Source organism: Oceanicaulis alexandrii DSM 11625 (assembly GCF_000420265.1).
Lineage (GTDB): Bacteria > Pseudomonadota > Alphaproteobacteria > Caulobacterales > Maricaulaceae > Oceanicaulis > Oceanicaulis alexandrii.
In genome coordinates this window covers 2,201,678-2,257,749 of sequence record NZ_ATUP01000001.1, presented here as the reverse complement: position 1 = coordinate 2,257,749, position 56,072 = coordinate 2,201,678, and the positions used below count along the sequence as shown (strand labels likewise).

Annotated in this window: 56 protein-coding genes and 1 other RNA gene (2 of these 57 running past the window's edge); 31 read left to right on the top strand and 26 right to left on the bottom strand. The window is 63.3% G+C overall.

Features of this window, described 5'->3' with window-relative positions:
* Positions 1-60, bottom strand: partial view of a flagellar hook-associated protein FlgK gene (flgK, locus tag G405_RS0110755; protein ID WP_028284736.1) — the 5' end (the start) only. It extends 2,067 nt beyond the left edge of the window; only the first 60 of its 2,127 coding nucleotides appear in the window; the start codon lies at positions 58-60; the stop codon falls past the left edge of the window.
* Positions 61-506: 446 nt separating this feature from the next.
* On the opposite strand from flgK, the gene G405_RS0110745 reads away from it, so the two are divergent.
* The 14 genes from G405_RS0110745 to G405_RS15820 all read left to right on the top strand — a co-directional run bounded on the left by G405_RS0110745 (position 507) and on the right by G405_RS15820 (position 15,523).
* Positions 507-2,465 (top strand): flagellar hook-length control protein FliK, encoded by a 1,959-nt coding sequence (locus tag G405_RS0110745; protein ID WP_022701527.1) that lies wholly within the window; start codon positions 507-509, stop codon positions 2,463-2,465.
* Between the two features lie 16 nt (positions 2,466-2,481).
* A complete protein-coding gene (locus G405_RS15825; RefSeq protein ID WP_022701526.1) occupies positions 2,482-3,216 on the top strand; it encodes a flagellar hook assembly protein FlgD in 735 nt (244 codons plus the stop codon).
* A gap of 102 nt (positions 3,217-3,318) precedes the next feature.
* A complete protein-coding gene (locus tag G405_RS0110735; protein ID WP_022701525.1) occupies positions 3,319-4,719 on the top strand; it encodes a flagellar hook protein FlgE in 1,401 nt (466 codons plus the stop codon).
* Positions 4,720-4,901: 182 nt separating this feature from the next.
* Positions 4,902-5,174, top strand: coding sequence for a CtrA inhibitor SciP (gene sciP / locus G405_RS0110730; RefSeq protein ID WP_022701524.1), 273 nt, complete (start codon positions 4,902-4,904; stop codon positions 5,172-5,174).
* A gap of 183 nt (positions 5,175-5,357) precedes the next feature.
* The gene (gene fliF / locus G405_RS0110725) at positions 5,358-7,001 is read left to right on the top strand and encodes a flagellar basal-body MS-ring/collar protein FliF (protein WP_022701523.1); all 1,644 of its coding nucleotides are present in this window, start codon (positions 5,358-5,360) and stop codon (positions 6,999-7,001) included.
* 55 nt (positions 7,002-7,056) lie between these two features.
* Entirely contained in the window at positions 7,057-8,043 is a 987-nt protein-coding gene (gene fliG / locus G405_RS0110720) for a flagellar motor switch protein FliG (protein ID WP_407667931.1), read from the top strand.
* Between the two features lie 15 nt (positions 8,044-8,058).
* Positions 8,059-8,727: a FliH/SctL family protein gene (locus tag G405_RS0110715; RefSeq protein ID WP_022701521.1), complete on the top strand. Its 669-nt coding sequence runs from the start codon at positions 8,059-8,061 to the stop codon at positions 8,725-8,727.
* An 84-nt stretch (positions 8,728-8,811) separates the two neighbouring features.
* Positions 8,812-9,117, top strand: a complete 306-nt coding sequence (fliN, locus tag G405_RS0110710) for a flagellar motor switch protein FliN (RefSeq protein ID WP_040705591.1) — start codon at positions 8,812-8,814, stop codon at positions 9,115-9,117.
* Between the two features lie 31 nt (positions 9,118-9,148).
* Positions 9,149-10,513: a sigma-54-dependent transcriptional regulator FlbD gene (gene flbD / locus G405_RS0110705; protein WP_022701519.1), complete on the top strand. Its 1,365-nt coding sequence runs from the start codon at positions 9,149-9,151 to the stop codon at positions 10,511-10,513.
* Between the two features lie 143 nt (positions 10,514-10,656).
* On the top strand, positions 10,657-12,765 hold the full coding sequence (gene flhA / locus G405_RS0110700) for a flagellar biosynthesis protein FlhA (RefSeq protein WP_022701518.1): 2,109 nt from the start codon (positions 10,657-10,659) through the stop codon (positions 12,763-12,765).
* Positions 12,766-12,791: 26 nt separating this feature from the next.
* A complete protein-coding gene (locus G405_RS0110695; RefSeq protein ID WP_022701517.1) occupies positions 12,792-13,775 on the top strand; it encodes a flagellar biosynthesis protein FlhF in 984 nt (327 codons plus the stop codon).
* Positions 13,772-14,575: an AAA family ATPase gene (locus G405_RS0110690; protein WP_022701516.1), complete on the top strand. Its 804-nt coding sequence runs from the start codon at positions 13,772-13,774 to the stop codon at positions 14,573-14,575. Before G405_RS0110695 ends, G405_RS0110690 begins: the two co-directional genes overlap by 4 nt.
* 69 nt (positions 14,576-14,644) lie before the next feature.
* Positions 14,645-14,971: a hypothetical protein gene (locus tag G405_RS0110685; protein WP_022701515.1), complete on the top strand. Its 327-nt coding sequence runs from the start codon at positions 14,645-14,647 to the stop codon at positions 14,969-14,971.
* Positions 14,972-15,067: 96 nt separating this feature from the next.
* Entirely contained in the window at positions 15,068-15,523 is a 456-nt protein-coding gene (locus G405_RS15820) for a hypothetical protein (protein WP_022701514.1), read from the top strand.
* A gap of 73 nt (positions 15,524-15,596) precedes the next feature.
* Here G405_RS15820 and G405_RS15815 read toward each other — a convergent pair whose 3' ends face one another.
* On the bottom strand, positions 15,597-16,319 hold the full coding sequence (locus G405_RS15815) for a c-type cytochrome (RefSeq protein WP_022701513.1): 723 nt from the start codon (positions 16,317-16,319) through the stop codon (positions 15,597-15,599).
* A gap of 142 nt (positions 16,320-16,461) precedes the next feature.
* Positions 16,462-17,334, bottom strand: coding sequence for an NAD(+) diphosphatase (gene nudC, locus G405_RS0110670; protein ID WP_022701512.1), 873 nt, complete (start codon positions 17,332-17,334; stop codon positions 16,462-16,464).
* Positions 17,335-17,519: 185 nt separating this feature from the next.
* On the opposite strand from nudC, the gene G405_RS0110665 reads away from it, so the two are divergent.
* From G405_RS0110665 to G405_RS0110640, 5 genes are all read left to right on the top strand, one after another.
* Complete coding sequence (locus G405_RS0110665; protein ID WP_028284735.1) at positions 17,520-18,080, top strand: carboxymuconolactone decarboxylase family protein; 561 nt, start codon at positions 17,520-17,522, stop codon at positions 18,078-18,080.
* Between the two features lie 236 nt (positions 18,081-18,316).
* The gene (locus G405_RS0110660; protein WP_022701510.1) at positions 18,317-18,835 is read left to right on the top strand and encodes a porin family protein; all 519 of its coding nucleotides are present in this window, start codon (positions 18,317-18,319) and stop codon (positions 18,833-18,835) included.
* Between the two features lie 182 nt (positions 18,836-19,017).
* Positions 19,018-19,287, top strand: a complete 270-nt coding sequence (locus G405_RS15810) for a helix-turn-helix transcriptional regulator (protein ID WP_022701509.1) — start codon at positions 19,018-19,020, stop codon at positions 19,285-19,287.
* 280 nt (positions 19,288-19,567) lie between these two features.
* Positions 19,568-19,810 (top strand): hypothetical protein, encoded by a 243-nt coding sequence (locus G405_RS16605; protein WP_022701508.1) that lies wholly within the window; start codon positions 19,568-19,570, stop codon positions 19,808-19,810.
* A 171-nt stretch (positions 19,811-19,981) separates the two neighbouring features.
* Positions 19,982-20,191 carry a hypothetical protein gene (locus G405_RS0110640; RefSeq protein WP_022701507.1) on the top strand — a complete coding sequence of 70 codons (210 nt, stop codon included), beginning with the start codon at positions 19,982-19,984 and terminating at the stop codon, positions 20,189-20,191.
* On the opposite strand, the gene G405_RS0110635 is transcribed toward G405_RS0110640, so the two are convergent.
* The 3 genes from G405_RS0110635 to G405_RS15795 all read right to left on the bottom strand — a co-directional run bounded on the left by G405_RS0110635 (position 20,188) and on the right by G405_RS15795 (position 22,491).
* On the bottom strand, positions 20,188-20,514 hold the full coding sequence (locus G405_RS0110635; protein ID WP_022701506.1) for a hypothetical protein: 327 nt from the start codon (positions 20,512-20,514) through the stop codon (positions 20,188-20,190). The genes G405_RS0110640 and G405_RS0110635 overlap by 4 nt on opposite strands.
* Before the next feature lie 166 nt (positions 20,515-20,680).
* Complete coding sequence (locus tag G405_RS16600; protein ID WP_169447517.1) at positions 20,681-21,406, bottom strand: helix-turn-helix transcriptional regulator; 726 nt, start codon at positions 21,404-21,406, stop codon at positions 20,681-20,683.
* 89 nt (positions 21,407-21,495) lie between these two features.
* Positions 21,496-22,491 carry a hypothetical protein gene (locus G405_RS15795; RefSeq protein ID WP_156861471.1) on the bottom strand — a complete coding sequence of 332 codons (996 nt, stop codon included), beginning with the start codon at positions 22,489-22,491 and terminating at the stop codon, positions 21,496-21,498.
* Positions 22,492-22,678: 187 nt separating this feature from the next.
* Between G405_RS15795 and ffs the strand changes: the two genes are divergently transcribed.
* From ffs to G405_RS0110615, 3 genes are all read left to right on the top strand, one after another.
* Positions 22,679-22,775, top strand: an RNA gene (gene ffs, locus G405_RS16830) — signal recognition particle sRNA small type.
* A gap of 77 nt (positions 22,776-22,852) precedes the next feature.
* On the top strand, positions 22,853-24,619 hold the full coding sequence (locus tag G405_RS0110620; RefSeq protein ID WP_022701503.1) for a DNA polymerase III subunit gamma/tau: 1,767 nt from the start codon (positions 22,853-22,855) through the stop codon (positions 24,617-24,619).
* Entirely contained in the window at positions 24,616-24,960 is a 345-nt protein-coding gene (locus G405_RS0110615; protein WP_022701502.1) for a YbaB/EbfC family nucleoid-associated protein, read from the top strand. The genes G405_RS0110620 and G405_RS0110615 overlap by 4 nt, the downstream gene beginning before the upstream one ends.
* A 23-nt stretch (positions 24,961-24,983) precedes the next feature.
* Here G405_RS0110615 and G405_RS16595 read toward each other — a convergent pair whose 3' ends face one another.
* The gene (locus G405_RS16595) at positions 24,984-26,096 is read right to left on the bottom strand and encodes an acyltransferase family protein (RefSeq protein ID WP_084683464.1); all 1,113 of its coding nucleotides are present in this window, start codon (positions 26,094-26,096) and stop codon (positions 24,984-24,986) included.
* A 180-nt stretch (positions 26,097-26,276) separates the two neighbouring features.
* Between G405_RS16595 and recR the strand changes: the two genes are divergently transcribed.
* Positions 26,277-26,873 (top strand): recombination mediator RecR, encoded by a 597-nt coding sequence (gene recR / locus G405_RS0110605; RefSeq protein ID WP_022701500.1) that lies wholly within the window; start codon positions 26,277-26,279, stop codon positions 26,871-26,873.
* A 15-nt stretch (positions 26,874-26,888) separates the two neighbouring features.
* Positions 26,889-27,893, top strand: a complete 1,005-nt coding sequence (locus G405_RS0110600) for an alpha/beta hydrolase (RefSeq protein ID WP_022701499.1) — start codon at positions 26,889-26,891, stop codon at positions 27,891-27,893.
* Here the strand turns inward: G405_RS0110600 and G405_RS0110595 are convergent, their stop codons facing one another.
* The 3 genes from G405_RS0110595 to G405_RS15780 all read right to left on the bottom strand — a co-directional run bounded on the left by G405_RS0110595 (position 27,894) and on the right by G405_RS15780 (position 31,158).
* Positions 27,894-28,922, bottom strand: a complete 1,029-nt coding sequence (locus tag G405_RS0110595; RefSeq protein WP_022701498.1) for a sensor domain-containing diguanylate cyclase — start codon at positions 28,920-28,922, stop codon at positions 27,894-27,896.
* A gap of 79 nt (positions 28,923-29,001) precedes the next feature.
* A complete protein-coding gene (locus G405_RS15785; protein WP_022701497.1) occupies positions 29,002-29,784 on the bottom strand; it encodes a C40 family peptidase in 783 nt (260 codons plus the stop codon).
* A gap of 3 nt (positions 29,785-29,787) precedes the next feature.
* Positions 29,788-31,158, bottom strand: a complete 1,371-nt coding sequence (locus tag G405_RS15780) for a leucyl aminopeptidase family protein (protein ID WP_022701496.1) — start codon at positions 31,156-31,158, stop codon at positions 29,788-29,790.
* Between the two features lie 148 nt (positions 31,159-31,306).
* Here G405_RS15780 and G405_RS0110580 point away from each other — a divergent pair, with 148 nt between their 5' ends.
* A complete protein-coding gene (locus tag G405_RS0110580) occupies positions 31,307-32,140 on the top strand; it encodes a tetratricopeptide repeat protein (protein ID WP_022701495.1) in 834 nt (277 codons plus the stop codon).
* Positions 32,141-32,159: 19 nt separating this feature from the next.
* Here the strand turns inward: G405_RS0110580 and G405_RS0110575 are convergent, their stop codons facing one another.
* The 10 genes from G405_RS0110575 to G405_RS15765 form a co-directional block, all read right to left on the bottom strand.
* Complete coding sequence (locus G405_RS0110575) at positions 32,160-32,657, bottom strand: hypothetical protein (RefSeq protein ID WP_022701494.1); 498 nt, start codon at positions 32,655-32,657, stop codon at positions 32,160-32,162.
* A 69-nt stretch (positions 32,658-32,726) separates the two neighbouring features.
* Positions 32,727-33,707 carry a type II secretion system F family protein gene (locus tag G405_RS0110570; RefSeq protein WP_022701493.1) on the bottom strand — a complete coding sequence of 327 codons (981 nt, stop codon included), beginning with the start codon at positions 33,705-33,707 and terminating at the stop codon, positions 32,727-32,729.
* A gap of 9 nt (positions 33,708-33,716) precedes the next feature.
* Entirely contained in the window at positions 33,717-34,712 is a 996-nt protein-coding gene (locus tag G405_RS0110565) for a type II secretion system F family protein (RefSeq protein ID WP_022701492.1), read from the bottom strand.
* 3 nt (positions 34,713-34,715) lie between these two features.
* Entirely contained in the window at positions 34,716-36,263 is a 1,548-nt protein-coding gene (locus G405_RS0110560; protein WP_022701491.1) for a CpaF family protein, read from the bottom strand.
* Positions 36,264-36,272: 9 nt separating this feature from the next.
* Positions 36,273-37,907, bottom strand: a complete 1,635-nt coding sequence (locus G405_RS0110555; RefSeq protein ID WP_022701490.1) for an AAA family ATPase — start codon at positions 37,905-37,907, stop codon at positions 36,273-36,275.
* A gap of 13 nt (positions 37,908-37,920) precedes the next feature.
* The gene (locus G405_RS0110550) at positions 37,921-38,577 is read right to left on the bottom strand and encodes a CpaD family pilus assembly protein (RefSeq protein ID WP_022701489.1); all 657 of its coding nucleotides are present in this window, start codon (positions 38,575-38,577) and stop codon (positions 37,921-37,923) included.
* Between the two features lie 4 nt (positions 38,578-38,581).
* Positions 38,582-40,174 carry a type II and III secretion system protein family protein gene (locus G405_RS0110545; RefSeq protein ID WP_022701488.1) on the bottom strand — a complete coding sequence of 531 codons (1,593 nt, stop codon included), beginning with the start codon at positions 40,172-40,174 and terminating at the stop codon, positions 38,582-38,584.
* Entirely contained in the window at positions 40,171-40,974 is an 804-nt protein-coding gene (gene cpaB, locus G405_RS15775; RefSeq protein WP_022701487.1) for a Flp pilus assembly protein CpaB, read from the bottom strand. Before cpaB ends, G405_RS0110545 begins: the two co-directional genes overlap by 4 nt.
* A gap of 96 nt (positions 40,975-41,070) precedes the next feature.
* A complete protein-coding gene (locus G405_RS15770) occupies positions 41,071-41,574 on the bottom strand; it encodes an A24 family peptidase (protein ID WP_022701486.1) in 504 nt (167 codons plus the stop codon).
* A 151-nt stretch (positions 41,575-41,725) separates the two neighbouring features.
* Positions 41,726-41,941 (bottom strand): Flp family type IVb pilin, encoded by a 216-nt coding sequence (locus tag G405_RS15765; RefSeq protein ID WP_022701485.1) that lies wholly within the window; start codon positions 41,939-41,941, stop codon positions 41,726-41,728.
* Between the two features lie 340 nt (positions 41,942-42,281).
* Here G405_RS15765 and G405_RS15760 point away from each other — a divergent pair, with 340 nt between their 5' ends.
* The 3 genes from G405_RS15760 to G405_RS0110515 all read left to right on the top strand — a co-directional run bounded on the left by G405_RS15760 (position 42,282) and on the right by G405_RS0110515 (position 43,873).
* Positions 42,282-42,728, top strand: a complete 447-nt coding sequence (locus tag G405_RS15760) for a pilus assembly protein N-terminal domain-containing protein (RefSeq protein ID WP_022701484.1) — start codon at positions 42,282-42,284, stop codon at positions 42,726-42,728.
* A gap of 67 nt (positions 42,729-42,795) precedes the next feature.
* Positions 42,796-43,332, top strand: a complete 537-nt coding sequence (locus G405_RS0110520) for a TadE/TadG family type IV pilus assembly protein (protein ID WP_022701483.1) — start codon at positions 42,796-42,798, stop codon at positions 43,330-43,332.
* A 4-nt stretch (positions 43,333-43,336) separates the two neighbouring features.
* Positions 43,337-43,873, top strand: a complete 537-nt coding sequence (locus G405_RS0110515) for a TadE/TadG family type IV pilus assembly protein (RefSeq protein ID WP_022701482.1) — start codon at positions 43,337-43,339, stop codon at positions 43,871-43,873.
* On the opposite strand, the gene G405_RS15755 is transcribed toward G405_RS0110515, so the two are convergent.
* Genes G405_RS15755 through G405_RS0110500 form a run of 3 tightly spaced genes read right to left on the bottom strand, consistent with a single transcriptional unit; the run spans position 43,870 to position 46,789 of the window.
* Positions 43,870-44,694, bottom strand: a complete 825-nt coding sequence (locus G405_RS15755) for an aminotransferase class IV (protein ID WP_022701481.1) — start codon at positions 44,692-44,694, stop codon at positions 43,870-43,872. The two genes, G405_RS0110515 and G405_RS15755, sit on opposite strands and share 4 nt — an antisense overlap.
* Positions 44,691-46,019 (bottom strand): aminodeoxychorismate synthase component I, encoded by a 1,329-nt coding sequence (gene pabB, locus G405_RS0110505; RefSeq protein ID WP_022701480.1) that lies wholly within the window; start codon positions 46,017-46,019, stop codon positions 44,691-44,693. The genes G405_RS15755 and pabB overlap by 4 nt, the downstream gene beginning before the upstream one ends.
* A complete protein-coding gene (locus tag G405_RS0110500; RefSeq protein ID WP_022701479.1) occupies positions 46,016-46,789 on the bottom strand; it encodes a tyrosine-protein phosphatase in 774 nt (257 codons plus the stop codon). The genes pabB and G405_RS0110500 overlap by 4 nt, the downstream gene beginning before the upstream one ends.
* A gap of 114 nt (positions 46,790-46,903) precedes the next feature.
* On the opposite strand from G405_RS0110500, the gene G405_RS15750 reads away from it, so the two are divergent.
* Positions 46,904-48,955 (top strand): putative bifunctional diguanylate cyclase/phosphodiesterase, encoded by a 2,052-nt coding sequence (locus G405_RS15750; protein WP_022701478.1) that lies wholly within the window; start codon positions 46,904-46,906, stop codon positions 48,953-48,955.
* Positions 48,956-48,964: 9 nt separating this feature from the next.
* Here the strand turns inward: G405_RS15750 and G405_RS0110490 are convergent, their stop codons facing one another.
* The 3 genes from G405_RS0110490 to G405_RS0110480 form a co-directional block, all read right to left on the bottom strand.
* Complete coding sequence (locus G405_RS0110490) at positions 48,965-50,467, bottom strand: AMP nucleosidase (protein WP_022701477.1); 1,503 nt, start codon at positions 50,465-50,467, stop codon at positions 48,965-48,967.
* A 3-nt stretch (positions 50,468-50,470) separates the two neighbouring features.
* Positions 50,471-50,686, bottom strand: a complete 216-nt coding sequence (locus G405_RS0110485; RefSeq protein WP_022701476.1) for a hypothetical protein — start codon at positions 50,684-50,686, stop codon at positions 50,471-50,473.
* 102 nt (positions 50,687-50,788) lie between these two features.
* A complete protein-coding gene (locus tag G405_RS0110480) occupies positions 50,789-52,090 on the bottom strand; it encodes an alkaline phosphatase family protein (protein ID WP_022701475.1) in 1,302 nt (433 codons plus the stop codon).
* 146 nt (positions 52,091-52,236) lie between these two features.
* On the opposite strand from G405_RS0110480, the gene G405_RS0110475 reads away from it, so the two are divergent.
* Together G405_RS0110475 and dgt are read left to right on the top strand one after the other, a co-directional pair.
* Positions 52,237-54,831 carry a bifunctional aspartate kinase/diaminopimelate decarboxylase gene (locus tag G405_RS0110475; RefSeq protein WP_040705570.1) on the top strand — a complete coding sequence of 865 codons (2,595 nt, stop codon included), beginning with the start codon at positions 52,237-52,239 and terminating at the stop codon, positions 54,829-54,831.
* Between the two features lie 114 nt (positions 54,832-54,945).
* Positions 54,946-56,072, top strand: partial view of a dGTP triphosphohydrolase gene (gene dgt, locus G405_RS16825; protein WP_084683462.1) — the 5' portion only. 220 nt of this gene lie beyond the right edge of the window; 1,127 of the gene's 1,347 nt are visible here — the first part of the coding sequence; the start codon lies at positions 54,946-54,948; its stop codon lies beyond the right edge, outside the window.

The window sequence follows — 56,072 nt, the reverse complement described above, 5'->3', positions numbered from 1 at the left end:
GCCGAGCTGAGAGGCCTGCAGCCCTGACAGGGCGTTGCCGATCACAGAATTGAGCGCCATGTGCGCCTCCAACATTCGCCCGCCGGGGTGTTTTTACCCATGAGGCGGCAGAAATTTCCCGGTCAGAAGGTAAAGCCTGAACTCTGAGCGCTGCGCGAAGATCACAACAAGCATATGTATTTAATGTGCTTTTTATGCCTTCGTCGGATTTTCGCTCAGACGCGTTCCGAAACTGACCAAGACAGACAGCGCAAGCACCGGGCCAAGTGGAAACACCCCGGCCCGCTCGGCAAATCCGTCATCCAGAAACGGGGAGAATCTGCCGACCGGCGCCGATTTCAAACCCTAACAACAGGTTTACCCGTTGTATTAAATAGGCTTTTTGGAATGATGAAACTGGCACGCCCCTTGAAAGCTTGGCTAAACGCTTGTCGGGCAAAAAGCTCGACGCCCCAGACGCAGCAAAACGCGGCGCATCAGATTGATGATTGCGGAGCCTTACGCTCATGCCGCTCGACCGCCTGCCCCCGGCCCCTGCGCCGACAGCCCCGTCCGCCCCACGCGCCGCCCGCGCGTCGGAGACGGGCGCGCAGGCGTTCACTCTGCCTGAGTCGCAAGACCGCAAGCCGGTCTCCTCACCCTCATCTGCGAACAAAGCCGAACGTGACGCGGCGACCGCGCGCGACAAGGCCCAGGCTGATCAGGCCCGAACTGAGAAAGCCCAAGCGAACAAAGCCCAGGCCGACAAAGCCGAGCGGGGCACCGCCAGTGAAGCGCAAGACGCACAATCGGGAACAGACGCGCAATCGGCCCAGTCTGAAACCGCCGCCTCCGTGGTCGGCTTCAATGACGCCATGGCGCTTGATGCACAGGCCGCCCAAACCGGCGAAACGGGCGCCGCTATCGGAGACTCTGAAGCCGGAACCCCGGGCAAGAGCATAGACGGCGCGACGCCCAAAGACGCTTCTGCCGAGGCGAACGCCAAAGCCGCCTCGCCTGACGCTGCGATCTCGACCAACTCCGCCCAGGCCGGCGCCGCGGCCTCGGCCGTCGCTGCGCCCGGCGCCATGGCGGCTGATTCAAGAGGGACCAGCGCCGAAGCCGCAGGCCCTGATGCGACCGCCAAACCTGTATCAGGGGATAAATCGCAACCGGCGGCGCCCGCGCAGACTCCGTCTGGCGATAAGGCGGCGGCGCCGGGCCAGGGCGCTCAATCCGGTGACGGCCAAACCGCGCCATCTGGCGCAGCGCCAGAGGACGTGCAGGCGCCACGCAATGAGGCGGGCGCCGGCGGGGCTTCGGCTGAGGCTGCCGAAGAGACGGAGGCTGACGCCGCCGGACCGGCGCGTTCGGCTGAGGCGGCGAAGGCTGGAGCTCAGGCCGATGGCGAGAGCGCGGCTGCGTCCAAGGATCAAACCGCCGCGTCCAGCGCCGCACAGACCAACGCCAAACCCCAGGATTTGAGCGACAAGGCCCAGCCGAACGCCCCAGCGGCGACCGAGAGCGCAAAACCAGACACCGCAAATCCGGCCCCGTCGGCGAGCGCGCAAGCTGGCGCCGCCAACGCTCAGGGCCAGTCCCAGTCTCAGGCTCAAGCTCAGGCGCAAGCTCAAGCGCAGACCGCCCAGCAAGACGCCTCTGCTCAGCCACGCCGCACAGACTCTGATCGCGCGCCAGGCGCCCAGAACAAGGCGCGCCAGGCTGACAACACCGAGGCTTCAGCGGCCAGACCCGCCGCCAGCGCCGCCCAGACCCGCGCCGCCGCAAACGCCAGACCGACCGGCGCCGAGCCGACTGCGTCCGCCGCCAAACCTGCTGACACGTTCGCCCCGGCCGTCACCGCCTATACAGACCCGCTGACCTTCCTGCTTCAGGACACGGCGCTGTCGAGCGAGGCGCCGATGGAGCCGAGCGCGGATACGATCGACCCGGATCTGGAACTGGGCGCCGTGCGGTCCGATGCGCGTACGGAAGCGCAGCGCCCCGGACAGGCCCAGGCGCACACCGCCGCTCGGTTCGCCCCTACCACCACCCATACGCTGGCGGCCCAGATCGCGCGCAAGTTCAATGATGGCGCGCGCGTGTTCGATATTCGCCTGGATCCGCCAGAGCTGGGCCGCGTCGAAGTGCGTCTGGAACTGGGCCCGGACAACAAGGTCTCGGCCGTGCTGAGCGCGGAACGCGCCGACACCCTGTCCGAACTGCAGCGCTCGGCCCGCGACCTTGAAAAAGCGCTGACCGACGCCGGTCTGGAACTGGGCGAGGACGGATTGTCCTTCTCGCTGAGCGAGGATGGCGGCGCTTTCACCAATTTCGACGATGACGCGGGCGCTTCCGCCAACGACATCGCCGCCCGCAACCGGTTCACCGCGGAGGTTGAAGCCGACCTGCCCGGCGCCCCCTTGGCTGACGCGCTCTACGGCTTCGCCGTCAGCCAGCGCGCCGGCGTCAATCTGATCGCCTGAGAAGAAGAGCGAAATCATGACAGAAGTATCCGCCGCCGCCCAATCCCAGCAAGCGCAAGGTCAGAGCAAACTGGCCACTGCGGACCTGGCGAACAATTTCGACACGTTTCTGACCCTGCTCACCGAGCAGCTGAAGAACCAGGATCCGCTGGACCCGCTCAAATCCGAGCAATTCGTCCAGCAGCTGGTCCAGTTCTCCTCGGTGGAGCAACAGATCGCCTCCAATGAATCGCTGGAAGCCCTGCTCGCGCTGCAACAATCGGACGCTCAGCTGACCTCGCTTCAATTCATCGGCAAGGACGCCACGGTGAACACCACCTACACCTTGCTCGAGAATGGCGAGGCGAAATGGGAATACGGCCTGCCGCAGGAAGCGCAGAGCGTGGAGCTGCTCATCACCGATGAAACCGGCAAACAGGTCCGCCGTCTGGATGGCGACACCTCTGAAGGCGTCCATGAGGCGGTCTGGGACGGCAAGGATGAAGCCGGCAACACCCTGCCCCCGGGCGTCTACCAACTGGAAGTCGTGGCCAAGGATGCTGACGACGTCATCATGGATTACGCCGTGCGCGTCACCCATCGGGTGACCGGCGTGGAGATGAGCGGCGGCCAGGCGCAAGTCAGCTTCGCCAATGGAGAACTGGTGCTGCCGGCCAGCCTGGTGACCAGCGTGCGGGAATCGCAGACCCCGCCCCCGAACACCACAGACACAGGCTCTGAGAACGAAGACGAGTCTCAGGCCGCTGCATAACCCCGAAACGGGGACATCCGGAGCCCGAACCGCTCCGCAACAAAATCGAGGCTCACGACCAGAAGGACCGGGGGCCCGGGCACAAACGATGGGAAGCACGATATGAGTATCAACTCGGCCATGGCCGCCGGCGCGTCCGGACTGATCGCCAACTCTTCGGCGTTGGCGGCGATCTCGGACAATATCGCGAACGTGAACACGATCGGCTACAAGCGCGTCGATACGATTTTCACGCCGAACTACAAGATCGGTGGCGGCGGCGCGAGCCGATACGCCTCCTCGGGCGTGAGCTCGAACTCGCGTCTGGACGTCAACTCCTCAGGGCTTCTGACGCCCGGCGTCTCGGCGACCGACATGGCGATCGACGGCGACGGCTTTTTCGTCGTGCGCCCGAGCCCGAACAATTCCGGCACCGGATCTGACGCCGTTCTGTTCACCCGCTCTGGCGGCTTCCAGACGGATTCCGCGGGCTATCTGCGCAATGATGCGGGCCAGTATCTGTACGCCTGGCCGGTTCAGGCGGACGGCTCGGTCAACCAGAACCCGTCCAATCTCGACCAGCTTGAAGCGGTGAACCTGTCCAATATCGGCGGCACCGCCAACGCCACGTCCAACGTCCGCATCAACGCGAACCTGCAGGCGAGCACCACGCCGTCCGCCGCAGCCGCGACCTATGCTGCGGGAACGACGGCCAACAATATGGCGTCGGGCAATGTGACACCGGACTTTGAGCGCACCATCCAGATCTATGACACCCAGGGCGGCGTGCGCTCGGTCACCATGTCCTTCCTCAAGCACGCCACCAACGCCAACCAATGGCATGTGGAGATGCATGTGCAGCCGGCGGCCGACGTGACCACGGGCGCCCCGCTGGTCGATGGCCAGATCGCCACAGGCATCGTGGCGTTCGACACCAATGGTGAAATCCTGTCCGGCGCGCCGACCACTTTTCCGACCTCGATCGCGTTTGAAAGCTCTGACACGGCCGGACCTGTCGGCGCAGGCGCGATCCGCTGGTCGACGACCACAGGCGTGGGCGCGCAAACCCTGGCGCTCGATCTGGGCACGGCGGGCGCGCCAGGCGGCATCACCCAGTTCAACTCGCCCTCCAACCTTGATTCCACTGTGGTGGACGGCGCGATCTTCGGCGCTTTCGCCGGGGTGGAAGTGAGCGAGGACGGCTTCCTGTCGGCCCGCTTCACCAACGGCGTGGTCCGCAAGGTCTACCAGATGCCGGTCGCCACCGTGTTCAACGCCAACGGCCTGGCCTCGGTCGGCGGCGCGAGCTTCCAGATCACTGAAGACTCCGGCGCCTTCACCCTGAACGCGCCCGGATCGGGCGCCTCAGGCACCATCGCCGCCCAGACAGTGGAGAATTCCAACGTGGATATCGCCACCGAATTCTCCAACCTCATCATCACCCAGCGGGCCTATTCAGCCAGCTCCCGGATCATCACCACGGCGGACGAAATGCTCGCCGAAGCGATCCAGATGAAGCGTTAAACCACCGCCGTCCCACCGGCCGACTGACACCCCGGCGCTTCGGCGCTGGGGTGAATTTTTTCTAAACAATTGATTTACCGTACTTTTACCTTGAGCTTTAGGCTCACCTTAAGAGGCCCTCCCGTATAACCCTCCTCACTAAGGGCGCGCGTAAGACGTGCTTTCTAACAAGGATGGGTCGGATGGAACGTCGAGCGAAGAAGGAAAACTATGTCATCGGTCCCGATGGCAGCCCCCTAACCGTGGCCGATTTGCCGAGCCCGGACACCAAGCGGTGGGTTATTCGTCGAAAGGCGGAAGTGGTCGCAGCCGTGCGCGGCGGGCTTCTGAGCCTGGATGAGGCCTGTGACCGTTACCGGCTGACCGTGGAGGAGTTTCTCTCCTGGCAGCGCTCAATCGACCGGCATGGCCTGGCCGGATTGCGCACCACGCGCATACAGCATTACCGCCAGTAGGCGGTACGCCCCCCTCTCTTTTTCTGGCCTGAATCCAGCGCGGCGAGCCTCTGCTCGCCGCGCTGATCGTGTTTTTTGATTCAACGCGTTAACACCCCGTTTACGCGGATAGTGGGAAAAACTTGCCTAGCCGCTTCAGGGAGCGGCGTTTTCTGATTCGGAAACGAGCAAGGGCGGCCCGGCGTGAACGCGTTACTGGAACAGCTTTCCCGATTCGGTGTTGGCCGATTGATCGCCATGTTCGGCCTCACGGCTGGCGCGGCGGCGGCTCTGGTGTTTTTCACCATGAGCATGAACTCCAATGGCCAGGCGCTATTGTTCTCGGGGCTGGCCCCGTCGGACGCCGCCGCGGTCAGCGAGCGCCTGGACCAGGCCGGCATCTCCTATGAGCTGCAAGAGGGCGGGTCCGCCGTTTACGTCAACACCAACCAGGTCGACGAGGCGCGCATGCGCGTCGCCTCTGGCGGCGCGCTGAGCTTTGGCTCGGTCGGTTATGAGATCTTTGACGAGACCGACGCGCTGGGCACCACCAGCTTTGTGCAGAACGTCAACGCCAAGCGCGCCCTGGAAGGCGAGCTGGCCCGGTCGATCAACACGCTGAACTCCGTCACCGGAACCCGCGTCCACCTGGTGCTGCCCGAACGCCGCCTGTTTTCACGCGACGAGCAACAGCCCTCCGCCTCCGTGGTCGTCTCCGTGCGCGGGGAAATGTCCAGCTCCCAGATCGCCACGATCCGCAATCTGGTCGCCACCGCCGTGCCGGGCCTTCAGGTCAACCGCATCACCCTGGCCGACGATCAGGGCCGGCTTCTGGCCGCGCCGAGTGACGCAGAGGGCGACCTGATCGGCGCCATGCTGGATGATCGCCAGAGCGCCATCGAACGGGACCTGCAGCAGAAGATCCGCGATCTGGTCGAGGGCGTGGTCGGCTCGGGCGGCGTGCGCGTCGCGGTGACCGCCGAGCTCAATCGTCAGAGCCAGACCCGCACCCGTCTGGAATACGACCCCAACGGCCAGGTGGAAGTCAGCCGCCGCGCCGAAGAACAAAGCCGCTCCGAACCCGTGACCTCCGGCGGCGTATCGGTCAGCGAGAACACGCCAGACGGTGAAGCGGGCGCAGACGGTGAAACGCCTCTGATGGCCAACAGCCAAAGCTCCATCACCGAACGCAACTATCAAAACACCCAGGAAGAAACCGTCTCCATCATTCAGGCGGGCGATCTGGAGCGTCTGGCGGTGTCGGTGGTCGTGGATGAAGTCGCCACGGTCGGCGAGGACGGAACCCTGACCTTTGAGCCGCGCAGCGAAGCCGAGCTGACCCAGATCCGCAATCTGGTGGCCGCCGCCGTGGGCTTTCCTGTCGACACCACCCTGACCGATGGCGATCAGATCCTGCAGGTCACCTCCATGCGCTTTAACCGGCCCGACCTGTCGCTGGGCACGCCCGCCCCGGAAGGGTTCAATCTGGGCAGCCTGGACTTCATGCGCATCGCCGAGATCGTCGTCTTGTTCATCACCGCCCTGCTGGTGATCTTGCTGGTGGCGCGTCCGCTGGTGCAGGGCGCGATCGGCAATGTCGCCGCCAGCCGAGCGCCTGCGCTCGCGGGCGGCGGCGCCGGGATGCCCGATAATGTCCAGGCTCTGCTTGGCAATTCCGAAGGCGGCATGATGCTGCCTGAAGAGCCCGGCCCGGATGACCATATCGACGTCGCCCAGATCGAAGGTCAGGTGAAGAAGTCCTCGGTCCGCAAAGTGGCGGCCCTTGTGGAGCAGCACCCCGATGAATCCATGAGCATCCTGCGCACCTGGATGCACGACGGGGAGTGATCTGATGTCTGACGCCCCAACCCTCCGCGGACGTAAAGTCGACGACCCCAAGGACATGACCGGGGCCGAGAAAGCGGCTGTGATCCTGCTCGCGCTGGGCGATGAGCAGCGTCAGCTCTGGGAGATGATGGATGACGAGGAAATCCGCGTCGTCTCCCAGGCCATGGTCAATCTGGGCAATGTGACCTCCGGCGCCGTCGAAAAACTGATCATGGAGTTTGTCGGCTCCATGTCCTCGACCGGCTCGATCACGGGCTCGGTGGATCAGGCGCAGCGCCTGTTGTCCTCCTTCCTGCCCGAGGACAAGGTCGACCAGATCATGGAAGAGCTGCGCGGTCCCGCCGGCCGGACCATGTGGGACAAGCTCGCCAATGTGAACGAGGTGGTTCTGGCCAACTATCTCAAGAACGAATACCCGCAGACGGTCTCGGTGGTGCTCTCCAAGGTGCGCCCCGATCACGCCTCGCGCGTGCTGGCCGCCCTGCCCGAAGACTTCGCCATGGAAGTGGTGACTCGGATGCTGCGCATGGAGCCGGTGCAGCGCGAGATCGTGGAGAAGATCGAGGAGACGCTGCGCTCTGAATTCATGAGCAATCTGGCGCGCACCTCCAAGCAGGACAGCCATGAACTGATGGCGGACATCTTCAACAATTTCGACCGTCAGACCGAAAACCGGTTCCTGGCGTCGCTGGAAGAGCGCAATCGCGATTCCGCCGAGAAGATCCGCTCGCTGATGTTCGTCTTCGAGGATCTGGGCAAGCTCGACCCGCAAGGGGTGCAGACCCTGCTGCGCGGCGTGCCGAAAGATCAGCTGGGCCTGGCGCTCAAGGGCGCGTCGGACACGCTGCGCGACCTGTTCTTCTCCAACATGTCCGAGCGGGCGGCGAAAATCCTGCGCGAGGACATGGCCTCCATGGGCCCGGTGCGCCTCAAGGACGTGGATACCGCGCAACAGACCATGGTCAACCAGGCCAAAGACCTCGCCGCCAAGGGCGAAATCCTGCTGTCAGAAGGCGGCGGCGAAGATGAACTCATTTACTAGGGAGGCCGAAGCTTCGTGACTGACGGCTTCAGAAAATTCGACTTTGACCGGGAGTTCGCTCCGGACGGCCGCATTCTGCGAGAAGGCGACACGTTCAAGCGCGTCTATACCGAAGAGGAAATGCAGATGGTGGCCGAACAGGCCGCCGAAGCCGCCCGTCAGGTCGCCGAGATTGAAGCCCAGGAAGCCGCCGCCGAGGCCGCCGGCCAGGTCGTGCACCAGGTCACCGCGCTTCTGGGCCGCATGAAGGCGGAATCTGAAGCCATGCGCGAAGACGCGGCGCGGCTGGCGCTGGCGGCGGCCCGCATCATCGCCGGCGCGGCGCTTGAACAGTATGGCGAAGACACGCTGAAAGCCTGCATTACCGAAGCGTTGGCTGATCTGCGCGGAGAGCCGCGCATCGCCGTCCGGGTCAACCCGTCCATGTCGGACGCGCTGGCCGAAGTGATGGAAGGCGAAGCCGCCCAGCGCGGCATGGAAGGCGCGCTGATCGTGCGCGCCGACGCCGATGTCGCCCGCACAGACTGCATGCTGGAATGGCGCTCGGGCGCCATTGAACGCACCACCCAGGACATTGAAGCCCGTATCGAGCAGGCCGTGAAGAACTGGCTCGCCCAGCCTCTGGACGCCGATGCGGACGCCACCCCCGATCAGGCCGCCCTGGGCGGTCAAGCCCAGGCCTGAAGGAGCTAAGCCATGAGTGACGACGATCTGAACCTTCCCGATCTGTCCGACGAGCCGGCCGGCGTGAATCCCGACCCCACGCCCATGGGCGAACCGACCGCGGGCGCCGCACAGTCGCTGATCGACGAGGAAGTGCGCACCGCGGTGGATCTGGCGCCCGTCTTTGACGTGCCGGTAAACATTTCCGCGGTGCTGGGCAAGGCGCAAGTGGATGTGAATTCGCTGCTGCGCCTGACCTCGGGCTCGGTGCTCGAGCTCGATCGCAAGGTCGGCGAAGCCATCGACATCTATGTGAACTCTCGCCTGGTGGCGCGCGGCGAGGTCGTCGTCGTGGACGACCGGCTGGGCGTGACCATGACTGAAATCATCAAGGACGGGGACACCGGCTGACCCCGGCCGCCCATAGGAAAGGAAACGAACGATGCGCGTTCTGATCGTTGGAAGCCTGGGCGGCCAGTTGTCCGCCGCCACGAAAATCGCCATGGACCGCGGCGCCAAGGTCGCCCATGTGGACACTATCGAGCAGGCCACCGGCTATCTGCGCGCCGGCAAGGGCGCCGACATCCTGATGGTCGACGTCAATCTGGATGTGGGCAGCCTGATCGCCGCCAACGAGGCCGAGCGCATCATCGTTCCGGTCATCGCCTGCGGCGTGAATGTGCGTCCGGAAGCGGCCGCCGGCGCCATCAAGGCCGGGGCCAAGGAATTCATCCATCTGCCGCCCGATCCCGAGCTGATCGCCGCCGTGCTGGCGGCCGTCTCTGACGATGACCGCACCCTGATCGCGCGCGATCCGCTGATGCTGGACGTGGTGCGCCTGGCCGATCAGATCGGCCCGTCGGACGCCTCGGTGCTGATCACCGGCGAAAGCGGCGTGGGTAAAGAGGTCATGGCCCGCTATGTCCACAAGAAATCCAAGCGCGCCTCGAAAGCCTTCGTCTCGGTGAACTGCGCCGCGATCCCTGAAAACCTTCTGGAATCCGAATTGTTCGGCCACGAAAAAGGCGCGTTCACCGGCGCCCTCGCGCGCCGGATCGGCAAGTTTGAAGAGGCCGACGGCGGCACGCTGCTGCTCGACGAGATCAGCGAAATGGATGTGCGCCTGCAGGCCAAGCTGCTGCGCGCCCTGCAAGAGCGCGAGATCGACCGGGTGGGCGGCTCCAAGCCCGTGAAGGTCAATATCCGGGTTCTGGCCACGTCCAACCGCGATCTGCGCGAAGCGGTGCGTGACGGCAGCTTCCGCGAAGACCTGTTGTTCCGCCTGAACGTGGTGAACCTCGCCATTCCGCCGCTGCGCGACCGTCCCGAAGACACGCTGGCGCTGGCCGATCACTTCTTGAAGAAATACGCCAAGGCCAATGGCGTCGATTATCGCCCGCTGTCGGACGCTGCGAAGACCCAGGTCGTCGCCCGCGCCTGGAAAGGCAATGTGCGAGAGCTGGAAAACGCCATGCACCGCGCGGTGCTTCTGGCCATCGGCTCACAGATCGAGCCTGAAGCCATCCGCCTGCCCGACGGCTCGCCCCTGCCCGCCAGCGCGGGCGGATCATCGGTGGCGCGCCAGGCGGCGCAAGCGGCTGACGAAGCGATCAATCTGGTCGGCAAGACCGTGGCGGAAGTGGAGAAGGACCTGATCCTCGACACGCTCGATCATTGTCTGGGCAACCGCACCCACGCCGCGAACATTCTGGGGATTTCGATCCGCACGCTGCGCAACAAGCTCAAGCTCTATGGCGAACAGGGCGAGGATATCCCCGCCCCCGGCGAATCCCGGTTCGCGGGATGACGCCCGCCCGGGCTCTCGCCCGCTCATCAGCGCGTCCGAACGACGCGCGACGCTCTTTTGAGCGGCCGAGAATCCGGGCAATCAGAACCCTGACGAACGCAGAATCGCGCTTCGTTCCAAACCTGCCAGAACGGGCCTGATCCATGGCTGACGCCAACGCCTCCTCCCAAAGCGGTTTCGATTTCGGCCAGCTCGCCAAGCGGCTGGCGCGGGGCGATATCGCCATGGGCCTGGGGGTTCTGGGCCTTCTGGTCATGCTGATCCTGCCGCTTCCGAAAGCGCTGCTGGACGTGATGCTGGCGGTGTCGGTGAGCTTTTCCGTGCTCATCCTGATGACGGCGCTGTTCATCAAATCCCCGCTGGAGTTCACCGCCTTCCCGGCGATCCTGCTGGTGGCGACCATGCTGCGGCTGGGGCTGAACGTGGCCTCGACGCGCCTGATCCTGTCAGAAGGTCAGAACGGCACCGGGGCGGCGGGCGACATCATCGAGGCCTTTGGCGGCTTCGTGATGCAGGGCAATTTCGTCATCGGCATCATCGTGTTCATCATCCTGGTGATCGTGAACTTCGTCGTCATCACCAAGGGTTCGGGCCGGATCGCGGAAGTCGCCGCCCGCTTCACCCTGGACGCCATGCCCGGCAAGCAGATGGCGATCGACGCCGATCTGTCCTCGGGCCTGATCAATGAAGACGAGGCGCGGAAGCGCCGCAAGGAACTTGAAGAACAATCGAACTTCTTCGGGGCCATGGACGGCGCCAGCAAATTCGTGCGCGGCGACGCCATGGCGGGCATCCTGATCACCTCCATCAACCTGATCGGCGGCATGATCATCGGCGTCGCCCAGTCGGGCATGGATTTCGGCTCGGCGGCGAGCACGTTCTCCTCGCTGACCATCGGCGACGGTCTGGTCTCCCAGATCCCGGCGCTGATCGTGTCGCTGGCCGCCGGTCTTCTGGTGTCCAAGGCTGGGGTGGACGGCGCGGCGGAAGAGGCCGTGTTCGGCCAGCTGTCGGCCAATCCCGCCGCCATGGGCATGGTGTCGGGCACCTCGCTCGCCATCGGCCTGCTGCCCGGCATGCCGCTCATCCCGTTTGCTTTGATGGCGGCGGGGTCAGGCGCGCTGGCCTGGCAAAGCGCGCAGAAACGCGACAAGGCGGTGGTCAATGAAGCCGCAGAAGCGGTCGCCCAGGAAGCCGCCGCCGCGCCCGATCCGCAAGATGCGCCGATCGAGGATACGCTACATATCGACGAGCTGAAGATCGAGCTGGGCTATGCCCTGCTGCCGCTGATCAATGATGTGGAAGGCCGCCGCCTGACCGATCAGATCAAGGCGCTGCGCCGCAACCTCGCCCAGGACAGCGGCTTCGTTCTGCCCAGCGTGCGCATTGTCGACAACATGCAGATGCCGGGCGAACAATACGTTCTGCGCGTCAAGGAGATGGAAGCCGGGGTCGGCGAGCTGAAGATCAACCAGATTCTCGCCATGAACCCGTCCGGCGCCCAGGTCGATCTGCCCGGAACCCACGTCAAGGAGCCGGCCTTCGGCCTGCCCGCCACCTGGATCGACGAAGCCAATCGCGAGGAGGCCACGTTCCGCGGCTATACGCTGGTGGATCCCGCCGCCGTTCTGGTCACCCATCTGACCGAGATCCTGCGCGACAACATGTCAGAGCTTCTGAGCTATGCGGAGACCGAAAACCTGCTCGACGCCCTGTCGCCCCAGCACAAGAAACTGCTGGACGAGGTCACGCCCGGCCAGGTCACTCGCGCGGGCATTCAGCGCGTTTTGCAAAACCTCCTGAAAGAGCGGGTCTCGATCCGCGATCTCGCCGCCATCGTCGAAGGCGTGGCCGAAGCGTCCGGCGCGACCAACAATCTCGACGCCATCACCGAGCATGTGCGCAGCCGCCTGGCGCGCCAGATCTGCTACGCCAATCGCGGCCCGGACGGCAATCTGCCGGTCCTGTCGCTGAGCCCGCAATGGGAGCAGGCCTTCGCCGAGGCGCTGATCGGGGATGGCGAACGCCGCCAGCTGGCGCTCGCGCCCAGCAAGCTGCGTGAATTCGTCGAAGTTGTGCGCGCCGCCTTTGACCGGGCCGGCATGAGCGGCGACGTGCCGGTGATGCTGACCAGCCCCCATGTGCGCCCCTATGTGCGCTCGCTGACCGAACGCTTCCGCCCGCAAACCGTGGTGATGAGCCAGAACGAGATTCACCCCAGCGCCCGGCTCAAAACCGTCGGCCAGATCTAGTCGCTGACTAAAGGAGACATGGCGCGATGCGCCTGCGCACTTTCACAGGACAGACCTTGAGCACCGTCATGGAGCAAGTGCGCCGTGAGCTGGGCCCGGACGCGGTGATCATTTCCACCACGGACGCCCCTGAGGGCGGGGTGGAAGTGCGCGCAGCCGCCGAACGCGGCGCGGTTCACGCCAAGGGCGAGACCCCGGAAACCGCTCTGGCGCGCCGTGATCAGGCGCGCACCAAGGCGCGGGGCGAAGCTGATGAAGGTCTGACCCGGATCGCCCGCGCCCTGGGCTGGCACCTGCCGCCTGAACGCGCCTCCGAAGCGCTGATGGACAGCGCCATGGCGCTTGAAGACGGGGAGGCCACCGCCACCCTCGCCCGGGCGCTCGATCAACGCTATGGCGTGCATCCGCTTGAGCCGGACCCCGGACGCCCTGTGCTTCTGGCCGGGCCGCCGGGCTCTGGCAAATCCTCCGCCCTCGCCAAGCTCGCCGCCCGCGCCGTCACCCAAGGCCATGCGCCCATGCTGATCAGCGCCGATAGCCGCGCCGGCTCCGCAGAACAGATGACCGCCTATGCCGACGCGCTCGATTTGCCGTTTGAAGGCGTGACGGGACCGCGTGAGTTGCGCGCCTTGCTGGAATCAAGCCGCGCCGGGCCCGTGCTGATTGATGTGGCGGGGCTGAACCCGTTTGATCTTGATCAGCTCGATGATCTGGCCGGGCTCGCCGACGCGGCCGATGGTGAGATCGTCGCTGTGCTGGATGCGGGCATGACGCCGGGCGACGCCGAAGACGCCGCCGCCCTGTTCAGCTCGATCGGGGCTGGCCGGGTGATCGCCACCAAGCTCGACATTGCACGCCGACTGGGCGCATTGCTGGCGTTTGGAGAGGCAGGGCTCGCCTACGCTCAGATCTCCGCCTCGCCCTATATCGGCGACGGGCTGGCCCCGGCGACCGCGCTGCGCCTGTCCAGATTGCTACTGGAAGACCCCGGAGAGGAGCTCCCGGCATGACCAATTTCGCCACCGACGCCAGTCTCGCGCTCAGCGCGCCGCGACAGGCGGGACCGCTCCTCGCCATCGCGTCCGGCAAAGGGGGTGTGGGCAAGACCACGCTGGCCATCGCCATGGCGCACGCCTTCGCCCGTCGCGGTCAACGCAGCCTGCTGGTGGATGCGGATCTGGGCATGGCCAATGTGGACGTGCAATTGGGCGTCAGCGCCGCCAGTGATCTGGCGTCCGTCGTGGCAGGCGATCTCAGCCTGGCTGAAGCGGTGAATTCTGTTGGCGAAGGCAGTTTCGACCTGATCGCCGGTCCGTCCGGCTCTGCGGCGCTGGCCGGGCTCGACCTTGAAAACGTCAACCGGCTGGCCGCCGGCGTCACCGCCGCTTCCATGGCCTATGACCGCACCTTGATTGATCTCGCCGCAGGCGCGGAACGCTCCACCATCCGTCTCGCCGCCGCGGCCGACGACGTGCTCATCGTCATCAATGACGAGCCGACCTCGCTGACCGACGCCTACGCCTTCGTGAAAACCCTGCGCATGCGCGATGAAGGCGCCTGCCCGTTCGTGGTGGTCAATAACGCGCCCGATCCCGCCGCCGCCCATCACGCCTATCTGGGCTTCGCAAAAACGTGTGAGAGCTTTCTGGGCTTCCGGCCGCCGCTGGCGGGCATTGTGCGCCGCGACCCACATGTGCCCCAGGCGATTCGCGCCCAGGTTATGCTGGAATCGCGCTATCCGGCGTCTGACGCCGCCTCCGACATCGCCAAGCTCGTCCGGGCGCTGGAGCATGGCGTCGCCGTCAAGTAAGCTGTCTGCGCCCTGGGGGGCGAAACACACTACAAACGCCTCGATCAGAGGCTGGCGAAGGGGGGACGCATGGCGGGCAATGACGCCTGGAGCCTGTTATGGGCCGGTTTCACATTCTTTGATCTGTCCTTCATCCTCATGGCGGGGATTGTTGCGGCGCTGGCCATGCGACGCTGGAGACAGCTGACCGGCGCGGCCCTGATCGCCTATGCGGTGGATGTGTTGTTGCGCTTCTCGCTGGAATTCATGAGCGCGGGCGACATGCCGGCCAATTTCGCGCTGGACCTCGCCTTCGCCCGCATGGACATGCACGCCCTGTCCGCCGCGCTGCGGCCCTTCTTGTACTTCGGGGCCATCGCCATCCTGTTCGGCGTCAAGAAGCGCTATGGCGGCTAGGGCCGCCATACGCCTGCATCCAAAACCGACCGCAGCGTCATCTTGTCCATACGCACTGCGCCGCTGGGGCGCAGGCCCCGTATGGAGCGCGCCTGAATGCTCATCTCTCTTCTGACCCTCGCCCTGACGCTTCCGCTTGAGCCTGACGTCACCCTGGGCGCCTCCGAACAGGTCAACGCCCCCGCTCTCTCAAGGATTTGCGAGAGCCAGACCCGGCGCACGCTTGATCCGGCTGAGCTGCCGCTGGCGCACTCAAGCCATGTGCAGATCGACTGTCAGGGATATGCGTTTCTCGGTGCCCCGCGCCTGGCCGAGTTCGTCTTCGCCGACGGTTCGCTGACCCATGTCTGGATTTTGGTCGATGCGTCAGAGCTGAACGCGCTGGAGGCGCAGTTTGATGCGGCCTACGGACCTGCGGATGCCAGCGCGGCAGAGTTCAGCGCCTGGTACGAGGCCCGCGCCGCAGTGCGCAAGGACATGCCTGAAGCGCTCTATTACAGCGCGCACGCCGCGCCCCTGTTTGAAGCCTGGTTCAGCGGTCAGGGCGGCTAAGCCCTCAATCCCATCAACAAAAAGGGCGCGTCCGACCGGACGCGCCCTGTTCTGTGTGCCTTGAACGTAAGAGCTAGAGCTCTTCGCCGCCTTCAGGCTGCGGCTCGGCGGGCGCGTCGACTTCGATGTCGACATCGTCCATTTCCTCGATTGAGGCTTCCGCCTCATCCAGGGTCTCGACGATCTCAGCGTCAGCCGCGGCTTCGCCTTCCGCCATGTCGCCCTCTTCAGCCGGGACCGCAAGCGGTTCGGGGAAAGGCATGTCCGAGCTGCCCTGCTCGTGCATGTAGGCGATCAGGTTGATGCGATCTTCCTGGTCGCGCAGACCGGCGAAGCTCATGGCCGTACCCGGCATGTAGCGGCGCGGGCTTTCCAGGAAGTTGTAGAGGTTTTCATAATGCCAGTCGGCCGTGGTCTCACCATACTCTTCCATGGCGGCGGAGTAATTGAAGCCGTCAACCGCAGCGACCGCGCGACCCAGAACGCCCCACAGGTGCGGGCCGGTGCCGTCCGCCATGCCGGAGTCGAAAGAGTGGCAGCTGGCGCAGCGGCGAGCCACGCGTTCCCCGGCGGAGATGTCCGCGCTGGCGAGCAGAACGCCGAAATCAACCGGACCTTCCACTTCTTCCTCGGCGGGACCGCTGGCGCCCTCGAGGGCGGCGAGATCCACCGGATAGCCGAATTGCTCGGGCTGTTCAGCATGGAACAGGCTGTCGCCCAGCGTCGTCAGCCCCAGAATGACCAGGGCGACCGCCAGGAGAGCGGCAGCCAGTTTATTGAAGAAAAGAGAGCCCATGAGCGTCCTCACCGATCCCTATTGAGACAAATGGAGTGTGCGCGGTGTTTGGCATGCTCCGTCGAAAGAGGCAACCAGTTCACACCGCTTCGAAAGGTATTGCCCAGCTCATTTTGACAAGCGCGACAGGGCGTCGCACTTCTCAGCCCGAGTCGGCCGACAACCATCTTTCTATCAGCATGCGCGCGATTGAGAAGTGCCGGGGCATCATTCGGCTCACCTCAGTGTTGAAAAGTGCGCGCACTTCGTCGCGTGTGAACCAGCGCGCATCCTCCAGATCATCATCGGGCACAAGGGTTCCCGGCTCCGCTTCCGCCATCAGCCCGATCATGAGCTGGGAGGGAAAGGGCCAGGGTTGGCTGGCCACATACTCCACAGAGGTCACCTTCAGATGGACCTCCTCGGCCACTTCGCGCGCACAGGCGGCTTCGATGGTCTCGCCGGGCTCCATGAACCCCGCCAGCGTGGAGTACATGCCTTCAGGCCAGTTCGGCTGCCGACCCAGCACGCATTGATCGCCTGCATGCACCAGCATGATCACGCTGGGATTGACCCTCGGGAAATGCTCGGTGTCGCAGCTGGGGCAGACCCGTTTCGAACCGGCGTCCGCCACATCCGTGCTCGCGCCGCAGTTTGAGCAGAACAGGTGCTCGCGATGCCACATCAACAGCGAACGCGCCCGTCCAAGCACGCTGGCGAGGTCTGAGGGCGCGTCAGCGGCGCTATGCCGAAAGTCCGGCCCCTTCTCGGCGACGCCAGGCTCCAGCGCCCCGGCGAACCAAGGCTGGCCGTCCAGCACGCCGATGAAGATCAGGCCCGGCGCTTTCAGCGGCAGACGCGCGGCGTATTTCGCCCGCATGATCAGCGGCCCGCCCTGTTCATTCAGCGCCAGATCGCCGCCGGCGAACAAAACAGCCTGCGCCTTGCGGTCGGCAAGCTGGCTTTCGATCCAGTCCGGTTTGGACCGGAGCAATCCCGCGTGATCAAGCGCGGCGTCGGTGAAGGTCATCGTCATGACGGGTTTCTACCGCGCATCGCCCCGATGACGCCAGCCCGAAACAGAATCCCGATCGCTCGCATTCCTGTGAAAACGTGTTGATCGACCAAAGGCTTTCGCTCGTCCCCGACCCCTCCCATCTGCCCATCGTCACACCGACCCGCGCCGCACATCGCGACGCTGTCCCCCCGATGGAGCATCCCATGACCGAGTTTAACCTGTACGACGAAACCAACGCCCCTGAAGCCGCCCGCCCGGTTCTGAAGACCGCCAAGGGCGCGTTCGGCTTCGTGCCGAACCTTCTCGGCACGCTGGCGGAAAGCCCCGCAACAGCCGAAGCCTATCTCACCCTCGCCGGTATTGTGGACAAGACCAGCCTGACCCCGGCCGAGCGCCAGGTCGTGCTTCTGGCCGTGTCCTATGAGAACACCTGCCATTACTGCATGGCGGCCCACTCCACGCTGGCCGGCGGCGCCGGCGTCGATGCGCCGACCCTTGACGCCCTGCGCTCTGGCGCGCCCCTGCCGGATGCGCGTCTGGACGCGCTGGCGCAGTTCGCCCGTACGATGGTGAAAGAGCGCGGCTACGCCAGCGAAGCCGACATCAAGGCCTTCCTGGACGCCGGCTTCACCAAGGCGAACATTTTTGACGTCATCACCGCCACCGCGCTGAAGACGATCTCCAATTACGCCAACCACATCGCCGAAACTCCGGTGGACGACGCGTTCAAGCCGCAAACCTGGACCAAGTCGGCCGCCGCCTAAGCCTTGCCGGAGCGTTAACGGGGTTAGGCCGTGACGAAATTCCGACCGGGTTTCGTCACGGCCTCGCCACGCTTCGCCATCGCTTGGTCACAGTGCGTCGCCTAAGTGCAACACTGCGTATTTTCACGCATTTTCAGCGTCAGCTCGCATCTTGTAAGACCCGGTTTCGAGGCGCAGCTATAGGCGCGGGCTGGGCCAAGAACCGCGATCCAAAGCGTCACAGAAAGACAAAAACCATGCAAAAGACGATTCTCCTCTCCACCGCCGCCGCCCTGCTGATCGCTGGCGGCGCCTCCGCTCAAGACTCCAAATGGCATCTGGGCGCCGGCTACACCTATTTTGACGCCTCCGATGTCGAGCTTGATGTGATCAACATCCGCGGCGGCTACGACATCACCGAGTATTTCGGCGTTGAAGGCGAGCTGCTGGTCGGCCTTGAAGACGAAGACCTGACCATCGCCGGCGTTTCCGGCGATGTGGGCCTTGATTACGGCCTGGGCGTCTTCGCCAAGGCGCAATACCCGCTGGCCGAGCAAGTCTCTGTCTATGGCCGCCTGGGCTACGCCTATCACGAGATCGACGCCTCTTTCGCGGGCGCTCAGTTTGAAGACAGCTCTGACGCGTTCGCATTCGGCGGCGGTCTGGAATGGACGGTCTCCGGCCCCAACGCCGTGCGCCTGGACTACACCCGCTATGAGTATGAAGGCGACGGCGACGCCGACGCGTTCTCCATCGGTTATGTGCTCCGCTTCTAAGCGATTTGCGTCTTAGCAGCCCGGCACACAGGCCAGATGAAACCCCCGCGTCCCGGACGCGGGGGTTTTCTGCATCTGCACCGTGCTAGGACTCACACGATTTATTGTAGATGTACAACATTTTATTTTACATCACGATGTTTTTTAGCCATGACTTATACCGCAAGGAGCCAGACTGATTGATGACACGCCCGATCCATAACCGCCTTCCCGTCCTACGCGCCGAGCGCGGACTGTCGCGCAAGGATCTCGCGCAAGCGATTGGCGTGAACTACCAGACGGTGGGATATCTCGAACGCGGGGATTTCAACCCCTCGCTCGAACTGGCGATGCGCCTTGCCGAGTATTTCGGGGTGAGCATCGAGTCGATATTCGCCTTCGAACCGTTCAAGCCCCAGATCGCACGCCCCGCAGATCCTGGCGCGGGCCAGACAGGAGCAGATCCGTCATGACCTTCTTTTATCGCAGTCCCCAAGAGCGCCCGGCGCCCGTGCGTTCAGGTTTCGCAATCCGGCTCGCCTCATCGCTCGCCCTTCTGGCCTATCCGGCCGGCTGCCTCAGCCTGCTCTTCGCGCCCGACGCCGCAGCCGGACCCGCAGGCATGATCGGTGCGCTGGCATGGCTCGCCTTGCTCCTGATCTCACTGGGCGCGTTCGTCTATCTCGCTCCGTCCTATCAGCAACGCATCGTCGGCGAACAAGCGGACAAGCGGACAAGCTGGACGAATTCGAATTGCAACTGCGTCAACGCGCCTACGCCTTTTCCTACAAGGTTTTCACCGGGCTCTGCCTGATCGGGCTGATTTATTTGGCGATTTCGCTGGATGTGGCGGATAGCGGGCGGTTCGGCCTGTGGCGTCCGAGCAGTTTTGATCACTGGAACGCCATCATATGGGGGGCGATTCTCTACGCGTTCACCCTGCCGACGGCTTATATCGCCTGGACCGTCAAAGCGCCCCGTCTCGACGCGCGCTGATGCTTATGAACGCAGCAAAACACATGCATAACTGACGACGGGCGGGGCCAGCGGACCTCGCCCGCATGCCATGGTCAGGACTGCGACAAACTCCGCAAAGGCGACATCAGGGCTGGACAAGCCGGGAGTCACTCTTAAGAATGAGAATAGTTCGCAACTAAGAGAGTCGCCATGGCCAGCGCCATTCTGGAATTTTCAACCCCCCGCCGAGTCCCGACCTCGCCCTCCGTCACCGACTGGCTCGATAGCCAGGCGCGCGTCGTCGATATCTGGATTGACCGTCTGGTGGCGGAAGGCGGAGATGTCAGTCTGATCGCGGTGCTTGATCAACACGCCGCATTCCTGCGCGAAGCGCTGGAGCGCAGCACGGATCGCATCTAGGCGGCGGAGCTGATCAGCTCCGCGTAAAAATCATTGTCATAGTCCGCTTGCGCAGCCAGTTCTTCTCGCCCGCTCAGCTTTACAGCGTCGCGGAAGGCGGAATAGATCAGGCGGTCGGACAAACTCATTTCCCGTTCGGCGTCGCCTTGTCCGCGGATCCGCACCCAGCGCCAGATCGCCAGTTTGATGGCGATGCTGTCCCAGTCAGACGCCTTTTGCGCGCTGACTGCCGGGATAAGATGAGCCAGATCAGGGTTTTCACCGTCCAATTTCATTTGCTTGAATTGTTCAAAGACAAATTGGATGAACTCATGATCGTTCAAACACACACTCCGATGCAGATCGCTGGCGGTTTTTCGCCGGAGGCGCGGGTATAGTTAAATCTGACTGAAGGTCACGTCCCGTAATTCAGGGACCAATAGGGGCGCAGCGGCCCTATTCGATGCACATTTTCGCCTTAATGGCGCAATCCATGTGGGGTGAAAGCGGTTAGAGCGTTATCAAACCAGCTCTTAGCGACTTAAGCACAGCGGCGACCCGGTTTGAAGCCCCCAATTTGCCGAAGGCGCGTCGCATGACCGTATCCACGGTGTGGGGAGAAACGCCCAGAATATCGGCGATCACCGCATTGCTTTTGCCGCGCGCCAGCCAGTGCAGCACCTCCACCTCGCGCTCCGACAGGTTCGGCGGCGTCAGCGCCTTGCGCTTCTGCAGCGTGAGCGTACAGGCGTAAAGCTCGTTGCAGGCATGCTGAAGGCATCGGCAATCCATCGCTGACAGATCAAAAGGCGCGCTGAACCGGCCGCACGCCACATAGGCGGCGAGACCGGCCGGGCCGAAAATCGGCGTGGTCAGCCCGTCCACGAATCCGCTCTCACGCAACAAGTCAAAGATGCGCTGGCTATACCGGGTGATCGGCGTGGTCTGTTCAACCTCGAACCAGAACTGGGGATGCAGCGCCATCGCCGCCCGGCTGGTGACGGGGTCGTGTTCAAACAGGCGCTCGCCCAGATAGGCGTCCTTCATGAGGTCTGGAAAGGTATTGTACTCAAACTGGTTATCGGCGTCGGACGCCTCAAACGGGCTGGGCAGGATCTGATAGCCGACCGCTTCCACGCCAAGCGTTTCAGCGTACTGCTCAAACAGGCGGCACAACGCGTCAACGCTTGTCGCCTCGGCGCTTTCCGCCATGAAATCGAGCAACGTCTCCGCCATCATCAAACCCCGTTCCCGTGGTCATGATGATATGCCGCACGCAAAGATGGCAAGGGCGCAAACCGCCCAAGCCGCTCCGCGTCATTTCCCTATCGGGCGTCCGCGCCCGCCTGATCATAGTATCGGGTCTGGCTGAGCACCCTGACAGGGTCGGTGATGTTCAGAAGGTCGATCAGGGCCTGATCGGGGTCGTCTGCGCGGGTCACGTAATCGGCCACGATCTGGCGTCCCATCCAATAGCCCAGCTCATAGGGCCAACCATCCGGGGCGCGACCGGCGTTGGCGTGCCAGCGCGTCAGCGCCGTCGCGGCCTCCGGCGGCAGGTTTCCATAACTCGCGCCTGCTTCTGCGGCCGCCTTGAGGATGCGGCGATCCCGGGAGAATTCCGGCCACAACCCGTCCTCATTCTCGACCGCCCAGTCATGCCGGCTCTGGGTGGGGACCTGCCCCGTCACCAGCAGGGAGACATAATCCGCCTGCCCTTCCAGAAGCGACATGTAGAGCAGGGGATCGCGCGCGAAGGCGTCCATATTCTGGGTCTGCAGAGCGTGAACCGCTTCATGGGCGAAAAAGAACCGGAAGATCGAGCGGATCTCTTCTTCGCTCTGTCCAACACGGCAAATCACTTCGAGCCCCAGCACCAGGGCGTCGGAGGCGGCGGTGCCGCCTGAATTGCCCGCGCCGAACACCACATGGATCTCGGGGAGGTCACGACCGGGGAAAAGCGGCTGCATGGCGGCGTAAGTCTCTTGCAGCTCGGCGTTCATCGAGTCCGCGATGGGCAGGCAAACCTCGATCCCCCGACGATACGCCTCAGGGTCTTCGGCGACGGCGCGGGCCAGGTTGTCCGCATTCTGAATTCGACTAGGCGTGAACACCTCGACGCCCCGACCGGCGCCGTCCAGATACTCAGCCTGCAAAAGCTCGGCATCGAGCGCGCCATCATGGGCGTCAAACAGCGCGGCGAACCGGTGGGCGTCCACCGATTGCACGTGAGGGCTATGGGGAGCGTCTTGCTTCGCCAGGGCCGGCAGGCTCGCTCCCAGGCTCAATCCCAAAGCAATAGTGAGTGTTTTCAGGCTCATCTTGACCGTCTTTCGTGTCTTTTTCTTTCAACCAGCTCTGGTCAGCGACGGGTCTCAGCGCCCGTTCCCCGCCAGAACCTCCAGTCGAGCGCAGTCGGGCATGGATGAAAAGTGAAAAACCGGCAAGCTGTGGACATCTGCCCGCGCGTCTTGCGTTTGCCCGCCTCAATCGCGATATTGCCTACAGGAAGGCCGGCGGCGGACGAGCCCCTCGCCAACCCGGTCAGGTCCGGAAGGAAGCAGCCGTAACGAGTTTCGGTTCGGGTCGCCGTCCGGTCTTCCGCCGTCTTCCGCGTCAGTTCATCTCCCGCAGCCCCCAGACCCTTGGGCGCGCGGCCCGCGCGAAGGACCCGATCCTGTGATGGATGATCCCCACTCCGACGCGCCTGAGTCAGAAGCGACAGAGGCTTATGACGGCCCGGCCCTGCCCGGTCTTGAGCCCGAGACGCCCAAGGATGATCCCGGCTATCAGGTGCTGGCGCGCAAATACCGCCCCCAGACCTTTGACGACCTGATCGGCCAGGAGCCGATGGTGCGCACGCTGACCAATGCGTTCGCGTCTGGCCGGATCGCCCACGCCTATATGATGACCGGGGTGCGCGGGGTGGGCAAAACCACCACGGCGCGCCTGATCGCCCGCGCGCTCAATTACGACACCGACACGGTGCACCAGCCCTCCATCAACCTCACCCCGCCGGGCCGACATTGCGACGCCATTGCGCGCTCCGCCCATGTGGATGTGATGGAGATGGACGCCGCGTCCCGCACCGGCATCTCTGATATCCGCGAGATTCTCGACGGGGTGCGCTATGCGCCCGTCAGCGCGCGCTACAAGGTCTACATCATTGACGAGGTGCACATGCTGTCCACCTCGGCCTTCAACGCGCTTCTGAAAACGCTCGAGGAACCGCCCGAGCATGTGAAGTTCATCTTCGCCACCACCGAAATCCGAAAAGTGCCGGTGACGGTGCTGTCGCGCTGTCAGCGCTTTGATCTCAAGCGCGTGGACCGCGAGGTTCTGACCGACCATCTGGCGCGCATCTGCGACAAAGAGAACACCAGCGTCGACCGCGACGGCCTGGCCGCCATCGCCCGCGCCGCCGAAGGCTCGGTGCGGGACGCCCTGTCCTTGCTGGATCAGGCCATCGTTCAGGCCGACCGGGGCGAGACCGTCACCGCCCAGCAGATCCGCGACATGCTCGGCCTCGCCGACCGCTCGCGCGTGCTGGACCTTCTGGAGGCGGCGCTGGAAAACCGCGCCAAGGATGCGCTCGACGAGCTGCGCCACCAGTATGACTCAGGCGCCGACCCGCAGGTTCTGATGCGCGATCTTCTGGATCATCTGCACGCAGTCAGCCGCATCAAGGCGGCCGGCAAGGACGCGGATCTGGGCGAGGCGCAGGAAACCGTGGACCGGCTGGCGAAACTGGCCGAGGCCCATTCCCTCGCCTCGCTGGGGCGGCTGTGGAAGACCACGCTGACCGGGCTTGATGATGTGCGCAATGCGCCCGATCCGGTCTCGGCTGCGGAAATGGCGGTCATCCGCCTGATGGCGGCGGCCAGCCTGCCGAGCCCCGAAGACGCCGCCCGCCTGCTCGCCGGGATCGCCCCGTCAGGCGGTGGCGCAAACCCTAAGTCCGGTCCGGGGGGCGAGGCGCCGTCCGGACCGAACGCCGCTCACGCTCCTGAGCCGGAGCCCGAACCCGTCGGGCCCAAAGATCTCGACGCGATGATGGAGATGATCGACGCTGCGCGCGATATCGGGCTCAAGCTCGATGTGGAGCGCTGCTTCCGCCCGGTGTCGATGAAGCCCGGCGCGATTGTCTTTGAGCCCACCGAGAACGCCCCCAGCAATCTGGGCGGCCGCATCGCCGCTTTCTTGCAAGAACAGACGGGCGAACGCTGGCTGGTGGATTCAAAGCCCAACACCAAGGGCGGCGAGACCATCGCCGAGCGCCGCGCGCGCCAGCATGAAGAACGCATGGACGCCATAAGGCGCGACCCGGCCATGATCAAGGCGCTGACCCTGTTTCCAGGCGCGGAGATCATCACCGTTGACGAAGCGCCGGCGCTCCCCACATCTGATGATGACGATCAAGACACTGCGCGGCAGGAGAACTCGCGATGAAAGACCTTGGCGGGCTGATGAAGAAAGCCCAGGAAATGCAGGCCAAGATGGCCGAAGCCCAGGAACGTCTGGAGACGCTGGAAGTCACCGGCGAAGCCGGCGCCGGCCTGGTTAAGCTGACCCTGACCGCCAAGGGCGAAATGCGCGGGCTTGAGATCGACAAATCCGTCATCGATCCCGAAGACCCCGCCATCCTGGAAGACCTGATCAAGGCCGCCCATAACGACGCCAAGCGCAAGGCCGACAAGGCCCAGGCCGACGCCATGAGCGACGCCACCAAAGGCATGGGCCTGCCGCCGGGCATCGACCTGCCCTTCGGCACCAAGCCGGGACCCTTCTAGGGGCTAGCTCCCCGCCTAAGGTCTCAGGACTTACGTCCGACTAGAACGCCCAGCGTGTATTTTCGACCGGGCTTTTCAACAAGCTCGTAGACAATCGCGGCGCCGACAAAGGTCAGTATCATGACCGGGAAAAGCCAAAACAAGGGTACGGCGTCGGCCGGATGGTCAAACACTTTTTCGATCACACTGAAGCACGTCATCTCGAAAAAGGCGTGGATCATGTAAAGTGAGTACGAGATTTTCCCCAGATAGACCAAGCTCTCATAAGGCAGCATCAGGAATGCTGGTCCCTTAGGCGTCGCCTGCTCTTCACGACCTGTTTCCAGTAGATAAAGGCTTGCGATAAGGACCGGGAAAATCAGCGTCATATACACCGACGCCTCCCAGACCGAGAACAGCACCAGCGTGACCAATACAGAGCCAGCGCATGCAATCCTCACTACGGTTGGGGAAGGCCGTGAAAGGGAGCGGACGACCATGTACGTCCACCCGCCGATCAGGAATTCAGGCAAAATCCTGAGGATCGAGAAGTCATAGGTCAGGTGCACCAGAGGACGACCAAGCCATTCGCGAGCGAAAATCGCCAGCAGGCTCAGGAGCACAAAGGCGGTCAGTCCAACGATCCAAAGCCTGAACTTGAGCACAAACAGAGCCATAATGGGGAACAGCGCATATGCGAACATTTCCGCTGAGATAGACCATGAGGGATAGTTGAAGCTGAGGGATCCGCTCAGACCCCATGCATGCACCATCAGAATATTGATCAGGAAATGGTAAGCGTTGAACGTGTCCGGCAAGGGACGGATGCCCGCTGCAGCTGATACCAGGAAAAGGCCCGCGATCAGCACTGTTGTGACGAAATGGACGGGATACAAACGAGCGAACCGCTTCTTGATGAAGTCGAAAAATCTGAAGCGACCTCTTTCAAAGCCTTGAAAATATACAAGGAAAATTATGAAGCCGCTCAAATAGAAGAACAGGTCCACCGCCAGAAAACCATTGGCGATGATGGTCACGCTTTTCAGATTCAAGTTAAAGTGGCCGGCGAAGTGAAAAAGAACGACCCAACTGGCAGCAACACCTCTTAATACCGTCAAGGTGCGGATTTCTTGTGGTTTTATCGATTCGCCCGTCACCCCTCGCCCCCCGCAACTAGCCCACCCTCATGAGTTGCATCCAGTTAACAGCTCCCTTGATGCATGGACAAGGCGTAAACAGGGACGCGAGCACTCGCAATGTCGCTTGCTGGCCGCCCATATAGCCTTGGCTAGCCTCGCGCCCTACCCTCACAAAAGTGATTCCCAATCGAGGCGCCCATGTCCGCTGGTCCTGAAATCGAGCGTCTGATCCAGCTCCTCTCCAAGCTGCCCGGCCTGGGGCCGCGCTCGGCGCGGCGCGCCTCGCTGTCTCTGTTGCAAAAGCGCGAGCAATTGATGATGCCGCTGGCCGACGCTCTCGCCGAGGCGGCGGAGAAGGTCAGCGCCTGCTCGACCTGCGGCAATCTTGACGTCACCGATCCTTGCGCGGTGTGCAGCGATCACCGCCGCGATGACAGCGTTATCTGCGTGGTGGAGACCGTGGGCGATCTGTGGGCGCTGGAACGCGCCAGCGCCTTTCGCGGCCGCTATCATGTACTGGGCGGGGTGCTCTCCGCGCTCGACGGCGTCGGCCCTGAAGACCTCAACGTGGCCGGCCTGATCGAGCGGGCGGGCCGTGAGGACGTCAAGGAAATCATCCTGGCGCTCAACGCCACGGTGGACGGCCAGACCACCGCCCATTTCCTCGCCGACAAGTTGGCCGAAGCGAGCGTGGACATCACCTCGCTGGCGCGCGGCGTGCCGGTGGGCGGCGAGCTAGATTATCTCGACGACGGGACGCTGACCGCCGCCTTCCGCTCACGACGCCCTGCCTGATCCAAGGAGCCTGCCATGACCCGTCGCACCACGCACCCTGCCGGAACGCTGACCCGGATCACGGTCCACTCCAAGCTGCTTGAAGGCAATCTGCTGGGCGATCCCACGGCGCGCGAGATCGACGTCTATACGCCGCATGGTCATGACGGGACGGACCTGCCCCTGCTGGTGGATCTGACCGGTTATACCGGCTCCGGCCTGTCTCATACCGCGTGGAAGAATTTCGGGGAGAACGTGCCTGAGCGCCTGGATCGGCTGATCGGCGACGGCGTGCTGCCCCCGGTGGTCGTGGCGTTTCCCGACTGCTTCACGCGCCTGGGCGGCAATCAGTATGTGAACTCGTCCGCCATGGGGCCGTGGGAGGACATCCTGATCACCGAGTTCGTGCCCGCAGTGGAAAGCCGGTTCAACTGCGGCGGCGCGGGCAAGCGCGGCGTGTTCGGCAAAAGCTCGGGCGGCTATGGTTCGATCGTCCACGCCCTGAAGCATAACGATTTCTGGGCGGCTGCGGCGTGCCATTCCGGCGATATGGCGTTTGAGCTGTGTTATGCGCGCGATTTTCCCGCAGCCCTGCGCGCCATCGCCAAGCATGGCTCGGTGGAGGCGTTCATCCATCAGCTTGAGACCAGTGAAAAGCCCAAGGGCGACGATATTCACGCCCTGATGACGTTTGCGATGGCGGCGACCTATGACCCTGATCCCAGTCAGCCCTTCGGCGTGCGCCTGCCGGTGACGCTCGACACCTGCGAGCGCATCCAGGACTTGTGGTCAAACTGGCTGGCCTGGGATCCGCTGACCCTGGTGGAGACCCATCATGCCGGGCTCAACACCCTGAAAGCGCTGTTCATTGATTGCGGCGACGTGGACCAGTACGACCTGGTCTATGGCGCGCGGCGCCTGACCCGGCGCCTGACCGAGCTGGGCGTCAAACACCGCTATGAAGAGTTCCCCGACACTCATTCCGCCATTGATTACCGCATGGATGTCAGCCTGCCCTATCTGGCGAACGCCCTGATCTGATCAGGCGCTGTCAGGGTAGATGTTGGCGGCCACCTGGCCCACTTCCAGCCGGTTTCGGCCCGCATGCTTGGCCCGGTAGAGCGCGCGGTCGGCCAGTTCGATAAGATCATCAGACGATAGCGAGTAAGAAAACAGCGGCGCAACGCCAAAGCTGGCGGTGACGCGCACCTCGTCGCCATTGGGCGCCGTCAGACGAATGTCCTCGATGGCGCGGCGACACCGTTCGGCGGCGACCACCGCCTGGTCCAGGGCGCATTCGGTGAACAGGAGCACAAATTCCTCGCCCCCCAGGCGGCCCAGCTTGGAGCCGGCCCGGACATGCTCCAGACAGGCGTTGACCACACTCTTGATCACAAGATCGCCGAACGCATGGCCATAGGTGTCATTGATGCGTTTGAACTTGTCGATGTCGAACATGGCGATCGACAACAAGTTGGCGTTACGCGCCGCGCGCTGGATCTCTTCCTGGACCGTCATCATCCAGTACCGGCGCGACATCACCCCGGTCAGCTCATCCGTGCCCGCCTGCAATCGCAGCTCCAGCTCATCAACCACCAGCTTGGCGCACTTGGTGAGCAGCTTGATTTCATGCTCGGCAAAGTCGCGCGGCTTGGTGTCGATCGCGCACAACGTACCAATCTGGTAGCCGTCGGGAGAGACAAGCGGCACGCCGGCATAGGCGCGGATATGCGGCTCGCCCGTCACCATCGAGTTCTCGGCGAAGCGCGGGTCCGCCGCGGCGTCGGGTACGATGAGAGGCTCGGCCTGCTCGATGGCCTGACTGCAAAAGGCGATCTCGCGAGCCGTCTCGCAGACATCCAGCCCGCGACGCGCCTTGAACCACTGACGGTCGGCGTCAAGCAGGTTCACCGCGCAGATTGGCGTCTCCAGCAGATCCTCGATCAAGGAAACCACAGTCTCGAACGGGCGTTCCGGGCCGGTGTCGAGCACCTGATAGCGATAAAGCGCGGCCAGTCGCCCCGGCTCGTCATTAAGTTTCACCCTGCCGAGCACAGGCGTCTCCTTCATCCACGCAGTATCCTGAAGCACTGTGCGAACGATAACAGACGGAATTTGATCAAGCTTTAATCAACAGGATGAACGAAGCCTAGCCCAGCCGATAGACGCCGGTCGGCGGCGCATAATGAAAGGCGATCCTTCGAGCGGCGCGAGACAGGTTCTCGGCCACGGTCATCATGTGATGGCCATTGGCGTGCAGCAAAGTGTCCGCGTCCGTCATCACGCCCACATGCCCGGGCCAGAACACCAGGTCGCCGCGTTGGAGACCGCTGAAATCCTCGGTCAGCGTTACAGCTTCCCCGTGCTCTTTCGCCCAGGCTTCCTGCTGTCCGGAATCGCGCGGGATGAAGCGTCCCGCCGCCTCCATGGCGGTCTGGATCAAACCGGAGCAATCAAGCCCCAGGCTTTCCTTGCCGCCCCACAGATAGGGCGTGTGAACAAACCGCTCCGCCACAGCGACCCAGTCGGGCTCGGCGTCTTCGCCCACCGCGCGCAAATGCCCGTCAAACACCCAGCCCATGCGCTGCGCCTCGATGAAGCGCCCTTCGCGCCGGGCGCCGACGATCTTGGCGTTCATGGAGATCAGGCACACCGGGGCGCTTTTCAGGTCCGGCTCTGAATAGACATAGGTGCGCAGCGTCTTGACGGTGTGGGTCGGGATCAGAGCGGGGGCGGACAGCGTCGCCATGTCCACCCAGCCTTCATAGCCGTCGAGCGGCGCCCGTCCCCGGCCCCAGCCATTCGCCTCCTCACTCACCTCAAAGGTCTCGCCCGCGAGAAGCTGGGTGTCCATGGCTCCGTCATCGGCCGGCGTGCGGCGCAGCGCGGAGACCCCGGCGGTGACTTGATAGGTGACAGGAGCGGCGCGCATGGATCAGGCTCCGAAACGGGTCTTGAGATAGGCGTAGACGGCTCGGCCCGCGAGCATTTCACCGCCCTGCGGACGCCCCGGCCGCGCCGTCGGCGTCCAGCCGAAAATGTCGAAATGCGCCCACTCTTTCGCGTCCGATCCGAACCGGCGCAGGAACAATCCCGCGGTGATCGAGCCGGCGAAACGGCCAGAGCCGGTGGAGCTTAGATCGGCGATCGGGCTGTCGAGCCAATCGTCATAGCGGTTCCACAAGGGCAGGCGCCAGACGGGATCGTCAATGGCCGCGCCCGCCTCGGCGACGCCTTCCGCGATGGCGTCCACATCGGTGTAGAACGGCGCCACATCCGGTCCCATCGCCACACGCGCGGCGCCGGTCAGCGTCGCCATGTCGATCAGCAGCTCGGGATCGGATTCGCACGCCCTGGTGATGGCGTCCGCCAGCACCAGCCGGCCTTCCGCGTCGGTATTGCCCACTTCAACGGTCAGGCCCTTGCGGCTTGTCAGGATGTCGCCGGGGCGGAAGGCGTTGCCCGCAATGGCGTTCTCCACCGCCGGGATCAGCACATGCAGGCGCACCGGCAGTTTGGCGTCCATGATCATGGAGGCGAGGCCCAGCACCGTGGCGGAGCCGCCCATATCCTTTTTCATCAGCAGCATGCCGTCAGCGGGTTTGATATCGAGGCCGCCGGAGTCAAAGCACACCCCCTTGCCCACAAGCGCCAAGCGCGGATGGCTCTCATCGCCCCATTCAAACTCGATCAGGCGCGGGGCGTCCGTCGCGGCGCGGCCCACGGCATGGATCATCGGATAGTTCTGCGCCAGCAGGTCATCGCCTGTGATCACGCTGACTGAAGCGCCATGCGCCTCAGCCAGTTTGCGCGCCTCGTCTTCCAGATGCGACGGCAGCATGTCGCCCGCCGGGGTGTTGATCAGGTCGCGCGTCAGCATCACCCCTTTGGCGACGCGTTCGGCTTCGGCCACATCGCAATGTTGCGCCGTCACCAGACGCGCCGGGGCGCGCTTGGGGGATTTGTAGCGCGTGAACTGATACCCGCCGAGCGCAAAGGCGATGGCGGTCTGGGTCGCGTCCCAGCCCTCGGGCAGGCCGTCATAGGCCCAATCGCCTTCCGGCAGGGCCAAGGCCGCGCCCGCAGCGTCAAAAGGCGACTGACCCGCGCCTGCGCCGACCAGCGCATCGAGCCCCGCCTCACCCGGCAGCATCACCACCTGCCCCGGTCCCGCCTCGAACCCGCTGGCGCGCGCATGGGCGGCGCTTGCATCGCTCAGACGCGACAGCTCGGCCTCCAGGCCGGAAGCCGTGACGAGGCGTGCGGTGCGGGCGAAGTCTGAAGGCGAGGCGAAAAGGTCGGTCATGCTAACTCTTTCAATCACACAAGGGTCTTGCAGGCATGAGGCGCCAAAGGTGAACACGGTGGAAACGTTAACGACTTCTTGACCGGCTCACAGGCACTCTCACTGCATACAATTGGATGCGTACAGCCTGACGTCAAAAAGGTAGAGCATGGCCCGCCCGTCTCCCGCAATCACCGCGCTGTGGATCACCGCCAGTCTGGTCGCCCTGTCCGGCTGCGCGACCCATGCCGAGCTGCAACCCACCGATCAGGAAGCAGAGCTGACGGAAACCCTGCAAGGACGCTCCATCGCGCCCGCCACGGCGGCCGAGCGCGACGCCATCCATAATCAGGACCTTCTGACCCAGGCGGCGTTCTGGGCGGAAGCCTATGAGCTGAACCCCGGCGACCGCGAAGCCGCCTATGAATTGTCCGACGTTTTGCGCCAGCTGGGCTCCAGTCAGCGCGCGGCGGAAGTCGCACGGCAGGCCTTGGCGCTTTATCCGGCCGATCAAGAGCTTCTGAGCGCCTACGGCATGGCGCTGACGGCGGACGGGCGCGGCGCGCAAGCGGTGGAGTATCTGATGCGGGCGCTCAATGCGGGCGAACCGGACTGGCGCCTGATCAACACGCTGGGCGTCGCACTCGACCAGAGTGGGCGGCCTGACCAGGCCCGCGTACGTTTCCAGGAAGCCCTGGGCCTCGCGCCCGGCGAGCCGGCGATCCTGAACAATCTGGCGCTGTCCTATCTGCTGGGCGGTGAACCCGAACGCGCCGAGACGGTTCTGCGTCAAGCCATGCAAACCGTGACGGCAGGCCCGGAAGTGCGGCAGAATCTGGCCATGGCGCTGGCGCTGCAAGGCCGGTTTGATGAAGCACGCGAGATCGCGCTGATTGATTCAACGCCTGAAATGGCGGACGCCAATCTTGAATATATCCGCGCCCTGATGAGCAGCCCGCGCAGCTGGGATCAGCTTCGGGGCTCTGAAGCGCTCGGCGGCTAGCCTGCCGCCTTGAGCGCGCCTAGACCTCGCCCACATCGGGCGGGGGCGACATGGGCGGCGGGGCGGTCTGCACGTCTTCAACTTTTTTGAGCGGAAACCGGGTCTTCAGCGACTGGCTGACCATGATCTGGTCAAAGCGGAAATTCTCCGCTTCAGCCCGCAACTCGACCGGCGCGCGGCCATCCTTGGACGCTTCAATGGCGCGATAGAGCGCGTACAGGCGCAGATAGCCCTTGTCGTCCTTGCTCAGCGACGTTTCATCAAGCCCGGCGCAAACTTCCAGCAAACGGGCGTTGCCCGACCGGCGCTTGCCGCTGGCGAGGTCGACCACAGCGGCCGCCAACGCCGGCTTCCAGCCGCCATCAGCGAATTTGAGTTTGCGAGGGACAGCGGACAATTCCTGACGAGCGCGGGAGAGGTCTCCCTCGGCCAGCGCATCCAGGGCGTGCTCCGCCGCCTGATCGGCGATCCGGATCGCCTCCCGACGCTTGGCTACAGCCTTTTCACCACCAAACATGCCTTGACGGCTCCCTCTGAACGCGACGCTTCGACATAGACCAAAGCGCGAGCCACACCCTAGCGGGGCTTACATGTTTTGGAAACTGATCGCGGCGGGACCGATGATCACGACAAACAGAACCGGCAGGAAAAACAGGATCATCGGCACAGTCAGCTTGGCCGGCAAAGCCGCCGCCTTCTTCTCCGCATTGCTCATGCGCATGTCGCGGTTTTCCTTGGCCATCACCCGCAGCGCCTGACCCAGCGGCGTACCGTAACGCTCCGCCTGGATCAGGGCGGTCGCCACCGCCTTAACCCCGGCGTGATTGGTGCGTTTGCCCAGATTCTCAAACGCCATGCGCCGGTCCTGAAGATAGGCCAGCTCGGCGTTGGTCAGGGACAATTCCTCGGCCAGCTCCATCGAGTTCGTGCCGATTTCGGCCGCGACCTTGTGCAGGGCCGCTTCGATGGACATGCCCGCCTCAACGCAAATCAGCAGCAGGTCTAGCGAGTCCGGAAAGGCCTGCATAATGGAGTCGCGCCGCTTGGCGGCCTTGTTGGACAGGTAAATGCCCGGCGCATAATAGCCCAGCACCGCCAGCCCCATCACCACCGTCAGGCGCTGCATCAGCGGCAAGCCGAAATCATTGACCACCCAGAGATAGACGAATCCCATCAGCCCCAGCACGGGCGGAATGGCGAAGCGGGCGAAATAGAAGGCGTAGACCGGGCCCTGACCCCGGTAGCCGGCCTGGACCAGCTTGGTTTTCAGATTGGCGTCTTCCAGCAAGGTCGCGAGATTGAGCTTCTCCACCACCTTGCGATAGAGCGAGCGCGTATCCTTGCCGCGCAGACCGCCCTTTTTCTCAGCGGCGGACTTCTCAAGCTCCTCGCGCGCCTTGCGCCGCAGTTCATCGCGGCGATTGGCGACCGCTTTCATACGCTTGTTCAGGTCATTGCCGCCGAACGCCGGCGCGGACAGCGTCCACACAGTCGCAAAGACAAGCCCGGCGGCGATGACCGCGAACAGATTGGCCGGGGTGACGATCCAGTTGATGAAATCACTCATGTCGCCCCCCTACATTTTGAAATTGATCATGCTGCGCATGACCAGGATCCCGGTGAGCATCCACACACCGCCGCCCAGAAGCAGGAAATGCCCGGTCGGCGTGGTCAGAAGCGGCGTCATGTAATCGGGCGACATGATCGACACCATCACCCCCACGCCCGGCGGCAAGGAGCCGATGATCCAGGCGGAAGCCTTGGCTTCAGACGACAGCGCGCCGACTTTCTCGCGCATCATCTTGCGCGCGCGCAACACCGTGGAGAGGTTGTTGAGCGCCTCGGCGAGATTGCCGCCCGCCTTTTGCTGAATGGCCAGCACGGTGGTGAAAAACGACAATTCAGACAAGGGCATGCGGCGATACATCCGGCGCATGCCTTCTTCCACATCCACCCCGACGGCGAGGCCTTCCACCAGAAGCTGGAATTCCTGCCTCACCGGCGCCTCGCCTTCCTGGGCGATGATCTTCAGGGTTTCATTGAGCGGCAGACCGGATTTGACGCCGCGCACGATGATGTCGAGCGCGTCGGCGAAATTCTCGGTGAATTTCTTCTGGCGCGCATTGCGCATCATCCCCAGCACCCAGCGCGGCAGGCCGAGCCCGGCGATAACGGCGGCGGCGATCGAGATCAGCGGATTCAGGCCCGCAACGATGACAGCGAAAGCCGCGACGATCCCCAGAATGGCGGAAATGATCCAGAACTGCATCGGCCCGGTTTTCAACAAGCCTGCCTGGTCCAGACGTGCGCGCAGGGTGAGCGATTGTTTGCGCTCGGCCTTCTGGCGTTCTTCGAGCTCCTTGAGGCCTTCCTGAATCTGGCGACGCTTCTGGTTGGCGCTGTCCACCGCCGAGACACGGCGTCGCCCGGTCTGCAAGGGACCGCCCACCGCGCCCTCCAGGCGCATCTTGCGGTTTTTCTCCTCGCCGGACCCCACAAACGCAAAGCCCACGCCGGCCACGGCGATAAAGGCGCATCCAGCGGCGACATAGAGGGCGAGTTCGGGGGGCATGGCTCAGGCCTCCGACGCGTCGAGAGCGGCGGCCAGCTGGGCGTCGAGCCCGAAATACCGCGCGCGTTCCCAGAAGTTCGGACGGGCGATGCCGGTGGAGACATGACGGCCGGTAATGTCGCCGTTTTCGTTTTCGCCAGTGATTTCATACAGGAACAGGTCCTGGGTGATAATCACATCGCCCTCCATGCCCAGCACTTCGGTGACATGGGTGATCTTGCGCGAGCCGTCGCGCAGGCGCGCGGCCTGGATGATCACGTCGATCGAGCCCGAGATCATCTCACGGATCGTCTTGGTGGGCAGGTTGTAGCCGCCCATGGTGATCATGGATTCAATCCGGCTCAGCGCCTCGCGCGGCGAGTTGGCGTGCAGCGTGCCCATGGAGCCGTCATGGCCGGTGTTCATGGCCTGCAGCAGGTCAAAGGATTCAGGTCCGCGCACCTCGCCCACGATGATCCGCTCGGGGCGCATCCGCAGACAGTTCTTCACCAGATCCCGCATGGTGACCTGGCCCTGACCCTCAAGGTTCGGCGGGCGGGTCTCAAGGCGCACCACATGAGGCTGCTGGAGCTGAAGTTCCGCGGCGTCTTCGCAGGTGATGATGCGCTCGTCTTCGCCAATAAACCCGGTCAGGCAGTTCAGAAGCGTCGTCTTGCCCGAACCGGTGCCGCCCGAGATCAGCACATTGGCGCGGCAGGCGCCGATGATTTCAAGGATGCGCGCGCCTTCCGGCGAGATCGAGCCGAACTCCACAAGGTTCTGGAGCTTGAGCTTGTCTTTCTTGAATTTCCGGATGGTCAGCGTCGGGCCGTCCAGAGACAAGGGCGGGGCGATGACGTTCACCCGGCTGCCATCGGCCAGACGCGCGTCACAGATCGGCGAGCTTTCATCCACCCGGCGGCCCACCTGGGACACGATGCGCTGACAGATATTCATCAGCTGGCCGTTATCGCGGAAGCGGATATTGGTCTTCTGAACCCGGCCATTGACCTCGATGAACACGTCGCCTGCGCCGTTGACCATAATGTCGGCGATGTCGTCGCGCGCCAGCAAGGGCTCCAGCGGACCATAGCCAAGCACATCATTGCAGATGTCCTGGAGCAATTGCTCCTGCTCGGCGATGGACATGGCCACGTTCTTGATCGAGATGATCTCGGTGACGATGTCGCGGATTTCATCGCGCGCGGTTTCATTGTCCAGGCGCGCGAGCTGACCCAGATCGATGGTGTCGATCAGGGCGTTAAAGATGGTGGTCTTGACCGCATAGTACTCCGCCGACCGCTCGGTTCCGATGGTGGCGGCCTGGTTGGCGGCTTTGGGCTTGAGCGCAGCAGACGGTTTCGGCTTGGGTTTGGGCGCAGCGGCAGGGGCCGGAGCGGTCGCAGCCTGAGCCGCCGGGGCGGCCGACGCCGGTTTTGCCGGGGCCGACTGGGGCGCAGGCGGGCGCGACTGGGTCGCAACGCCGCTCTCGCCGCCCTGGGACGGACGCGGAGCGCCGCCGCCGAACGATTTCGGCGGGGTCTGCGAACCGGTGGGGCGCTTACCGAACATGAGCGAGCGTTAGCCTTTTCCCAGAAGCGAGCCGAACAGGGATTTGCGACGCGGCGAGGCCGGCGCGCGACCAGTCAGTTGCGCAGCCAGATGAGAGAACCCGTCCGCCGCTTTCGACTTGGGATCCACTTCAGGGATCATCTGGCCGTTATTGGCGGCCTTGCCGAACAGCGCGGGCTCGAACGGCAGGACCAGAACCGGCGCCGCGCCCAGCGCATCCGAGAAATCCTTGAGCGGAATGTCAGGTTTTTTCGGACACCCGGCCATGTTCACCACCACTTTGGGCGGCTCGTCATTGGGGCGGGCGTTATGCACCAGATCAAACAGGTTCTTGGCGTTGCGCAGGCTGGCGAGATCGGGCGTCACCGTCACCACGACCTGATCGGCGCTGAGCAGGGTCTGGCGCACCCAGGGGCTCCAGGCGTGGGGCAGATCGAGCGCCACGAACGGCGCCTGACGGCGCACCTTGTCGAGCACGGTCTCAAACGCTTCGGATCCGAAATCCCAGTCGCGCTCCAGCGTCGCCGGCGCGGAGAACAGGCTGAGCCGTTCCGTGCAGCGCACCAGCAGGCGATCCAGCAGCGCATCATCGAGCCGGTCCGGCTCCTCAAGCGCCATGGCGATGGTCTGGGCCGGGTCCTGATTGAAATCGAGACCGGCGGTTCCAAACGAGAGATCGAGATCCACCAGAACCGCGTCCGAGCGCAGACCTTCGGTCAATTGCCAGGCCACATTATGAGCGATGGTGGACGACCCCACCCCGCCCTTGGCGCCGATAAAGGCGATGGAGCGGCCGGCGAACGGCGCTTCAGGGTCGAGAAACAGGCCGGAGATCGTCGAGATCAGGTGCAGCGGCGTCATCGGCGGCACGAGATACTCGCTCACCCCGCGCTTGATCAGCTCGCGATACAGGGTGATGTCATTGGCCGCGCCAATGATGATCACCTTGGTGTCGCCGTCACAGACCGCGGCCAGATCTTCAAGCTGCTGGAACAATTCACGACCGCGCATGCCGGTCTCAAGGATCAGCAGTTCCGGCGTGCTTTCGTCATGGAAGCGCTCGATGGCGGCGGACAGACCGCCCAGCTCGACGGTCACATGGGTGCGCGCCATGCGGCGGTCATCCGCGGCGTGATGGATCAGACGCCCGGTCTCCGGGCTCTCACAGAATGCATGGATCGCGATGCGCGGCACAGGCTGGTTGATCAGGGATTCATCAGGGCCGGACACCGCCGAGATCTCGCCGCTCATGCCGCCCGATCCGATGGGCGATGTCAGCGGCAGGGAATCCGCATCCCCGAACGGATCGGCTTGGGCGTCGCGCGCCGGGGCCGGAGCCGGGCGCAACGGCGCCGCGGGCTCATAGCCGTCAAACTCATCATCATAGCCAGCGTTCTGATTGGCGTCGGCCAGACGCGCGCCAAACGGGCGGGCGCCGGGATCCGCAGCAGGCTGCGCGGCTGTGTTCACATCGCCAAAGCCATCCTCTTCACCCAGCATCCGGCGTTCAATGCTTTCCGCATCATAGAACGGATCTTCAGGAGCCGCGTTCAACGGCTCCTGCGGGGTGTACGCGTCCTCGGCGACGAACTCGTCGGCGGCGTCAAACGCTTCATCTTCAAAGGCGTCAGCGGTGCGGTTCATAGCCATACCCTAGTTAATTGCCGACACTGGAGCTGATCGCCCCACTTTCGCGGTCGGAGCGTTCACTGGCGGTGGACTGGCCCCGCCGGTAGTTGTCGAGCACGCCCTGACGACGTGCGGAATCAGGCGCATCCAGGGTGCGCGGCGCCACCAGATCGCGCGGATCGGCGACCATGCTGGCGAGATTGTTGGCGGTGGCGCAGCCAAAGCGCGGCCAGGTCTCATTGGGTCGCGCGCGCGCCATATCGGTCCAGGTGGTCGAGCACTCCGGCGCAATCGCTTCGTATCGGGTGAAGGAGAAAATCACCGGCGCGCTGACCCGACCGCCCGCCTCGTAGGCGCCGCCTGAAATCTGACGCCAGTCGAGCCCGGCCGCATACAATCGCGTGCGCGCCTCGGCGATGGCGCCGATGGCGGCGTCGGCGTTGCCGGCGTTTTGCGGATAGGAGATCACCAGCGGACCATGGCCGCGCGCCTTGTACTCGGCGGCGACGGCTTCGATCACATCGATCTGGTTCCAGGTCAGCCCGTTGTCGATGGCGCTGACGTCCATGCTCACGCGGACGGTTTCCGCCGCAGCCGTGGCGCGCGGACGCGGGTCCGGGGCGCTGGCGCAGCCAGCGACGACCAGAGCGCCGGCGACCATGAGGCTTTTGAAGACAAGGTTCATCACGCTACTCCAGCACAAAGCCGACCGGACCCGACCAGCCGCGATTTTCCACCTGCGCGCCCGGCGCGGCGTAAACCCGGTTCAGACGCCCCAGAAAGGCGCCGGCGGCGAGCGAGGACACGGCGAACCCTTCCGCCGGGCTTTCCAGATCATTGGAATTGACCGGGTCCACCAGATACGGCGTGACCACGACCACAAGCTCGGTTTCATTGTTGGCGAAATCACGAGACCGGAAGAGCGAGCCCAGCACCGGCATGCGCTCGATCCCCGGAACACTGTCCATGGCCTGACGCGTCTCTTCGCGGATCAGGCCTGCGATCACCATGGAACCGCCTGAGGGCAGCTCGACGGTGGTCTCGGCCCGGTTCACCGACAGGGCCGGAATGGTCACGCCGGGCACCGTGCCGGTGACATTGCCGTCGCTGTCCGTGAGCACGGTCGAATTCAAGGAAATCGCGCCTTCATTGGACAGCTCGGAGACTTCCGTGGAGACCCGCAGCGAAATCCGGCCTTCAGACAATACGACCGGGGTGAAGCCCAGACCGACGCCGAAGGGTTTGAATTCGATGGTGACATTGCCGTCGCGGTCGCGTCCGACCGGCACAGGGAATTCTCCGCCCGCCAGGAATTGCGCCGGCTCGCCGGAAATGGCGGTGATGTTGGGTTCGGCCAGCGTCCGCACCAGCCCCACGCGCTCGAGCGCGTTCAGCGTGGCGGAGATGGAGCTTTGCAGCACGCCATCCACCAGGTTCCGCGTGCCGATCGTGCCCGCCAGACCGCCGAGCGCCGCGCCCGCGACGCCAAAGGCGTTCGAGGTGCCCCAGGACGACGAATTCTGGAACCGGCCAGGCTGGTACACTTCAAAGATGGGTGCGCCGTTCTGGTCAAACAGCGGATCGCCGCGATCATTGGTGGCGGCGGTGCGAATGTTCGGCGTGAACTCGCCAAAGGCCTGTTCACCGCTCAGATTCACACCCAGCTGGCGCACCAAGGTGCGCTCCATCTCGACGATGCGCACCTGCAAGGTGACCTGGTCGCGCCCTTCCACGGTCAGGAACGAGACCACCTGATCGGGATTGTCCACCCAGCGCCGCGCCACCTGCAAGGCGGTGTCAGCGGCGGAGGCGGAGGGGACCTGGCCGGACAGCACAATATTGGCGTTCATGCTTTCCGCCTGCACCCGACCTTCGGGCACAAAGCGGTCCAGCGCATCCTGAAGCGCGGCGATGTCGCGCTCGACCCGGACATTGAGGTCGAGGATCAAGCCGCCATCGGCGTCAAAAAAGAAGATGTTGGTGCGGCCCACGGCCTGTCCCAGCACGAAAGCGCGCCGGGTTGTGCGCACCACGGCGCTGGCGACATCGTCATTGGCGATGACCACATCGGCGGCGTCATCGGGCAAATGGATGACGGCGGCCTGCCCCAGCGGCAGCTGCAGGCTTTCCGACGCCGGACCCGCGCCAGGCTCACGGATATGCACTTGCAAGGTGTTGTTGGCTTCGGTCCGGCCGCCAGACAATTGGGCCTGGGCCGGAGACACGCAAGCCGCCGCAAGAAGAGCGGCGGCGCAGACAGCCTTGGAGATGGATATCATCATGGCGTCCCTCCCAGGGCGACGCGCTGTTCGGCGCCATACCGGATGATGCGCACTTCACGGCCATTGCCGCTGTTCGCGCCAGACGATCCATCCGGCAAACGCGGCCCGCCTTCGCGATCCGCGACCGAGCGCAAGGCCAGAACGATATCGCCCGCCGCGACGCCCAGCGCGACGGCGCGGGTCTGTTCAGGGGTCAGCTCCAGCGTGGCGGTCGAGCCCAGCACGACGCTTTCGCCATCCTCCACATAGGTCTGATCAATAGCGAGCACGCGCACATTCTCGACCAGCACTTCAGAAACGTAGCCCATGTCGCGCGCCGAGGTGGTGACCAGAACATCCACCCGGTCATTGGGCAGGATGAAGCCGCCAGCGCCGGACTCCGCCGAGATCGGCACAGCCACAGCGCGCATGCCCGGATCAATGACGGCGGCCATGAAGCCCGCCTCGCCCGGCTGCACCAGCTTGCCCGGCAGGATCGGCTCGCCGTCCACAAAGGCGGCGCGAGCGATCGAGCCGCTCAGGGTTTCAAGCGCGTCCGGATTGTCATTGCGATTGAGGAAGGCCGGCATGACGGCTTCGACCGGCCAGTCCGCCCAGCGAAAATCAGAGGCGCTGACGCGCATGGAGGGGCTGACGTCGCGGGCAGCGACCAGCACCTGCATCACTTCAGGCTCGGCCGCCTGCTCTACAATGACAGGCGCCGGCGCGGCGGCAGGCTGCATGGCGCCGCGCACGAAGACGGCGGCGAAGACAGCCGCCAGCGCAGCGACAGCAAGCACGATCAGGCGGACAGCGTTCATGTCGGACCCCAAAACCCTTTTGCGCACAAGGCGTCAGCAGGCATCAGAGCCGATAATTCTCAAGGCCGCGTTAATGCTGGGTGATCAGCGCATTAACTATCCGGTGTAGACCGCGAACATCTGGGCCTGAGGCAGCACCAGCAAGGCGCCCGCCGCAATGGCGACCGCATAGGGGACCGGCGCGCCCTGAGCGAGCGCCGTCGAACCCAGAACATCAGACGAAATCGGCAGCATGTTCACGATCTGACGCGCGATCACCAGGATCACCGCCAGGACTCCGCCCGCCGCCACAGCGATCAACACAAAGGCCAGCCCGTCCGGCCAGCCGAACCAGAGCGCGCCTGCGGCCAGCAATTTCACGTCGCCGCCGCCGACCCAGCCCGGCGCCCAGAGCGCAATGCCGAGGAGCAAGACGCCAAGCCCTGTCAGAAACGATAATCCGGCGTCCATCCAGCCCAGCCCCAAAAAGGGCGCGGCGACAACCCAGCCGGCGATCAGGGCGCCCGGCACCCAATTGGGAATGGTGAAACTGCGCACATCATACCAGACGGCGCACAGCATCAGAAATGCAAAACCCAACAGGGCGATATTGGAGATCATGACCCGGACCCGGACACAGCAACAGAAGTCCAAAGCCTAGGCGCTTATGCTTAAGGCTTCTCAAACGCGGTCAAAACGCCCGCAAATGCAGAAAAGCCGCCCCTTTCGGGACGGCTTTTCACATGCGTTGCTGTAGTCAGCGCTGCGAGGCTTAGCCTTCGCCGCCGCCTTCACCGCCGCCGCCAGCCGCGCCGCCGTTTGCGGTCGAGAGCTGCGTGCCCACATTGGTGAAGGTGGTGCTGAGGTTGGTGCCGAGGGTCGTCACGGCCGTGATGATCACGACAGCGATCAGCGCGGCGATCAGGCCGTATTCGATCGCAGTAGCGCCAGACTCATCTTTCAGAAAACGCGAAACCAGATTGTTCATCCCATCCACTCCATAGATATTTTTCTGTGGCCCCAGGAGCGCAGCCTTGTTCCCGCCCCGTCCTGAATGCATGTGGAGTAAAACCCGAAGACGATTTAAAGCGAGTAAAAATCCATGCTTTATTTTGGGTAAATATCAAAAGCTCACGCCATGACTAATGAAAAGTAAACAGCATTCAATGCGGACTTAAAAATTCAATACAAATAAACAATCGCCTAACAGGCCTTTCCTCTACCCCTCCCCGCAGCCCGAACGCAAGACGGCGACGCACAAGCGGCGTTTAGGTTTCCTTCACGGCCCAAGCCCATACTGACGTCAGCTATATATAGAGAGGCCTGTCATGGGTTTTCGTGCTGCCGCCATCGCTGTGTGTCTGGTTCTGGGTCTGGGGTCCGCTCAGGCGCGCGAATTTGTGGTGTCCGCTGATCAGGCCGGCCTGATCCGGCTGCCCGGCGACGCGGCGGGTGTGATCGTGGGCAATCCGGGCATCGCCGACGCCACGCTCTATGACTCGCGCACCCTGTTCGTGACCGGCAAGGTGTTCGGCCGCACCAATCTCATCGTGCTCGATGACGCAGGCCGCGTCCTTTACACCTCCGACCTGGTGGTCGCGCAGCCTGACAGCAACGCCGTTCAGATCTTTCGCAATTCAGGACGGCCTGAAACCTATGTCTGCGCGCCGACCTGCCAGGCCCTGCCCCAGATCGGTGATGATCAGGTCTGGTTCAACGACATGAACATCCAGCGCAACGCGATCCGTGACGGCGCAGGACCCGCCTCGAATTAACCCTTCCGTTTCATCGGGCATTAAGCGCTTTGCCGCATACTCCTCCCTTCATTGAGAGGGACGGATCATGCCGCTGAGGGCGACGATCAAACACAGCTTGCAACGGTTCATCCGTGCGCGCCGCGGCGCGGCGGCTGTCGAGTTCGCGCTGATCGCAGCGCCGTTCTTCCTGTTGATCTTCGCCACGCTGGAAGTGGCGCTGTTCTTTCTGGGCTCCACCATCATCGAAAATGGCGTCCATGAAGCCGCGCGCACCATCCGCACCGGCCAGCTGCAACAATCCAATCAGACCGTTGAGGATTTTCGCGGGGCGATCTGTGAACGCATCAGCGCCGTCGCCGATTGCAGCCGCATTCAGGTGGATGTGCGCACCTTTGACTCCTTCTCATCAAGCTCCACCAATACGCCCCTGAACGGTGACGGCGACATCGACGGTTCCGACTTCACCTTCGACCCGGGGGGCGGCGGCGATGTGGTGGTGGTGCGCGTGTTTTATGACTGGCAATTGCTGGCGCCGGGCGTGATCTCGGGCATGTCCAATATGAGCGGCAACAAGCGCCTGATCACGGCGACCGCCGTGTTCCGCAATGAACCGTTTGAGTAGCCCCATGCGCCAATTCATCCAATTGTTGCTGAGCTTTCGGCGCGACACGCGCGGCGTCTCGGCCGTGGAGTTCGCCCTGCTCGCGCCCTTCATGATCGCGCTCTATCTGGGCTCGGTGCAGCTGACGCTGGGGCTGACGGCGGATCGCAAGGTCTCTCAGGTCGCCAATTCCGTGGCCGACCTTGTGACCCAGGACGATTTTATCACCGATGCCGACCTGATCGACATCTACGCCGCCGCGGACGCCATCCTGAACCCGTTCGACACCGCGCCGCTGAGCCTGCGCATCACCTCGATCCGCATGGATGCCGACGAAGAGATTTTCGTCGACTGGAGTGATGGCGAGGGGATGACCCCGCTGGACACAGACAGTCTGCCCGAACTGCCCGATGGGCTTTTGGCGCCGATGAACTCGATCATCATGGTGGAGGCCGATTACGTCTTTTCCACCAATCTGGGCGAACTGACGCGCACCCCGATCACCTTGTCTGACACCGCCTATTTGCGCCCCCGGCGCGGCCCCTGGGTTCGCCGCGGCTAGAGCGCGACGTCACAGAGCGCCTTCATCCGGGAAAGCTGACTGTCTTCAGTTGAAAAGCCGCGATCATCCACGCGCGAGAGCGGCACGACGCCTCGCACGGCATTGGTGACGAACACTGCGTCAGCCTGCATCAGGACGTCCGGCGAGAACCGGCCCTCGATCACAACCTCTCCCTCAGCCTTCAACGCCGCAATCAGCGCCGCGCGGCTGGTCCCCGGCAAGCATCCGCAGGAGAGATCCGGGGTAAATAGCCGCCCCTCTTTCACCCAGAACAGATTGGCGCTGTCTGCGCTGGACACATGATCCTGGGCTGACAGGACCAGCGCCATGTCCGCGCCCTGGCGCACCGCGTCGCGCCGCGCCGCCAGCATGTCAGCGTAAGTGGTCAGCTTGTAGCGGCTGGACATGTTTCGCGCATCGCGCCGCGCGCTTTCAACGATCCGCGCGCTCAGTGCAGCGGGCGCGGTCGGCAGTGCGGCTGCCGTGATCAGCACCGTCGGCTCAGTTCCCACAGGCGGCGCCAGGCCAGCTCCGGACGGGCCGCGAGACACCGTCAGCCGCACCATGGCGCGCTCAAGCGCGTTCGCCTGACACAGTTTTGTCGCCGCATCATGCAAGCGATTCCAGTCCGGACAGGGGATCTCGATGTGCTGCAGGGTGCCTTGAAGGCGGGCGCTGTGGCGCGGCCAGCGCCGCAACTCGCCCGTCTCATACCGCAGGGTTTCAAACGCGCCGTCGCCCAGAAGAAAACCGCGGTCGGACGGACCAATACGGGCGGCGTCCGTATCCAGCATCTCACCGTTCAGCCAGAGCTTTGTCATCGACGCCCCTCAATCGCCGCCTTCAAGGCCGCCGCCTTGTCCCGGGTTTCCGCCAGCTCGTCTTCAGGGACTGAATCAATCGTGATCGCGCCGCCGGAGCGCACCTGAACATCCCATCCCGTCTCGGCCTTCCGAAGGCTGGCGGTGCGGATCATCACGTTGAGATCACACGCGCCATCCGCGCCCAGCCAGCCCAGCGCGCCGCAATAGGCCCCGCGGCTTTGTTCTTCGAGTTCAGCGATAATCTCCATGGCGCGCACTTTGGGCGCCCCGGTGATGGAGCCGGGCGGAAACGTCGCCGCGATCAGGTCAAAGACATTGAGGTCGGACCGCAATCGCCCCCGAACGGTGGAGACCAGATGATGGACATTGGCATAGCTTTCCACGCTGAACAGTTCGGGCGTCTTGACGCTGCCGGGCTCACAGACCCGCGCCAGATCATTGCGCATCAGATCCACGATCATCAGGTTTTCCGCGCGATCCTTGAGCGAAGCGGCCAGCGCGTCCGCTTCAACCCGGTCCTGATCGGGGTCCGCCCGGCGTGGCCTTGTGCCTTTGATGGGCCGGGTCTCCACCTCACCGCTTGCTGACGCCTGCACGAAACGCTCGGGAGAATTGGTGACGATGACCTGGTCCTCACTGAGACGGAACCAGGCCGAGAAGGCGGACGGGCTGTCGGCGATCAGACGCTCAAAGAGCGCCAGCGGCGCTTGCGGTCCCGTCATATGACCGGTGAAAGCGTGGGAGAGGTTGACCTGAAACACGTCGCCCGCGCGGATATAATCCCGCGCCGTCTCGACGGCCTCCAGATAGCGCGCATCGGGCCAGTCCTGAGACAAGCACCCTTCGCTGACGGACGGTTCAAATTCAGATGCAGCCGTCTTGAGCGCATCAATCAGCCGGGCCGCCGCCTTCGGCGCCCCTAACGCCCGGACAGTTCGCGTCCCGTGATCAAACTCCAGCACCGCCTCATACCAGCCCATGGCCACGACGGGACACCCGCCGGGCGCCGGGGGGCAGACCGGCAGGTCTTCGAACGCCTGGCCCAGATCATAAGCGAACAGACCCGCATAGCCGCCGGAAAACCCGTCTGCCTGCGACAGGCTCACAGAACGATAGCCCGCTCTGAGGCGGTCAAACCCTCTGGACGGGTCGTCGTCTTGAACGATGAAGTCAGGATAGGCGCACAGATAGCTTTTGCGCCCCCAGGGCTGGGCGCCGCCGCCTTGAAGCAAGAGGGTATAGGGCTCAGCCTCGAAAGCCTTGAGCGCCTGGACCGGCTCGATCCAGTCCAGTGGCTGCGCCCGGTCCGGCGCCGCAATCACGAGGTTTTCAGCCGCTCGTGCAATTGCGCGATGACGGCGTCACTTAGGCCCAGCTCGCCGCGCAGATAGCCGGGCACATCGCCCACGGCGTCCATCGCGGTGTCGAGATAGGACTCCTCCACCCCCAGAAAGGCGCGGATCTCACGATCGCCGACATCACGCCCCATGCCTTCGCGGATGCGTTTGGCGAAGCGCGGCGCCAGCTCGTCATAATCCACGGCTGTATTGGTCATCAGATAATCTTCGCGCACGGCGTCCGCATCGACGCCCAACTCCAGCAGCAAGAAGGCGCAGAAAATGCCTGTTCGGTCCTTGCCCGCTGCGCAGTGCACGACGAACCCGTCTTCAGGGTCAGAGTCCGCCAGCGCTTCAAACCCGGCCTTGAACACCGCCTTGTTGCCCGGGTCAAAAGGCAAACGCTCATAGGTCTTCTGCATGAAGCCGCGGATGTTATCGAGGGTCAGATCGCTCTCTCGCAAGAACGCCAGATGCGGCGGCTCGGCATGTCCGGCATGGTCAGAGCTAAGCACGGTCACAGCGTCGCTCTCGCCCCAATGGGACGGCTCCAGCTCACGTTCCCTGGGGCGACGCAAATCGGCCACGACCTTGATATTGAGCCCGTCCAGGGCCTGCACATCCTCCTTGGTCGCGCGGGAAAACTGGCCCGAACGATAAAGGCGGTCACGCACCTGTCCCCCGCCGTTGAGCGGGTAGGCGCCGAAATGGCGAAAGTTATAAACGCCGGCGAGAGGCAAAACGCGATCTGTCATGCAGATGAGGTAAATCTGAATACGTTTATGAGCAAGAGGGCGCCAAAAAGTTCCCAACCATAAGCGCGAGTTAAGGGTGTGCTGCTAGCAAGTTTACACCTTAAGGAGAATCCTTTGCGCGTCCTCACCTGCCTCGCCCTTGAACACCATTTCCCAAGCGTCCTGCTGGCGGGGCTGGTGTGTCTGCTGAGCTGTTTGCTCAGCATGCGTCTGCAGCGGCGAAGCGAACAGAGCGATGGCGGCGTGCAAGTGGCGTGGCTGGTGATCACGGCCATCTGTCTGAGCGCCGGGATCTGGTCCACCCATTTCATCGCCATGCTGGGATATCGTCCCTCTGCGACTGTCACTCTGGATGTGGACCAGACGGCGCTGTCCGCCCTGATCATTATGTGCGGCACGATTGTCGGCAGTTATCTGGCCACCCTGTCATGGTCGTTCGCGCGCGCTCTGGCCGGCGCCGTGGTCGGGCTGTCCGTCACCGGCATGCATTATGTGGGCATGGCGGCCTATCACCTGGATGCCATTGTGACCTGGGATTTGCGGTATGTGATCGCCTCGGTCGTGCTGGGCGTCTTCTTCGCCTCGCTGGCGTTTGAAGTGTCAGGCCGTTTCGACAAAGGCCTGAAAAAGCTCATTCCGGGGCTGATGTTGGCCTTGGGCGTGGTCAGCCTGCACTTCACAGGCATGGGGGCGATGATGGTGATCCCCCTGGGCGTGTCAGAAGGCCTGAACCCGGTCACCTTCCAGATCCTCGCCTTCACCACCGCCGTCACCACGCTTGTGGTGGTGGGCGCCGGGGGCATCGGCTATGCGGTCGAAGCGGGGCTGCGCGAACGCGCGGACCGGCGCATGCGGCATCTGGCGCTGCATGACATCGTCACCGATCTTCCCAACCGGGCCTGTTTTTCCGCCATGGTCGATCACGCGATTGAAACGCGTAAAGACAAGCGCCTCGCCGTCCTGATGATCGACCTCAACCGGTTCAAGGAAATCAACGATGTCTGGGGCCATCAGGCGGGCGACACCGTGTTATGCGACATCGCCGACCGATTGCGCGGGCATGAACGGCCGGGCGGGTTCGCGGCGCGTCTGGGCGGCGACGAATTCGGCATTGTGATCCCTGTGGAGGATGAAGCGGCGCTCATTGACGAGCTGAACCTGATCGATTCGCTATTCCAGACGCCGGTGCGCCACGCTGATTTCGAGATCATCACCAGCGCCAGCCTGGGCGTGGCGCTCTATCCTGACGACGGGGAAGATCGCGAAACCCTGATGCGCAATGCGGATCTGGCCATGTACAAGGCCAAGACCGACCCGCTGCACCGCATCCAGCATTATGAACACGCCCTGGGCGAGGCCGTCCGACAACGGCGCGAGCTGGCGCAGGATTTGCGCCGGGCGCTCGAGCTCGACCAGCTGAAAATGCATTACCAGCCGCAGATCAATCTGAAGACGGGCGAGGTCTGCGGCTATGAAGCGCTGGTGCGCTGGCCCCACCCGGTCCGGGGCATGGTGTCGCCCGCCGAATTCATTCCGCTGGCCGAAGCGAACGGCCTGATCGGACGCCTGGGCGACTGGGTGCTGGAGACCACGTGCGAGGAAGTGGCGCGCTGGCCGGGTTCGCCCAAGGTGGCGATCAACCTGTCCGCCATCCAGCTCAACGACCCGCATCTGGTGGGCAAGGTGCTGCAGGCGATGGTGTCGACCGGGCTGAGCGCCAGTCAGCTCGAAATCGAGCTGACGGAAACCGCCCTGATCCATGATTTGCGACAGTCACTGAGCGTCCTGCGGCGGATCAAGGCGCTGGGCGTCTCCATGGCGCTCGATGATTTTGGCACCGGGTATTCGGCGCTGGAGACCTTGCGGCAATTTCCCTTCGACAAGATCAAGCTCGACAAGGGATTCACGGACGGCCTGTCAGACGGCGGGCGCTCCCGCGCGGTGATCAGCGCCGTGGTGACGCTGGCGCGCAATCTCGGCGTTCCTGTGCTGGCTGAAGGCGTCGAGACGGCGGATCAGCTCGAACTTCTCAACATGGTCGGCTGTGAGCAGGCGCAAGGCTATCTGATCGGCCGCCCGGCGCCCGGAGAGAACGGCGCGCCGCCCGCGGTGCAGGACGTGATGTGGCGACCGGCTGACCCGGCCGCCACTCAGACTGGAACCTGATCGCACCGCCTATCGGAAGGGCGGCTCGTCAAAGCTGCGCAGCTTGCGCGAATGCAGCGCATCCGCGCCCTGACGCTTGAGGATTTCCACCGCTTCGATCCCCGCCGCCAGGTGCTCAGACACCGATTTGGCGTAGAAACGATTGGCCGCGCCGGGCAGTTTCAACTCGCCATGCAAGGGCTTGTCGGACACGCACAACAGCGTGCCGTAGGGCACCCGCAAGCGGAAACCGTTGGCCGCGATGGTGGCGCTTTCCATATCCACGGCGATTGAGCGCGACTGGTTGATGCGCCGCGCTTCCTGCGTATAGCGCAGCTCCCAGTTCCGGTCGGCATAGGTCACCACGGTGCCCGTGCGCAAACGGCGCTTGAGCTCGCCCGCATCATCGCCGCTGACCGTCTCCACAGCTTCTTGCAGGGCGACCTGAATTTCCGCGATCGGCGGGATCGGGATCTCCACCGGCAATTCGCGGTCCAGCACGCTGTCATAACGCAGATAGGCGTGCGCCAGCACGTAATCGCCCAGACGCTGGGAATGACGCAGACCGCCGCAATGGCCGATCATCATCCAGCATTCAGGCCGCAGCACGGCCAGATGGTCGGTGATGTTCTTGGCGTTCGACGGTCCGACCCCGATATTCACCAGGGTGATTCCGCGGCCATCCTTGGTCTTCAAATGATAGGCCGGCATCTGGAAGCGCCGCCAGGGCGCCGCGCTGATCTCGCCCACAGGATCTTCGCTGCTGGCGTCCACATGGACGAAACCCGCCGCAGACAGGGAGTCGTACTCGGTGTTCTCGTCCTTGACCTGCTCGACCGCCCAATCCACGAACGCATCCACGTAACGATGGTAGTTCGTAAACAGGATGAAGGGCTGCACATCCTCGTAGGGCGTGCCGGTATAGTGCCGGATACGCTGCAGCGAGTAATCGGTGCGCACCGCGTCAAACAGGCTCAGAGGCCGCGACCGCCCGGGAATCGAGGGCCGCTCGCCATTGGGCAGCGCATCGTCGATGCCCGCCAGGTCGGCATAGGGGAAATGGCGCACCAGCTCGGCGGGCGAGGCGGCGTCCATGTCCAGATCATCCGCGCCGTCGAGCACATAAGAGAAGGGGATCTCCTGCACCGACAGGCCGGTTTCGATCTTCACCGGATACATATCCGACAACAGTTCAATCTGCTCGGTCAGATAGCGGCGGAACTGTTCGGGATGGGTGATCGTCTGCTCATAGACGCCCGCTTCGGAAAACTTGCCGAAGGCGCGGCTGATAGGCGGCACGGCGCCGTCAGGCTGGTAGATGATGCGCAGGGCCGGATAGGCGAAGGCGCCCGAGAACCGGTCCGCCTCGGACGGCGGCGGGCCGCCCTCGAGATAGATTTTCAGCTCTTCGCGTAGCGCCTTGACCGACGCTTCAAACATCACGCACAGCCGGTCCACCGCCTCGGCGGCGGTGGCGGCGCGTTTGAAGGTCTTCTCGACAGCCTCGTGTGACACGATGTCGGTATCGCCCAAGGCCTAGTCCTCGCGCTTGACGAAGGTCACCGTGAACAGCGGCTCGCCGTCAAACACCTTCTCGGTCTTGCCGTCTTCGTCAATCATCTGAAAGGCGGTGGGCTCGATCCGGCCTTCCATGCGATAGCCGCGTTCGGCCATGCGGCCGCGATGAAATTCGAGAGCCGCCGCCGAAAACGTCTTGGCCAGGAAAGTGATGCGATGCGGTTCGTCTGCCATGACGGCCTCCTTAAAACTCAGGTGCGCGCGAAGCGCGGTCTCTAAGTCGTACCGCTATCTCCGCGCGCTTCCAAGCCGGGATGACCACCCAGAGCGTGCGACTTACTGCGCGGGGCAGCGCCCGCCGGTCACGCGCGCCACCTCTGACGGATCGCCGTCGGTCTCAGCAGGGTCCAGCCCCAGAGCGCAAGCGATCATCAGATAGACGTTGACGTTCTCGAACGGGGCGACCTCGCCCACCCCGTCAAAGCGGGGGCCGGCGGCGACGAACGTCGCGCCCATGATCGGGTCCAGATTGTCATAGCCGTGATTGCCAGGAATGATGCGTCGCGGCGATTGTTCAAGGCTCGGCGCGACCAGAGACCAGCCCGCCTCCGCCACCACCAGCAGGTCAGGGCCGCGGGTGGGATGGTCGAGATGGTAATGATCAGGCATCTCGCCCGCCTTGTAGGCGGTCACATGGGCGTTGCCCGAGGCGTTGATGGCGTCATGCGCCTCATCAATGGCGGCGTCATCCCCATCTTCGGAGAACAGGAAGATGTAAGGCTGCGCGCCGGCGCCCCAGCGCCCTTCCATGTGCGGCGAGTACACGCGCTCAAAATCGATCCAGTCATCCACCGCGACGATGCGCTCATCTGAAAGCTGGGCCATGCCATGGTCGGAGACGATGATGATGTTGGTGGTGTCCAGAAGGCCGCGCGCTTCAAGCCCGGCCACCAGCTGGGCCACATAGCCGTCCACTTCCGCGACGGCTTCGGCGACCGCCTCGTTCTCGGGCCCGTTGCGATGCGCGACGCTGTCCACGCGGTCGAAATAGACCGCCGCCAGCCGCGGCATGTCTTCGGCCGGCGCGTCATACCAGGCCAGAACCTCGTCCACGCGCTCCTGATAGGGCTTGTCATGCTCGTACGGCGTCCAGATCGTCGGGCGCACGCCGTCATGCTCCACTTCCGAGCCCAGCCAGAACATGATGGCGCTGGTGAGCCCCTCACGTTCGGCGGTGGTCCAGATGGGCTCGCCCTGCCACCAGAACGGATCCTGCGCCGACATCGGGTTCACAAACCCGGTGCGCGCCTCGCGGTCATAGGGCGCGTTTTCTGTCATGCCATGGTTTTCCGGGTAGAGCCCGGTGGCGATGGAATAGAAGTTCACGAAGGTTTTGGACGGCATGACCGGGATCATCCGCTCGGCGCGCACGCCGCGCTCGGCCAGCGCCTCAAGGGTCGGCGCATCATACAGATCCAGGAAGTCGGCTCGGACGCCGTCGAGCCCGATCATCAGGACGCGCTCAGGCTGCTCGATGGCAGCAACATCTGGCGCAGAGGCGGTCTCGGAGACGCTGGCGCAGCTCGCCAGCACCAGCGCACTGCAAACGGCGGCGGTATTTAAAAATGACCGGAACATGACGCATCCCCATGCGATGACAGTAAAATCTGCGCTCGCCCTACCCCATGACGCCGCCGGGGTAAAGTGACGGTCCCGACAAGAAACTTTCGCACTGCAGCATGGCGGGCTATGTCCATCGTTCTGTTGAAATTCTGGACGATCCGATGACTGATCAATCCCTGCCCTCCTCGCGTATCTGGACTGTTTTGAAATTCGGCGGCACCTCGGTGGCCAAGCCGGAAAACTGGGCTGTTATCGCAAAGCTTGCGAAGGCCCGGATCAAACAGGACAAACCGGGCGGCAAGGTGCTGATCGTCCATTCAGCCCTGTCCGGCGTCTCAAACCGGCTCGAAGCCCTGCCCGACAAGGCGCTCAAAGGCGATGTCAGCGTCGAGATCGCCGCCATCAAGGCGGTGCATCTGGATTTCGCCGAAAACGCCGCGCTCGACGGCTCCACCCTGCTGGCGTCCCATTTTGAGACACTCGATCGTCTGGCCGCCGGCATTGCGCTGGTGCGTGAAGCCAGCCCGCGCGTGCGCGCGGAATTGCTGGCGCTGGGCGAACAGATGGCGAGCGTTCTGGGTATGGAGCGCCTGCGTCAGGAAGGGCTGAACCCTGTCCTCCTGGACGCCCGTGAGGCGCTGACAGCCTCGTCTGACGGCACGGACGCCAGCGGCTATCTGTCCAATTCCGTCATCGAGGGCGTCGACAAGACGCTGCAGGCGCGCCTGAAAGACGCCGATCTGGTGCTGACCCAGGGCTTCATCGCCCGCAATAACCGCGGCGAAACCGTCTTGCTGGGTCGGGGCGGATCAGACACCTCGGCGGCGTATTTCGCCAACAAGCTGGAAGCGGCGAAGCTTGAGATCTGGACCGATGTGCCGGGCCTCTTCAGCGCCGATCCGCGCCTGACCGAGGGCGCGCGCCTGCTGCAGGCGCTGTCTTATGACGAGGCGCAGGAAATCGCGACCATGGGCGGCAAGGTGCTGCATCCGCGCTGCATCGGCCCGGCCCGCCGGGCGAATGTCCCAGTGGAAGTGCGCTCCACCTTGCGGCCGGAACTCGCCGGCACCTTGATCACGTCCGAGCCCGGCGATGACGCGCCGCAGCTGAAAGCCGTGTCGGTCAAAACCGGCGTGCGCATCGTCACCATGGAAGGCGCGGGCATGTGGCGGCAGGCGGGCTTCCTCGCCGATGTCTTCGCCTGCTTCAAGGAATGCGGCGTGTCGGTGGATCTGGTCTCCACCTCCGAAACCAACATCACCGTCAGCCTGGACCCCGACCCGAGCCTGGACCAGGCGCGACTCGACGCCCTGCGCGCGCGGCTCGAGCCGTTCTGCCGGGTGAAAATCATCGAGGACGGCGCGGCGGTGTCGCTCGTGGGTTATGGCGTGCGGCGCATATTGCACAAGCTCGCCCCGGCGCTGGAAATGTTCCAGGACAAGCCGATCCGGCTGGTCAGCCAGGCCGCCAATGATCTCAACTTCACCGTGGTGGTGGATGAAAGCGAGGGCCGCACCCTCGCCGCGCGCCTGCATGAAGAGCTGATCGCCCCCGCCCCCTCCGGCCCCGTCTTCGGGCCGAGCTGGGCGGAGCTCAATGACACCGCCGCCGCCAAGCCTGCACGCCCCACGCCATGGTGGGCGACCAAGCGCGACCAGCTGATCAAGCTGACCCCGCAAACCGGCGGGCGCTATGTCTATGACCTTGAGACGATCAAGGCCCGCGCCAGCGCGGTGGCGGGCATCAAGAGCGTCAATCGCGCCTTTTACGCCATGAAGGCCAACCCGCACCCGGAGGTCCTCAAGACCATTTTCGAGGCGGGCCTCGGCTTTGAGTGCGTGTCGCCGGGCGAGCTGATGCGCCTGAAAGACACTTTCCCCGGGCTTGACCCCAGGAAGGTGCTGTTCACCCCCAATTTCGCCTCGCGCCATGAATACGCCGCCGCGATCGAGCTGGGCACGAACCTCACCATTGACGGCCTGCATCCGCTGACCCACTGGCCTGACATGTTCAAGGGCGCGGAGATCATCCTGCGCATCAATCCCGACCGTCCGCGCGGCCACCACCAGCATGTTCAAACCGCCGGGCCGAAAGCGAAATTCGGCATTCCGCTCGACCAGCTCGACGCTGCGCGCGAGGCCGCGGCCAAAGCGGGCGCGACCGTCATCGGCCTGCACGCCCATGCGGGCTCTGGCGTGGTGGAGGCGAACCATTGGCGCGAGATCGGGGCCATTCTGGCCCGCGCCGCCGAGGGCTTTTCTGACATCCGCATCCTCAATGTAGGCGGAGGCCTGGGCGTGCCGGAAAGCGCGGAAGCGCCCGCGCTCGACCTGTCAAAAGTGGACGCCGAACTCGCCACGCTCAAACAGGCCCTGCCCGGTTATGAAATCTGGATGGAGCCCGGCCGCTATCCGGTGGCCGAAGCGGGCGTGCTGTTGTCGGGCGTCACGCAAGTGAAGCATGCCTTCGGCACGCGCTTTATTGGCCTGGGGACCGGCATGAACTCGCTGATCCGCCCGGCGCTCTATGGCGCGCGGCATGAGATCGTGAACCTCACGCGCTATGATGAAGACGGCACGGGCATGGCCTCCATCGTCGGCCCCATCTGCGAAAGCGCGGACCTTCTGGGCGCCGACCGCCTGATGCCCGACACCCAAGAAGGCGACGTCATCGCCATCGCCGAAACCGGCGCCTATGGCGCGGTCATGGCCAGCCGGTATAATTTGCGCGAACCGGCGGACGAGGTGGTGATTTAGGGGGCTCAACCAAGGCTAAGTCTATGAATCAAAGTGTTTCAAATGCATACTTCCCCTTATTGGTGAAAGTTCATAAACTAAGAAACACATGGCTAGATTCACACGGAGCCCCTTATGGATTGGCATGCGCTTCTTTGCAGCGAAAGATTGAATAATAATAACTATAAACACTCGCCATATCGTTCTATATTTATCCAGGACTATGATAGAATAGTCTTTTCAGCCCCATTTCGACGTCTAGCGAACAAGACACAGGTCCAACCACTTTATGAGAACGATCACGTTCACCATCGACTTATTCATTCGGTGGAAGTTAGTTGCGTAGGTAGATCACTCGCGAGCCAGGTTGGAAAATGGCTAGAGAAACGAAAGGTGATCAAGACAGGGGAATCTAGCAATATCGCTGATATTGTTCAGGCTGCATGCGCTGCTCACGATATTGGCAACCCTCCTTTCGGCCACTCTGGAGAAACCGCCATCGGTGATTGGTTCGCAGAGAAGTTTGAAGAATCAAAGGGTATTTTTTCTACCCTAGACAATAAAGAACGCTTAGAATTCGAAAATTTCGAAGGAAATGCACAAGGGTTTCGCATTTTAACTCGCCTAGAAATGAAAAGAAACGAAGGAGGAATGCAGTTATCAAAAGCTGTATTAGGGTCGTTTACGAAGTACCCAACCACGGCTCCGGTTCAAAAGAAATTAGAATCAGACAGCAAAAAATATGTTGGCGTAAAAAAATTTGGCATATTCCATTCAGAACTAGACATCTTTGAAGATATCGCAGAATCCCTCAATCTAATTAGTAACAGTTCTGACGCAGGCACCTGGTGGAAACGCCACCCTTTAGTATTTATAGTGGAAGCCGCTGATGACATTTGCTACAATATAGTCGATCTTGAAGATGCATTCACTACCGGAGAGCTTTCATTTGAATCAGTTAAAGAACTCTTATATGAAGCAGCAGAATTTCCTAATATTGACTTTACCGGGCAAACTGAACCAGAACAAATTGCGTACCTGAGAGCCATAAGCATCGGAAAATCTATAGATAGTTGCTTCGAAGCATTTCAGCAAAACTACGACGCCATAATGTCAGGGGGCTTTTCCAGCTCTCTTGCCGCATCAGGACCCAAAAAAGCTATATTTGATAAAATTCAAAAAGTTGCCATAAAACGAATATTCACCGCTAGAAGAAAAACAAAATTGGAAATTTCTGGGCAACAAGTTATAAATTCTGTTAT

Excerpts from the sequence above, each read along its gene's own strand:
- G405_RS0110570 (WP_022701493.1), bottom strand. The coding sequence starts at position 33,707 with ATGAGTGATTTCATCAACTGGATCGTCACCCCGGCCAATCTGTTCGCG.
- G405_RS15825 (WP_022701526.1), top strand. The coding sequence starts at position 2,482 with ATGACAGAAGTATCCGCCGCCGCCCAATCCCAGCAAGCGCAAGGTCAG.
- G405_RS0110615 (WP_022701502.1), top strand. The coding sequence starts at position 24,616 with ATGAAAGACCTTGGCGGGCTGATGAAGAAAGCCCAGGAAATGCAGGCC.
- G405_RS0110550 (WP_022701489.1), bottom strand. The coding sequence starts at position 38,577 with ATGAACCTTGTCTTCAAAAGCCTCATGGTCGCCGGCGCTCTGGTCGTC.
- G405_RS0110695 (WP_022701517.1), top strand. The coding sequence starts at position 12,792 with ATGCGCCTGCGCACTTTCACAGGACAGACCTTGAGCACCGTCATGGAG.
- G405_RS0110735 (WP_022701525.1), top strand. The coding sequence starts at position 3,319 with ATGAGTATCAACTCGGCCATGGCCGCCGGCGCGTCCGGACTGATCGCC.
- flbD (WP_022701519.1), top strand. The coding sequence starts at position 9,149 with ATGCGCGTTCTGATCGTTGGAAGCCTGGGCGGCCAGTTGTCCGCCGCC.
- G405_RS0110515 (WP_022701482.1), top strand. The coding sequence starts at position 43,337 with ATGCGCCAATTCATCCAATTGTTGCTGAGCTTTCGGCGCGACACGCGC.
- cpaB (WP_022701487.1), bottom strand. The coding sequence starts at position 40,974 with ATGAACGCTGTCCGCCTGATCGTGCTTGCTGTCGCTGCGCTGGCGGCT.
- recR (WP_022701500.1), top strand. The coding sequence starts at position 26,277 with ATGTCCGCTGGTCCTGAAATCGAGCGTCTGATCCAGCTCCTCTCCAAG.
- G405_RS15785 (WP_022701497.1), bottom strand. The coding sequence starts at position 29,784 with ATGCGCGCCGCTCCTGTCACCTATCAAGTCACCGCCGGGGTCTCCGCG.
- G405_RS15780 (WP_022701496.1), bottom strand. The coding sequence starts at position 31,158 with ATGACCGACCTTTTCGCCTCGCCTTCAGACTTCGCCCGCACCGCACGC.
- G405_RS15765 (WP_022701485.1), bottom strand. The coding sequence starts at position 41,941 with ATGAACAATCTGGTTTCGCGTTTTCTGAAAGATGAGTCTGGCGCTACT.
- G405_RS0110565 (WP_022701492.1), bottom strand. The coding sequence starts at position 34,712 with ATGCCCCCCGAACTCGCCCTCTATGTCGCCGCTGGATGCGCCTTTATC.
- G405_RS0110620 (WP_022701503.1), top strand. The coding sequence starts at position 22,853 with ATGGATGATCCCCACTCCGACGCGCCTGAGTCAGAAGCGACAGAGGCT.
- G405_RS15760 (WP_022701484.1), top strand. The coding sequence starts at position 42,282 with ATGGGTTTTCGTGCTGCCGCCATCGCTGTGTGTCTGGTTCTGGGTCTG.
- G405_RS0110690 (WP_022701516.1), top strand. The coding sequence starts at position 13,772 with ATGACCAATTTCGCCACCGACGCCAGTCTCGCGCTCAGCGCGCCGCGA.
- G405_RS0110595 (WP_022701498.1), bottom strand. The coding sequence starts at position 28,922 with ATGAAGGAGACGCCTGTGCTCGGCAGGGTGAAACTTAATGACGAGCCG.
- G405_RS0110745 (WP_022701527.1), top strand. The coding sequence starts at position 507 with ATGCCGCTCGACCGCCTGCCCCCGGCCCCTGCGCCGACAGCCCCGTCC.
- G405_RS0110660 (WP_022701510.1), top strand. The coding sequence starts at position 18,317 with ATGCAAAAGACGATTCTCCTCTCCACCGCCGCCGCCCTGCTGATCGCT.
- nudC (WP_022701512.1), bottom strand. The coding sequence starts at position 17,334 with ATGACGATGACCTTCACCGACGCCGCGCTTGATCACGCGGGATTGCTC.
- G405_RS15810 (WP_022701509.1), top strand. The coding sequence starts at position 19,018 with ATGACACGCCCGATCCATAACCGCCTTCCCGTCCTACGCGCCGAGCGC.
- G405_RS0110520 (WP_022701483.1), top strand. The coding sequence starts at position 42,796 with ATGCCGCTGAGGGCGACGATCAAACACAGCTTGCAACGGTTCATCCGT.
- G405_RS0110560 (WP_022701491.1), bottom strand. The coding sequence starts at position 36,263 with ATGTTCGGTAAGCGCCCCACCGGTTCGCAGACCCCGCCGAAATCGTTC.
- G405_RS0110580 (WP_022701495.1), top strand. The coding sequence starts at position 31,307 with ATGGCCCGCCCGTCTCCCGCAATCACCGCGCTGTGGATCACCGCCAGT.
- G405_RS15815 (WP_022701513.1), bottom strand. The coding sequence starts at position 16,319 with ATGGGCTCTCTTTTCTTCAATAAACTGGCTGCCGCTCTCCTGGCGGTC.
- G405_RS0110685 (WP_022701515.1), top strand. The coding sequence starts at position 14,645 with ATGGCGGGCAATGACGCCTGGAGCCTGTTATGGGCCGGTTTCACATTC.
- fliG (WP_407667931.1), top strand. The coding sequence starts at position 7,057 with ATGACCGGGGCCGAGAAAGCGGCTGTGATCCTGCTCGCGCTGGGCGAT.
- G405_RS15755 (WP_022701481.1), bottom strand. The coding sequence starts at position 44,694 with ATGACAAAGCTCTGGCTGAACGGTGAGATGCTGGATACGGACGCCGCC.
- G405_RS0110475 (WP_040705570.1), top strand. The coding sequence starts at position 52,237 with ATGACTGATCAATCCCTGCCCTCCTCGCGTATCTGGACTGTTTTGAAA.
- G405_RS0110575 (WP_022701494.1), bottom strand. The coding sequence starts at position 32,657 with ATGTTTGGTGGTGAAAAGGCTGTAGCCAAGCGTCGGGAGGCGATCCGG.
- G405_RS0110555 (WP_022701490.1), bottom strand. The coding sequence starts at position 37,907 with ATGAACCGCACCGCTGACGCCTTTGAAGATGAAGCGTTTGACGCCGCC.
- fliN (WP_040705591.1), top strand. The coding sequence starts at position 8,812 with ATGGGCGAACCGACCGCGGGCGCCGCACAGTCGCTGATCGACGAGGAA.
- G405_RS15795 (WP_156861471.1), bottom strand. The coding sequence starts at position 22,491 with ATGAGCCTGAAAACACTCACTATTGCTTTGGGATTGAGCCTGGGAGCG.
- G405_RS15770 (WP_022701486.1), bottom strand. The coding sequence starts at position 41,574 with ATGATCTCCAATATCGCCCTGTTGGGTTTTGCATTTCTGATGCTGTGC.
- G405_RS0110480 (WP_022701475.1), bottom strand. The coding sequence starts at position 52,090 with ATGTTCCGGTCATTTTTAAATACCGCCGCCGTTTGCAGTGCGCTGGTG.
- G405_RS0110600 (WP_022701499.1), top strand. The coding sequence starts at position 26,889 with ATGACCCGTCGCACCACGCACCCTGCCGGAACGCTGACCCGGATCACG.
- sciP (WP_022701524.1), top strand. The coding sequence starts at position 4,902 with ATGGAACGTCGAGCGAAGAAGGAAAACTATGTCATCGGTCCCGATGGC.
- flhA (WP_022701518.1), top strand. The coding sequence starts at position 10,657 with ATGGCTGACGCCAACGCCTCCTCCCAAAGCGGTTTCGATTTCGGCCAG.
- G405_RS16600 (WP_169447517.1), bottom strand. The coding sequence starts at position 21,406 with ATGGCGGAGACGTTGCTCGATTTCATGGCGGAAAGCGCCGAGGCGACA.
- G405_RS0110545 (WP_022701488.1), bottom strand. The coding sequence starts at position 40,174 with ATGATGATATCCATCTCCAAGGCTGTCTGCGCCGCCGCTCTTCTTGCG.
- G405_RS0110665 (WP_028284735.1), top strand. The coding sequence starts at position 17,520 with ATGACCGAGTTTAACCTGTACGACGAAACCAACGCCCCTGAAGCCGCC.
- G405_RS0110485 (WP_022701476.1), bottom strand. The coding sequence starts at position 50,686 with ATGGCAGACGAACCGCATCGCATCACTTTCCTGGCCAAGACGTTTTCG.
- G405_RS15820 (WP_022701514.1), top strand. The coding sequence starts at position 15,068 with ATGCTCATCTCTCTTCTGACCCTCGCCCTGACGCTTCCGCTTGAGCCT.
- G405_RS0110640 (WP_022701507.1), top strand. The coding sequence starts at position 19,982 with ATGGCCAGCGCCATTCTGGAATTTTCAACCCCCCGCCGAGTCCCGACC.
- G405_RS0110500 (WP_022701479.1), bottom strand. The coding sequence starts at position 46,789 with ATGACAGATCGCGTTTTGCCTCTCGCCGGCGTTTATAACTTTCGCCAT.